Source organism: Streptomyces cupreus, from assembly GCF_014257025.1.
Classification (GTDB): domain Bacteria; phylum Actinomycetota; class Actinomycetes; order Streptomycetales; family Streptomycetaceae; genus Streptomyces; species Streptomyces cupreus.
On the sequence record NZ_JACMSF010000016.1, the window covers coordinates 1 to 57,671 of the forward strand.

The following is a 57,671-nucleotide window of genomic DNA, read 5'->3' on the forward strand; positions in this document are numbered from 1 at the left end:
AAGGACCCCTGGTCACCAGCGTTCAGCTGGGACCAGGGGTCCTTTTGTTTTTACAATGCTTGTGGTACCGAAGACAGGAGTCACCGATGTCCACCAACTCTCCCGACGACCGACCGGAGCGCGACCAGCGGCGACGGGACAGTGGGGACCGCGGAGACCGCGGCGGCTACCGCGGCCGCGACGACCGTGGCGGCTTCCGCCGTGATGACCGCCGCGACAGTGGTCGGGGCGGTGACCGTGGTGGTTACGTCCGCCGTGACGACAGGCGGGACGACCGTCGCGACGACAGGCGTGATGACCGCCGAGGCGATGACCGCGGCGACCGCGGTGGCTTCCGTCGGGATGACAACCGTGGCGCTGGCTACGGCCGCCGTGACGACCGTCGCGAGGGCGACCGCGGCCCCCGTCCGCCGTTCCGACGGGACGACCGCCAGGGCGCGCCGCGCCGTGACGACCGCGGGCGCGAAGACCGTGGCGGTTTCCGCCGTGACGACCGTGGTGACCGCCCCGCCCCCCGCCGTGACGACCGTGGTGACCGCCCCGCCCCCCGCCGTGACGACCGGGGCGACCGCCCCGGCTTCCGCCGCGACGACAACCGCAGTGGCGGTTACGGCCGGCGCGACGACCGCCGTGGCGATGACCGCGACCGCGGCGGTTATGGCCGTCGTGACGACCGTCGCGATGACCGCCGTGACGACCGCCCCGCCGTCCGTCGTGACGACGACCGTGGCGGCTTCCGCCGCGACGACCGCGGACGCGACGACCGTGGCGGCTTCCGTGGCGGCGACCGGGACCGTGGCTTCCGCCGGGATGACCGCGGCGACCGCGGTGGCTTCCGCCGGGATGACCGCCGCGACGACCGCCGCAGTGACGATCGTCGTGATGACCGCGGCGGCTTCCGCGGCCGCGATGACCGTGGTGGTCGTGACGACCGTGACAGCCGTGGCCCCCGCCGCGACGACCGTGGCCCCCGCCGCGACGACCGTGGTGGTCGGCCGGGCGGGTTCCGTGGGCGTGATGACCGCGGCGGCCGTGACGACCGGCGTGGTGGCGGGTACGACCGCCGTGACAGCGACCGCGGCGGCCACCGCGGCCGCGACGACCGTGACCGGGACCGCGAGCCGATCAAGCGGCTGCCGATCCCCGAGGACGTCACCGGCGACGAGATCGACAAGGACGTACGGCAGGAGCTGCAGAGTCTGCCGAAGACGCTCGCGGAGGATGTCGCCAAGAACCTGGTGATGGTCGCGCGGCTCATCGACGAGGACCCCGAGGGCGCGTACGGCTACGCCAAGGTGGCCCTGCGTCTCGCGTCGCGTGTCGCCGCCGTACGGGAGGCTGCCGGGTTCGCGGCGTACGCGAACCAGAAGTACTCCGAGGCGCTCGCCGAGTTCCGGGCCGCGCGGCGGATGACCGGGACCGTGGACCTGTGGCCGCTGATGGCCGACTGTGAGCGTGGGCTCGGGCGGCCGGAGAAGGCGCTGGACATGGCCGGGGCGCCCGAGGTGCACAAGCTGGACAAGGCCGGGCAGGTGGAGATGCGGCTCGTCGCGGCCGGCGCCCGGCGTGACATGGGGCAGCTGGACGCGGCCATCGTGACGCTGCAGAGCCCCGAGCTGGCCTCCAACGCCATACAGCCGTGGACCGCGCGGCTGCGGTACGCCTATGCCGACGCGCTGCTGGCGGCCGGGCGGGAGAGCGAGGCGCGGGAGTGGTTCGCGAAGGCCGTGGAGTCCGACAAGGACGGCAGCACGGACGCCTCGGACCGGCTCGCGGAGCTGGACGGTGTGGAGTTCGTCGACGTCCTCGGCGATGAGGACGAGACTCCGGACGCCTCCGAGAAGGAGTAGGCCGGAGTAGCAGGCAAAGGAAAAGGGGCGGATCCCAGTTCGGGGTCCGCCCCTTTTCCTGTTCACAGGTCCAGTGCTCGCAGGACCAGGCCCGAGGCCGGCTTCGGGCCGAAGGATGTCGACTTGCGGGGCATCGTGACGCCCTGGCGGGCCAGGTCGCGGACGACCTCCTCGCGGACCGGGTGCATCAGTACGGCCGTACCGCCGTCGCGTTCCGCCTTGCGGACGGTGGCCGCCGTGTCGTGGATGTAGGCGATGCGGGTGGGATCGTCCTCGGGGATGTGCCAGACATGGTCGAGGAGTGTGGCGTGCAGGACCGTCGCGTCCAGGGTGCGCCAGGCCGCGGGGCGGTCGGCGGGGATCGTGCGGGCCAGGAGGGCGGCGTCCGGGCGGTCGACGAGGTGGAAGGCGCCGTCGCCTGCGAGCAGGAAGGCGTTGCCTTCGCGGGCCGCTTCGGCGAGGGCCTCCAGGGCCTCGGCGAGGGTGGCCTCCAGGCGCCGGACACGGAACAGGCCCTCCAGGGATGCCACGGCGTTCGCCACGGGCAGGCCGTGCAGGAGGCGGTGGATGGCACGGACGCGCAGGGGGTAGCGGGCCGTGTCGACCAGGAGGACCAGGCCGTAGTCCCAGGGGCTGGGGGAGGGGTGCTCGGCGCGCAGACGGCGGTAGGTCGCCCAGCGGTGGTGGCCGTCGGCGATAAGGGCCTGGTGGCGGGCCAGGTCGGACTGGATGCGGGACACGTCCTCGGGGGCGGTGATGGCCCACAGACGGTGGTGGAAGCCGTCCTCGGTGGTGGTGGCGAGCAGCGGGGGCTGCTCGATGACGCGTTCCAGTACGGCGGAGGTGTCGGCGGCCGAGCCGTTGCCCCGGTAGGTGAGCAGCAGGGGTTCCAGGTTCGCCGAGGTGGCGCGCATCAAGGCCGCGCGGTCGGCGACCACATGCGGCATGACGTCCTCATGGGGCAGGACCACATGTTCCGAGGGGTCCGACAGGCGCAGGGCGCCGATGACGCCGCGCTGGAGCAGGCCGCTTCCGTCGCTCTGTTCGTAGACGTACAGGCCGGGTTCGTCGTCGGCCGTCAGGACGCCCTCGGAGAGCCAGCGGCGCAGGGTCTGGGCCGCCTGTTCGCTGCGGGCGCTGGGGGTGCCGTCCTGGGGGAGGATCAGGCGGACGATGTTGTGCGGGTCGGCGGACTGAAGGTGGTGCAGGCCGTCGGGGCGGACGACGACGTCGTACGGCGGGGACGTCACGGCGGCGAGACTGCCGACCCGGTCGGGGTCGTATCGAAGGCCTCGGAACGGGGTGAGTTCGAGGCCTCGGCGCGCCTCTGCTTCCGAGTGACCTGCTGTGTTCATCCCGGCATCGTACGTGTGTCAGTGGCATGCGGGATGATCGGGGGAAAGCCGTCGAACGAGGAGCGATGCGGAATGAGCCAGAGCGTCAGGACGAGGCCGGAGGGCAGTGGCCGGGCCCTGAGCGAGGCGTACGACACGGCGCTGCTCGATCTGGACGGCGTGGTGTACGCGGGAGGGAACGCGATCGTGCACGCGGTCGAGTCGCTGGCCACGGCCCGTGCGGGCGGGATGCATCTGGCGTACGTCACCAACAACGCCCTGCGGACCCCGGACACCGTCGCCGAGCACCTGACCGAACTGGGCATACCGACAGGCGCGGACGATGTCATCACCTCGGCGCAGGCGGTCGCGCGGCTCATCAGTGAGCAGGTGCCGGCCGGTTCCCGGGTGCTCGTCATCGGTGGCGAGGGGCTGCGGGTGGCGCTGCGGGAGCGGGGGCTCGTACCCGTGGAGTCGGCGGAGGACGATCCGGCGGCGGTCGTGCAGGGGTACGGCGGGCCGGACTTGGCGTGGGGGCGGTTCGCCGAGGCGTCGTACGCCATCGCGCGCGGGGTGCCGTGGTTCGCGTCCAACACGGACCTGACGATCCCGAGTGCGCGGGGGATCGCGCCGGGCAACGGCGCGGCGGTGGAGGTCGTACGGATCGCGACCGGTGCCGAGCCACAAGTGGCCGGCAAGCCGCTGCCTCCGATGCACCGGGAGACGATTCTGCGGACCGGCGCCGAGCGGCCGTTGGTGGTCGGGGACCGGCTGGACACGGACATCGAGGGGGCGTTCAACGGCGAGGTCGACTCGCTGCTGGTGCTCACCGGCGTCACTGACGGCGCCCAGTTGCTCGCGGCGCCGCCGCAGCACCGGCCGACGTATGTGGACGCGGATCTGCGGGGGTTGCTCACCGGGCAGCCGGAGGTCGCCGAGGAGGGTGACGGCTTCCGGTGCGGTGGCTGGATCGCGACGGCCGGTGCCGAGCGGTTGGAGCTGGACGGGGACGGCGAGGCGCTGGACGGGCTGCGCGCGCTGTGTGCGGCGGCCTGGACGGCGGCGGGCGAGGGTTCGTGCGCGCTGGACGCGGGGAAGGCGCTGGCCCGGCTGGGTTTGTGAGCCTCCGTTCGATGCCGACCAGGCATCCAGAGGGAATGCGAGGGTAGGCTAACCTAACTGCGTGTTGGTCGACAGTCCCCCAGAACAGCGCGCGGAAACCGCCCCCGCGCCCCCAACCCGCCGGGCGATACGTTCCCTTGGGCTTCTCGTCTCCGCCATGATCCTGGTGCTCGTCGCGCTGGCGAGCATCGCGATCGGAGCGAAGGACCTCTCCCTGGCCCAGGTCTGGCACGGCCTGTTCCAGGACACGGGGACGTACGGCGACATCGTCGTCGACGAGCGGGTCTCGCGCACCGTGCTGGGGCTGCTGGCCGGTGCCGCGCTCGGCCTCGCGGGGGCCGTCCTGCAGGCGCTCACCCGCAATCCGCTGGCCGATCCCGGACTGCTCGGAATCAACGCCGGCGCCTCCGCCGCGGTCGTCACCGCCATCACGTTCTTCGGCGTCACCTCGATGAGCGGCTACATCTGGTTCGCCTTCTTCGGCGCGGCCGCCGTCGGGGCGCTGGTCTGGTTCCTCGGCGGCAGCCGGGGAGCCACGCCGGTGCGGCTCGCGCTGGCGGGCACCGCGATCAGCGCCGCGCTCTACGGCTATCTCCAGGCCGTCATGATCTCGGACAACGCGGCGCTCGGCCGGATGCGTTTCTGGACGGTGGGCTCGCTGTCGTCCGCGACCGACTCGACCATCAAGCAGGTCCTGCCGTTCCTGGTGATCGGCATGATCCTCGCCCTCGCGCTGGCCCGGCCGCTGAACGCCATGTCCATGGGCGACGACACCGCCAAGGCGCTCGGCGCCCATCTCAGCCGCACCCGGGCGCTGTCCATGCTCGCCGCCACCGTGCTGTGCGGGGCCGCGACCGCCGCCTGCGGGCCGATCGTGTTCGTCGGCCTGATGGTGCCGCACGTCGTGCGCTCCTTCACCGGACCCGACCTGCGCTGGATCCTGCCGTACGCGGGCGTTCTGTCGCCCGTGCTGCTGCTCGGCGCCGATGTCATCGGCCGGGTCATCGCCCGGCCCTCGGAGGTCCAGGTCGGCATCATCACCGCGATCATCGGCGGTCCGGTGTTCATCCTGCTCGTACGACGGCGGAGGACGGCGCAGCTGTGAAGACCAACCGTGCTGTGCGGACCCCGGGCGGCCTCTCCGTCCGGCTGGACGTCCGTGCCCTGACCGTCGTACTCCTGCTGCTGCTCGCCGCGTTCGCCGCGAGCGTCCTGCTGATCGGGACCGGGGACTTCCCCATCTCGGCGGGCGATGTGGTCAAGACCCTGCTCGGAAACGGCGATCCGGGGCAGGAGTTCATCGTCAATGAGCTGCGGCTGCCGCGGGTCCTGGTCGCCCTGCTGGTCGGGGCCTCGCTCGGGCTCGGCGGCGCGCTGTTCCAGGCCGTCTCCGGCAATCCGCTGGGCAGCCCGGACATCCTCGGCCTCGGCCAGGGTGCGACGGCCGGTGCGCTCACGATGATCGTGCTGTTCTCGGGGAGCGCGAACCAGGTCACGATCGGCGCGCTCGTGGGCGGCCTGGTGACCGGTCTTGCCATCTATCTGCTCGCCTGGAAGCAGGGCGTGCACGGATATCGACTGGTCCTGGTCGGTATCGGTATGTCAGCGATCCTCACCGCCGTCAACGGCTATCTGCTCACCGTCTCCGACATCGTCGACGCGGCCCGCTCGGTCGTCTGGATGACCGGCTCCCTCAGCGGCCGGGACTGGGCGCAGGTCTGGCCGCTGCTGGCGCTGTGCACCGTACTGGTGCCGCTGGTGCTCGCCAATGCGCGGGGGCTGCGGATGATGGAGATGGGCGACGACGTCTCCAACGCGCTCGGGGTGCGCGTCGAGCGCGTACGGGCGCTGCTGATGATCTCCGCCGTCCTGCTCACCGCGGCCGCCACGGCCGCCGCGGGCCCCGTCAGCTTCGTCGCGCTCACCGCCCCGCAGCTGGCCCGGCGGCTGACCCGCTCGCCAGGACCGAACCTGCTGCCGTCCCTGTGCATGGGCGCGGCCCTGCTCGTCGTCGCCGACTGGGCCTCGCAGCGGCTGTTCGGCGCCGACCAGATGCCCGTGGGCGTGGTGACCGGCGTGGTCGGCGGCGCCTATCTGCTGTGGCTGCTGGTCACCGAGCGCAGGGCGGGCCGGATATGAGCGGCACTGCGAACAAGAACACCCGAAGGAGCACTGTGAACCGCCTGTCCGCCGAGAACGTCACCCTGGCCTACGACCAGCGGGTCATCGCCGAGGAGTTGTCGGTGGAGATCCCCGACAACTCCTTCACCGTGATCGTCGGCCCGAACGCCTGCGGCAAGTCCACGCTCCTGCGCGCGCTGTCGCGGATGCTCAAGCCGAGCCAGGGCCGGGTGCTGCTGGACGGGCAGGTCATCCAGTCGATGCCGGCGAAGAAGGTCGCGCGGACCCTCGGCCTGCTGCCGCAGTCCTCCATCGCGCCCGACGGCATCACCGTCGCCGACCTGGTGGGCCGTGGCCGCTATCCGCACCAGGGCATCCTGCGCCAGTGGTCGACCGAGGACGAGCGGGTCGTCCAGGAGTCTATGCGGCAGACCGGGGTCGCCGAGCTCGCCGAACGCTATGTCGACGAACTCTCCGGCGGCCAGCGCCAGCGCGTGTGGATCGCGATGGCGCTCGCCCAGCAGACGCCGCTGCTGCTGCTCGACGAACCGACCACCTACCTCGACATCCAGCACCAGATCGACGTCCTCGACCTGTGCGCGGAACTGCACGAGGAACAGGGCCGCACGCTCGTCGCCGTGCTCCACGACCTCAACCACGCCGCCCGCTACGCCACCCACCTCATCGCCCTGAAGGGCGGAGAGGTCATCGCCGAGGGCGCGCCGAACGACATCGTCACGGCCGAGCTGGTCGAGGAGGTCTTCGGGCTGCGCTGCCAGATCATCGACGACCCCGAGACGGGCACGCCGCTGGTGGTGCCGGCCGCGCGCAAGGCGCGCGCGGTGAAGACCTCTGCCTGAGCGGGCTGGAGAAGCTTGCAGGCTAGAGAAGCTTTCTGAGGACGAGCAGGTCGCGCACGCCCGCGTGCAGCTTCACCCGGCCCGAGCCCCAGGCCTTGGCGAAGTGCAGCTCGCCACCGACCAGCGCGACCAGGTCGTCGCCGGTCATGGCCAGTCTGATCTGCGCCTTCTCCCGCGGCGGGCCCTGAAGGGTTTCGTGCACATGGATCCGGCCGCCCTGGAGGCGGCCCGCGAAGGTGACGTCCAGGTCGGTGATGTGGCAGCTGACCGAGCGGTCCAGGGCGGCCGCCGTGCGGGCGTCCCCCTCGGCGTGCTGCATGTTGTCCGAGAGCTTTTCGAGTGCGGCGCGGCACTCTTCGATCGTGGCCATCGCGATCGACGGTACCCCAGCGCTTCGGGGTAGCGTCTGGGCATGAGCGACGCAGTTCCGGAGACGGAGACTCTCCAGGAGGCGGTGGAGCCGGAGTACGACCCCGCTGCCCCCGCCCCTTTGAACGTGCCCCGCACACCCACCGGCGACGCCGAGGTGGACGCCCAGCTGGAGCGGCTGGCCGACGCCGACCACCTCGCCACGGACGGACACGTCGAGGTGTACGAGGATGTACACAGGGGGCTGCGCGACGCGCTGACCGCGCTCGACGCCCGCCCGGGACCTCCGGTGCCCCCTTCTCCGTCGTATGGCAGTAGGAGCTGAACCGAACGTGGCAGGAGTCGCACGTCGCCGTCTCGACGCCGAGCTGGTCCGGCGGAAGCTCGCGCGCTCGCGCGAGCACGCCAGCCAGCTGATCGCCGCCGGACGGGTCACCGTCGGCAAGACCGTCGCGACCAAGCCGGCCACGCAGGTGGAGACCGCGGCCGCGATCGTCGTCTCCGCCGACGACAGCGATCCCGAGTACGTGTCACGGGGCGGCCACAAGCTGGCCGGCGCGCTGGAGGTCTTCGTACCGCAGGGGCTCCTCGTCAAGGGACGGCGGGCGCTGGACGCGGGGGCTTCCACCGGCGGCTTCACGGACGTACTGCTGCGGGCGGGGGCCGCGCATGTCGTCGCCGTGGACGTCGGATACGGGCAACTCGCCTGGACTCTTCAGAGTGATGAACGCGTCACCGTCAAGGACCGTACGAACGTACGCGAGCTGACGCTCGAAGCGATTGATGGGGAGCCAGTGGATCTTGTCGTGGGGGATCTGTCCTTCATCCCGCTCGGACTGGTGCTGCCCGCCCTCGTGCGGTGTGTGAAGCCGGACGCCGACCTGGTGATGATGGTCAAGCCGCAGTTCGAGGTGGGCAAGGAGCGGCTCGGCAGCGGGGGTGTGGTGCGCAGTCCGGAACTGCGGGCCGAGGCGGTACGGGGTGTGGCGCAGCGGGCCTGGGAGCTGGGGCTCGGGGTGATGGGGGTCACCGCCAGTCCGCTGCCGGGGCCGTCCGGGAATGTTGAGTACTTTCTGTGGCTGCGGTCCGGGGCACCGGCACTGGACCCGGCCGACGTTGACCGTGCAGTGGCGGAGGGGCCGCGTTGACACAGAACCGAGCTCGTACTGTTTTCCTGCTGGCCCACACCGGACGGCCTGCGGCGATCCGCAGCGCCGAGCTGGTGGTGAAGGGGCTGCTGCGGTCCGGCATCGGGGTACGGGTGCTGGAGGCGGAGGCCGCCGATCTGCCGCTGCCGGAGAGTGTGGAGCTGGTCAAGGAGGCGACCCCGCAGTGCCTCGACGGGTGCGAGCTGCTGATCGTGCTGGGCGGGGACGGGACGCTGCTGCGCGGCGCGGAGTTCGCTCGGGCGTCCGGGGTGCCGATGCTGGGCGTGAACCTGGGGCGGGTCGGGTTTCTCGCGGAGGCCGAGCGGGACGATCTCGACAAGGTGGTCGACCGGGTGGTCACCAAGGCGTACGAGGTCGAGGAGCGGATGACGGTCGATGTCGTCGTCCACCAGAACGGCGACATCGTGCACACGGACTGGGCGCTGAACGAGGCGGCGGTGCAGAAGGCCGGCGCCGAGAAGCTGTTGGAAGTGGTGCTGGAGATCGACGGTCGGCCGGTTACGGGGTTCGGGTGTGACGGGATCGTGCTGTCCACTCCGACCGGGTCCACGGCGTACGCCTTCTCGGCGGGTGGGCCTGTGGTGTGGCCCGAGGTCGAGGCGCTGCTGATGGTGCCGATCTCCGCGCATGCGCTGTTCGCGAAGCCGTTGGTGACGTCGCCGGACTCGGTGCTTGCTGTTGAGGTGCTGCCTCATATTCCGCCGGGGGTTTTGTGGTGTGACGGGCGGCGGACCGTGGAGCTGCCGCCGGGGGCGCGGGTGGAGGTACGGCGGGGGGCCGTGCCGGTGCGGCTCGCTCGGCTGCATCACGCTTCGTTCACGGATCGGCTCGTTGCGAAGTTCGCGTTGCCTGTTTCCGGGTGGCGGGGGGCGCCTCACTAGTTCTCCACTCCCCTGGGTGACAGGGTGCCTCGCGCTGCGGCGGCCCTACCTCGTATGGTCGTGTCCGTGTTGGAGGAGATGCGGATACGGTCGCTCGGAGTCATCGACGACGCGGTCGTCGAGCTGTCGCCCGGGTTCACCGCGGTCACGGGTGAGACGGGTGCGGGCAAGACCATGGTGGTCACCAGCCTCGGGCTGTTGCTCGGTGGGCGTGCTGATCCGGCGCTCGTGCGGATCGGGGCCGAGAAGGCGGTCGTCGAGGGGCGGGTCACCGTGCCCGCGGGCGCCTCGGCGGTCGTACGGGCCGAGGAGGCCGGGGCCGAGCTCGACGACGGGGCGCTGCTGATCAGCCGTACCGTTTCCGCCGAGGGACGCTCGCGGGCCCATCTCGGTGGGCGCAGTGTGCCGGTCGGGCTGCTCGCCGAGCTCGCCGACGAGCTGGTGGCCGTACATGGGCAGACCGACCAGCAGGGGCTGCTGAAGCTGACCCGGCAGCGGCAGGCGCTCGACCGGTACGCGGGGGACGCCGTCGCGGTGCCGCTCGCCAAGTACGGCGAGGCCTACCGGCGGCTGCGCGCGGTCGCCGTCGAGCTCGACGAGATCGTCACGCGCGCACGTGAGCGGGCCCAGGAAGCCGACATGCTGCGCTTCGGTCTTGACGAGATCGCCGGCGTCGAACCGCGCGCCGGAGAGGACGTGGAGCTCGCCGAGGAGGCGGAGCGGCTCGGGCACGCCGAGGCGCTGTCCTCGGCCGCCACGGCCGCACACGCCGCGCTCGCGGGCAACCCCGAGGACCCCGAGGGTATCGACGCCGCGACGCTCGTCGCGGGTGCGCAGCGGGCGTTGGACGCCGTACGGTCGCACGACCCGGCGCTGGCGGCGCTCGCCGACCGGATCGGTGAGATCGGGATCCTGCTGGGCGATGTGGCGGGGGAGTTGGCCGGGTACGCCGATGACCTGGACGCGGATCCGCTGCGGCTTGCGGCCGTCGAGGAGCGGCGGGCGGCGCTCACGGCACTGACGCGGAAGTACGGCGAGAATGTCGCCGCCGTCCTCGCCTGGGCCGAGGAGAGCGCCGCGCGGCTCACCGAACTGGACGGCGACGACGAGCGGATCGACGAGCTGACCGCGGAACGGGACGCGCTGCGGACCGAACTGGGCGGGCTCGCACAGGCGTTGACCGATGCGCGGACGGAGGCCGCCGAAAGGTTCGCGGCCGCCGTGACCGCCGAGCTGGCCTCGCTGGCCATGCCGCACGCGCGCGTGTCCTTCGACATCCGGCAGAGCGAGGACCCGGAGGGCGTGGAGGTCGGCGGCCGTACGGTCGCGTACGGGCCCTCCGGCGCCGACGAGGTCGAGCTGCTGCTGGCCCCGCACCCCGGGGCTCCGCCGCGACCCATCGCCAAGGGGGCGTCCGGCGGTGAGCTGTCCCGCGTGATGCTGGCCGTGGAGGTCGTGTTCGCGGGGACGGACCCGGTGCCGACGTATCTCTTCGACGAGGTCGACGCGGGCGTCGGCGGCAAGGCGGCCGTCGAGATCGGACGGCGGCTCGCCCGGCTCGCGAAGACCGCGCAGGTGGTAGTGGTGACGCATCTTCCTCAGGTCGCGGCCTTCGCCGACCGGCAGTTGCTGGTCGAGAAGACCAACGACGGCTCGGTGACCCGGTCCGGTGTGAAGGTGCTGGAGGGCGAGGACCGGATCCGGGAGCTGTCGCGGATGCTGGCGGGCCAGGAGGACTCGGAGACGGCACGGGCGCACGCGGAGGAGTTGCTGGCGACGGCCCGGGCGGACGCGTAGCTCCGCATAGGGTGGCCCGATGATCGTCCGCGCCTCCCTCACCGCCCTGCTCACCCGCGCCGCCATAACCGGCCTCCGCGCCAAGGCGCCCGACCGTTGGCGGCGCGAGAACCACGCCGGGCGGACCGTGGATCTCTGTGCCGGGCCCGCGAGCGCTGTGGCCGTCGCCGTGGGGACCGGCTTGGCCCGGCCCGGCGTCGGGGCTGCCGTGCTCGCCGCCGGGGCGTGCGGGGCGTACGACGATGTCGTCGGCGCCGGTGATCCACGACGTGGGTTCCGGGCACATATGTCGGCCCTGCGGGATGGTGAAGTCACCAGTGGCGTGGTCAAGTTGTTCGGGGTCGGGGCCGCCGGGCTGCTCGCGGGGGCCCTGCTCAAGGAGCGGGCTCTGGACAAGGTGCTCGCCGGGGTGGTGATCGCCGGTACGGCACACTTCGTCAACCTCGTGGACGTACGGCCGGGCCGGGCCGCGGGCGCCGTGCTCGCGCTCGGGGCGCCCGGGCTGCTGCGCGGTGGTGTCGCGGGGGAGTTGTCCGGCGCCGCGATGGGGGCCGCCGCGGCCGTACTGCCGGACGACCTCGGTGAGCGGTCCATGCTCGGCGACACGGGCGCGCACGCGCTCGGCGCGGCCCTGGGCGCCGCCGTCGTCGCCGGCAACGGACGGGCCGGACTCGTCGCCCACGCCGCCGCGGTCGTCGCCGCGACGGTGTACGGGGACAGGGTGAGCGAGGCGGCCCGCAGTCTGAACCTCGCGCACATCCGTGCCGTCGCTCACCCATGTGGGTGACCCGCGCCCCATGGCCGCCCGTGTCGCGCGCGGACGTCGGCGACCTCGGAGTTCCCGGAACACCCGTACGTCCTGGCATCCTTGGCGGTGCATGTCGTACGCGCAGGGATCCTCGCGGTTCACCCCCTCCGCTCGATCCTTCTGTACTTTCTTCGTGACCGCCCGACCCCGAACCAGGAGCCCGGCCACGTGACCCCCGTGAGCAGCCACTCACCGCACGGCCAGTCGCCGCTGCGCACCGTGCAGGTGCTGGGCGGAGGCAACGCTGGCAGCAGCGTGCATGTGCGATCGCTGGCCTCGGGGCTCGTCGCGAGGGGCGTGCGGGTCACCGTGTGCGCCCCCGTCGAGGCCGATCACCTCTACGACTTCAGCGGGGTCGGCGCCGAACATGTGCACGTGCCGCGCAGCAGCGACCCCGGTTCCGTGGCCGCGCTCCGGGCGGCCTGCATGGACGCCGACCTGGTGCACGCGCACGGGCTGCATGCCTCCTTCCGCGCCGTGCTCGCGCTGAGCGGGCGGCGCATGCCCCTCGTGGTCACCTGGCACGACCGGGCGTACGCCGAGGGCGCCCGCGCCCATCTCGTGCGTCTGCTGGAGCGGCGGGTCGTCAAGGCCGCCTCCGTGGTCCTCGGCACCACCTCGGCGCTCGTGGACCGCGCCCGCCGCACCGGTGCCCGGGACGCGCGGCTCGCCGCCGTGTCGCTGCCCGCGGCGCACAGCGCCCCCGAGAGCGAGCAGGACGACGCCGAGCGGCGGCGGCCCAAGGTGCGGGCCGAACTCGGCGCCACTGGACGCCCGTTGCTGATCGCCGTCGGCACCCTCGAACGGCATCGCGGGTACGACGTCCTGCTGGACGCCTCGCGCGCGTGGCGCCGGATGGACCCCTTGCCGCTCGTCGTCATCGCGGGCGAAGGGCCACTGCGGGGCGAACTCCAGAGCCGTATCGAGGCCGAAGGACTGCCCGTCCGGCTCATCGGGCGCCGTGACGATGCGCGCGAGCTGATCGCCGCCGCCGACCTCGCGCTGCTGCCCAGCCGGTGGGAGGCGCGGTCCGTGCTCGCCCAGGAAGCCCTGCACGCACGCGTGCCGCTTGTCGCGACCCAGGTCGGCGGAGTGCCCGAACTCGTCGGCGACGCGGCCGAACTCGTCCCGTACGGCGATCCGGAGGCGCTCGCCACCGCCGTCGTACGACTGCTCGGCGACCCCGAGCGACGCGAACTGCTCAGGGAGCGGGGGGTACGGCAGGCGGGGACGTGGCCGACCGAGGACGAGACCGTGGCTCAAGTGCTGAGCGTCTACGATGAGTTGACCCAGGCCAGGCCGCTGATCTAGGGCACGTGCCGGCGGGCCCGCAGGGCCAGGCTCAACGCCAGGACCGAATGCGGGTCGTCGAGGTCGGTGCCCAGCAACTCGCCGATGCGGGCCAGGCGGTTGTACAGGGTCTGCCGGTTCAGGTGCAGTTCGCGGGCCGTCTCCGCCTTGCGGCCCGCGTGGGCCAGGTAGGTCTGGAGCGTCGGCAGCAGCGGTGGCTTGGAGCGGGCGTCGTGGTCGCGCAGCGGGCCGATCGCGCGGTCCACGAAGGCCGCGAGGTCGGGGTGCTCGCGCAGCCGCCACAGCAGCAGGTCGATGTCCAGGCGGCGGGCGTCGTACCAGGGGCGGTCGGTCAGGCCCTGGGCCGCGGTCGCCGTCTCCGCCGCGTGCCGAAGGCTCGCCGAGGCCGCCGCCCAGCCGCTCGCGACCCCGACCACCACGACCGGCGGCAGCGCTCCGGGCCGCTGCATCCCGGCCCGCTCCACCCCGGCCCGCAGCGCCGCCGCGACCCGGTCCGCGACCGCAGAGCGCTCCGACTCCGAACGCAGGCCCAGCAGCAGCGGCACCCGGCCCTCCACCGGCCGTACACCCAGCAGCACCGGAACCCCCACCGACGCCAGCTCCTCGGCGACCGCGCGGGCCAGCACCGCCCAGCCTCCCCCACTCTCGGCTCCGCTCGAGCGGGCGGTACCCCCATCCGGGGACAGCGCGTCGCCGAGCCGCATCACCACCGGCAGCAGCGGGCCGTCACCCGGCTTGAAGCCCAGCACGCGCGCCTGCGCGGGCGCGTCCTCCGCGGCGATCCGGCCCTCGGCCAGGTCGGTCAGAAAGTCGCCGCGGCCCCGGGCCGCCAGTTCCTCCTCCTGCCGCGCCTGCATCAGCACCACGGCGAGGATGCCCGCCGCCCGTTCCGCCGCGATCCGGTGCACGGGGGCGAGGGGAGCCCGCACCGGGAGCAGGACCAGACGCGCGCGGACCGAGCCCGTGCCGGGGCCGCCGCCCGGCACGTCCACCAGGACCGAGCCCGCCGGCGGCGGCGCGTCCTTGTGCTCGCCGCGCAGGCCCTCCCACACCTGGAGCGGATCGGCGTTCTCCGGGCCCGCGCCGGCGGCGTACAGGAGCTGGCCGTCCGTCGTCTCCAGGAACACCGGGTTGCCGCTGAAGTCAGCGAGGATGCCCAGCACCTGGGGGATGCCGCCACCGCCCAGCAGGGCCTCCGTGCAGCGGCGGTGCACCTCCTCGGCGCGCTGGAGGAGCGCGTAGTGGCCGTTGACGATCTCGGTGTGGATCTCCTCGGTGACCGTCACGAACGGCACCTCGCGGTGCAGTTGGACCAGCGGAAGACCGGCCGCCCGGGCCGTGTCGACGAGGGCCGCGGGCAGCCGCGTGAAGCGCGGGCCCAGCTCCACCACCAGGGCGGCGATCCCGCGTTCGGCCAGCGTGCGGACGAACGCGCGCTGTTCGGCCGGACGGGTGCCGAGGCCGTAGCCGGTGGTCAGCAGCAGCTCGCCGCCCTTCAGCAGCGAGGCGATGTTGGGCACCTCGCCCGCGTGCACCCAGCGCACGGTGCGCCCCAGCCGGTCGGCGCCCGCCAGGACCTCCGGGAGCCCGCCGCGCAGCCCGGGCAGCTCCAGCGCCCGCTGCACGGTGATACCGGCGCCCTGAGTGTCGTATCCGCTGTCCATGGGCCGGACGCTACCCGCGCCCATGCTTCCGGGACATCTCCGGGCGGTTACGGAGACGATCATCCGGCCGCCGCGCGCGACAATGCGTCGCGCCCCACCCGGAATTGTCCGACCGCGTGTCTGTTGTGGCGCGTGTCACTGCGCCGCCACACTGGCGCATCCGGCGCAGAAGGCGCGCGTGACCTTCGGATTTCGTTGCGAGAGTACGGCGAGAGGGGCGGGCATGGCAGAGACACCCACGCGAGAGGTCCATCGGCTCAAGGCGAATTCGGTAGGTCTGGTGGGCGTGGTGTTCATGGCGGTGGCGACCGCCGCGCCGATCACCGCGATGACCGGCAACCTGCCCATCGCGGTCGGCTTCGGCAACGGCACGGGCGCGCCCGCCGGCTATCTCTTCGCGACGCTCGTGCTGACGGTGTTCTCCGTCGGCTATGTCGCCATGGCCCGCCGGATCACCGCGGCCGGCGCCTTCTACGGCTACATCTCGCACGGCCTGGGCCGGATCGCGGGCATGGCGTCCGGGATGCTCGCCGTATTGGCCTACATTGTCTTCGAGGCCTCCATCGTCGGCGTCTTCTCGTACTTCGCTAAGACCACCGTCCACGACCAGCTCGGCGTCGATCTGCCGTGGATCCTGTACGCGGCAGCGATGCTCGCCGTGACGGCCGTGCTGGCCTACTTCGACATCAACCTCACCGCCAAGGCGCTGGGCGTGATGCTGATCGCGGAGATCGCCGTGCTCTTCGCGGTCGCCACCGCCGTACTCCTCAACGGCGGCGGCCCCGACGGCATCCCGGTCGAGCCGATCAACCCGGCCAACGCCTTCACCGGCACCTCCGCCGGGCTCGGCCTGTTCTTCGCGTTCTGGTCGTGGGTCGGCTTCGAGTCGACGGCGATGTACGGCGAGGAGTCCCGCGACCCCAAGCGGGTCATCCCGCGCGCGACCCTCATCTCCGTCATCGGCGTCGGGATCTTCTACATCTACGTCTCCTGGATGACCATCGCCGGCAACGGCCTGAAGGGCTCCGTCGAGATCTCCTCCGGCACCAGCCCGCTCGACCTGTTCTTCGACCCGGCCCACTCCTACATCGGCGCCTGGGCCGTGGACACCTTCCAGTGGCTGCTGATCACCGGCTCGTTCGCCTGCGGCATGGCCTTCCACCAGTGCGCGGCCCGCTATCTCTACGCCATCGGCCGCGAGGGCTTCCTGCACCCCGCCCTCGGCCGCACCCACGCCCGGCACGGCTCGCCGTACATCGCGTCCTTCGTGCAGTCGGTCATCGCCGTCGGCCTGGTCGGCGCCTTCTGGCTGACCGACCAGGACCCCTACATCCACCTGTACACGCTGCTGGCGATCCTCGGCACGATGGCGATCCTCATCGTGCAGACCCTGTGCTCCTTCGCCGTGATCGGGTACTTCCGCAAGAACCACCCCGAGGACCGCCACTGGTTCCGCACCCTCACCGCGCCCCTGCTCGGCGGCCTCGGCATGATCGCGGTGGTCGGCCTGCTGGTGACCAACCTGGACACGGCGGCCGGTACGGCGGCCGACTCGCTCTTCTTCAAGGCCATCCCGTGGATCGTCGGCCTGGTCTTCTTCGGCGGTCTGGGCCTCGGCTTCTATCTGAAGGCCAGGCGGCCGGAGCGCTACGAGATCATCGGCCGGATCGTGCTGGAGGACGCGGCCGAGCGCACGGAAAGCCCGGTTGGGGCGCCGACGGCGGGGTAGCCGCGCCCGCATGGACTTCAGCGTGGTCGCCGTGGCACGGGAGGACGACAGTCCGGTGGACGAGCCGTTGCGGGTGGCGAGAGTCGCCGACCGGCTCGGCTACCGGGAGGTGTGGGTGGGGGAGGGGCCGACCTGGGACTCCTTCGTCCTGGCCACGGCGATCGGACGGTCCACCGAGCGGGTCGCCCTGACGGCCGGTCCGGTCCCGGTGTCGGTGCGCGATCCGCTCACCATCGTGCGGGGCGCGGCCTCCTGCGCGGCGGTGACGGGACGCGCGGTCGGGGTCGCGCTGGGCACGTCCAGCAAGCGGGTGGTGGAGGGCGTGCACGGGCGGCCCCGGGTGCGTCCGGCGGCCGTACTGGAGGAGTCGGCGGAGGCGGTACGCGCGCTGCTGCCCGTCGCCCCCGGCGAACCCGTCGTCCCGGGCAGCGCCTTCCGCCGCCGGCACCTGCCGCCCGGCGGCCGGCTCACCGTGGCGGCCTTCGGCGACCGGGCCATCGCCACGGCGGCCCGCCACGCCGACCGTATGCTCCTCGACATCGTCTCCCCGGAGCAGGTCCGCGCACTGCGGGCCAAGCTGCACGCGGCGGCGGACCGCGCGGGCCGTACCCCGCCGACGCTCGCAGCCTGGCTCCCCGCGGCGGTCGACCCGGACCCCGAGTCCCTCGCCCAGATCCTGCGCAGCGTCGCGGGATATCTGACGGTGCCGGGCTACAGCGACATGTTCACCGCGGCCGGCTTCGGCGAGGCGGTGCGGCGCGCGGCGACGGGAGCGGACCCCGAGGTGCCCCCGGAAGCGGCGGGCGTCGTGGGACTGGTCGGCGACCTGGAAGCCGTACGCGCGCGTGCGGCCGCCTACGCGGAGGCGGGTCTTGACGAGTTGGCGCTGGTGCCGGCGACGGCCGGGGATCCGGGAGGGGAGCGGACGCTGACGGCGTTCGCGACGCTCATTCAGGCCGGATGTTGTGGTTGAACCGGAACACGTTGTCCGGGTCCCACTTCCGCTTGATCTCCTCCATGTGCCGGTAGTTCGTCGCGCCGACGCCCGCGATCACCCGCTCCGGGCCCTCCGCTCCGATGAAGTTGAGATACACCGCCCCCGTGCTCCAGGGCCGCGCGCCCGCTCGCACGTCCCGGACCCACTGGATGCCGTGCTCGTCGTCCGCCGGGTCCTCCCACAGGCCGAAGGGATGCGTGACCCAGGGCGCGTCCCGGTAGGGCACCGGGAACTCGTGCGGACCGTCGGCGATGGCGCCGCCCTGCGGGAACAGCACATGCATGGTCCCCGACGGCACGGGCATCGACTCGGCGCCGGCGCAGAACACCTCGACGTAGTCGTCGGGCAGGCCCGTCAGATACTCCGCCGACCAGTAGTTCCGGCAGCCCGGCGGATCGTCGAGCATGCACTGCACATCGACGTACGGCATCGCCCCGACCGTCGCCGCCTCGTGCGGCAGCGCCAGCAGCGGCTCCGCCACCTCGCGCATGTCCGCCTCGCTCCCGGCGTAGGTCAGCAGCGCCCCGCACAGCAGGGTGCCCTGAAGGTGCGGCGGGCAGAACTCCTCGGGCGGGCCGGTGACATACAGGACGCCGCCGCTCGCCTCGTTCGGTGCTACGGCGATCAGGTCGCGGAAGGTGCGTACGACCTCGCGGCCGTGCTCCGGGAGGTAGAGCAGGAACGCGATGGCGAACTCGGGCAGCTCGTACAGCTTCAGGGTGAGCGAGGTCGCCACGCCGAAGTTGCCGCCGCCGCCGTGCAGCGCCCAGAACAGCTCGGGGTTCTCGTCGGCGCTCGCGTGGACCTGACGGCCGTCTGCGGTGACCAGTTCGACGGCGAGCAGATTGTCGACGGCGAGTCCGAAGCAGCGGTCCAGCCAGCCGGTGCCGCCGCCGAGGACGAAGCCGCCGACGCCGGTGGTGGAGGCCCGGCCGCCGGTCGTGGCCAGACCGTACACCTGGGTCGCGTGGTCCAGGTCGCTCATCGTGGAGCCGCCCGCGACCCGTACCGCCTCGGCCGCGGGATCGACGATGACCGCGCGCAGATGGCGCAGATCGATGACCAGCCCGCCGTCGTTGACCGCCATGCCCGCCACGCTGTGGCCGCCGCCGCGCACCGCGATGTTCAGGTCCAGATCCCGGGCGAAGCGCACGGAGCGTACGACGTCGGCCTCGTCCACGCACTGCGCGATCACCGCGGGCCGACGGTCGATCATCGCGTTGAAGACGACACGGGCCTCGTCGTAGCCCAGGTCCCCCGGGGCGAAGACATCACCGCTGAGATCCTCGCGCAGCGCGGCGAGGGCCGCGCCCGCCTTCGAGAGGGAAGCCATGGCCGCCCCCTTTCCGGAAGGGGGAATTGTCCGCTTCCAGCGTAGGCGGGCCCGGCCTGACCGGCTCGCTCAGCCGCAGGGCCCCCTACCAGGCGCGCATCGGTTCCCCGGCCACGAGCCGCGAGACGAACCCGTTGGGCCCCTGCGCCGGCTCTCCGAGGACGGTGACACGGTGCATGACCCGCTCGACGTCGAGGTGCGCGAAGTCGGTGGGGGCGAGGTGGCAGGTGCTGCGGTTGTCCCAGAAGGCGATGGAGCCGGGCTCCCAGCGGAAGCGGACGGTGTACTCGGCGCTGGTCAGGTGCTGGAAGAGCAGTTCCAGCAGATGGCGGCTCTCCAGCTCGGTGAACCCGGTGATGCGGGTGGTGGAGCCCGGGCTGACGAAGAGCGCCTTCTCGCCGGTCTCGGGGTGGACGCGCACCACCGGATGGACGGCGGCCTGCGGGTCCTCGCAGTAGATCTTGAGGATCTCGCGGTCCCGTTCGTCGGAGTGGCGCAGATGGACGGCGGTGAAGAAGGCGTGCTCCGCCGTCAGCCCGTCCACGAACTCACGCAGCGGCGCCGTCAGGCCCTCATAGGCGGCGACGGTGTTGGTCCACTGCGTGTCGCCGCCGAAGGCCGGGGTCTTCTCGGCGCGCAGGATGGACAGGCTGGGCGGGTTGACGGCCTGCGTCAGGTCGCTGTGCCAGCCGGCCAGCGGGGAGAGCCATTTGCGGCGGTAGTGCTCCTCGAAGTCGGCGCCATAGCGCTCGGTGTCGCGCTTGGGGTCGACGGTGAGGATCTCCGGGTGGCCCTCGGGGTGGACGCCGTGCTTCTTGCCGGGGCGCCGGGTCAGCGCGCCGAAGCGGCGGCCGAAGGCGATGTGCTGGGCGTGGGTGATGTCCTGGCGGCGGAAGAACACGACGCGGTGGGTCAGTACAGCCCGGCGGATCTCGGCCACGGTGGCCTCGTCGAGCTCGTCACGGAGGTCGACGCCCGAGATCTCGGCGCCGATGCGTCCGGCGACCTGCTGGACGGTGATTCTGGTGAGCTGCGCGGTCCGGTTCACGTTTCTGCCTCTCTCGATCGATGGCGATACGGCTGATGGCGATACGGCGCTCAGGTCGCCTGCGCCGCCCACTGCGTCCACAGCGGGAGCAGGAGCAGCGCGACGAGCGAGCTCTTGACGACGAGGGCGGCGGACAGGTCGACCCCGACGTCGTAGCGCTGGGCGAAGATGAACAGGTTCTGCGGCGCGGGCATGGCCGCGATCAGCACGAGGTAGCCGAGCCACTCACCCTCGACGCCGAAGAGGTGGTGACACACCAGATACGTGATCAGGGGGAGGGCGACGCACTTGAAGGCGATGATCCACATCTCCTCCGGGGTGGTGCCGCGCACCTTCAGGCCGCTGCCGCCGAGGTGCAGTCCGAGGGCGAACAGCGCCACGGGCGAGGCGCTGTCGCCGACGAACGCGAAGCTGTCGAGCACCACCCCCGGCACCGTCACGGGCATCAGGTTGAGCAGGATGCCGGCGTTGCAGGCGATGACCACCGGGGTCATCAGCGAGGCGGTGACGGCCGAGCCGAGCCGACGTGCCGGGCTGCCGACCAGGTCCGGACGCCCCAGCTCCATGATCGAGATGATGACCAGGGACAGGACGCAGACCTGGAACAGCAGCACCGGGAAGATCGGAGCCGCGTTCCCGAACAGCATGATGAACACCGGCACGGCGAAGTAGGCCGTGTTGACCTGGACGGCCGCCATGATGCGCAACGCCACACCGCGTGGATCGCTTACGCCCGTGGCCCTGGCCACGACCCCGGTGAGCAGGGCAGCGGCGCCGGCCGCGGTCGCGTAGCCGGTGATGGCCCGCCAGTCGAACAGCGCCCCCAGGTCGCTGCGGTAGATGTTCCCGAACAAAAAGCAGGGCACGGCGAAGAGGAAGGCGTAGTCCGCGAAGGCCTTCGAGCTCTCGGCCGGCACCACCTTCCGCTTTGCGAGGACGACCCCGCATCCGAAGGCCAGCACCACCGGTACCAGCTTCTCCAGAGCCTCTACCGCTCCCATGCACGTGCCCCTGCTTCTCGCTACCGGATGCGCACCTCGGCGCGTCCTTCGATCAGTTCCCGGTATCCGGTGACGATCGCGCGCAGCACGTCGTTGCCGCCGAGGTCGTAGTAGTGATCATCGATGCGGCTGACGGGCAGGATCTCGCAGGCGGTGCCGCACAGGAACGCGCCGTCCGCCGAGCCCGCGAACGCCGGCGGCAGATCGTCGACCACGCAGGCGATGCCCTCGCGCTCGGCGATCGCCAGCACGCACGCCCGGGTGATGCCCTCGATGGTGCAGCGGGTCGTCGGGGTGTGCAGCGCGCCGTCCCTGGTGAAGAACAGGTGCGCTCCGGTCGCCTCGACGAAGTTGCCGCGGTCGTCGAGGAGGAGGGCGTCGTCGAAGCCGGCGCGCAGCGCCTCGTTCTTGCTGATCGTGCCGATCATGTAGTTGCCGGCCGCCTTGCTCTTGACCGGCGCGTACTCGGGCGAGGGCCTGCGGTAGCGGCCGGTCACCAGACAGATGCCCTTCTCCAGGGCGTCCGTGGCGGCGTAGTAGCCCTCGGGGAGTTCCCAGGCGGCCACCGAGGTGTGGACGGACGTCTTGAGCGCCGCGGTCTGGATGATCTCCGAGCCGCGCCAGGCGTTCATCCGGACATAGCCCTCGGTGATGCCCGCCTCGGCGACGACCGCGCGGGTCGCCTCGTACAGTTCGTCAGCGCCGTATTCGAGGTCGAAGTCGAGGATGCGTGCCGAGGAGCCCAGCCGGGCGATGTGCTCCTTCAGCAGGAACGGCGTGCCGCCGTAGACGCGGATGCCCTCGAAGATGCTGGACGCGTAGTGCAGTCCGTGGCTGAGCACATGGAGTCTGGCTTCGGCCCAGTCCACGAGGGTGCCGTCGTACCAGATCTTCCCGGTGCGCTGGTCGAAGGGGAGCACGGTGGGCCTCTCAGAGCGCGAGGTCGAAGAGCGGGTGCTGGAGGTCGCCGACGAGGGCGACGAAGCGGCGCTGGTGCTGGGTGAGAGCGCGCACCGACACCCCGTGCAGGGCGAGGCGGTTGATGGGGTACATCACCAGCGTGTTGCTGCGGTAGGGGACGGTGGTGACCTCCTCGACGTAGACCGGGTCGATGTCGAAGCGGTTGTCGCCGTACTCGGAGGCGCTGGTGCGGAACTTGTGCGCGCCGGGCCGGTACTTGTAGAGGACCAGGTCACCGCCGGTGGCGTCGTCCTCGGGCAGGCGCATGTAGAAGAGGCCGCCGAAGAGCTTGTACGGCTTGTCGACGTGCGGCCCGCGGTAGGCGGACGGCTTGCCGGTGACGGCCGAGTTGATGACGGCCGTGCAGTCCATGAGGATGTCGTGAGTCTCGAAGGTGTCCCGGTTACGGCGCCCCACGCGCAGTTCACGCAGCGGCCCTGTCTGCTCCTCGGCGTCGGGGAGGTTGGCGAGCAGGTCCTCCTGGAACAGGTCGAGGAACTCCTCGTAGAAGGCGGGCGAGGCGTGGTAGGTCACGAAGTCCTTCCACACCTGTGCCATCGCCGGATCGCCCAGGACCATCTCGGACATGTAGTTGTAGCGCTCGTTCGAGGTGATCGGCTTGCCGATCCGTTCGCCGATGTACTCGGCGGTCGGCATCGACTTGGCCAGGGCGTCGTAGAGGTCCTGTGGCAGGGCGTCGCGGATGACGATGTGGGGGAAGGGGTCGCGGCGTATGTCGTCCTTGGTGACGCGGGCCAGCAGGGAGGTGACGGCAGGAGTCATCGGCTCGCTCTTTCCGGGAGAGGGGCGGGTGTGAGGCTGCGTGCTGAGAGCCAGGTCTCCAGCATCAGCAGGGACCAGAGCAGCTCGGCGGCGTGCGGCGCGGGGCTCTCGGTCTGGGTGCGGAAGACGTCGTGGACGGTGTCCCGCCGGATGTAGTCGCGGCAGCGGGCACCGGGGCCGAGCAGAAGGTCGCCGATCATGTCGTACAGCGCCTCGCCCGGCTTGATCATCGCCGTGATGGGCAGGGTGAACGGCTGCTTGGGGCGCTCGACGACGCTCCGCGGCACCCAGCGCCGGGCGGCCTCGGCCACCGGTGCCTTCACGGTGTCGCCGGCCACCTTGACGTGGGCGGGCAGGGCGTGGGCCAGGCGCATCACGGACGGCTGGAGGAAGGGAATGCGGGCCTCCACCGAGTGGGCCATGCTCAGGTGGTCGACGCGGCGCAGGATGTAGTACGGGAATCGCTCGAACTGGTCGTAGCGCAAGAGCGTCTCCAGCTTGCCGTGCCGCCCCGAGCGCACCCGGCGGTCGAGCTCGTCGCCGCTGCGGTCGCCGAAGTACCCGCCCGCGGCCTTGACGTGCGCCAGGTGGTCCGGGGTGTAGAGCCGGTCGAGGGACGCCGTGTCGGCCGCGGCCATCGTGCCCTGGTAGGTGCGGTGCCAGGTGGCGGCGCCGTCCCGGTCGGCCTTGACGAACCGCGCGTATCCGGCGAAGAGTTCGTCGGCCCCGTCGCCCGTCAGGGCCACCTTGAAACCGGCCTGGCGGACGGCCTCGAAGAGGGCGAACGTGCTGAGGCTGTGCGGGGCGTTGTTCGGCTGGTCGAGATGGCGGACGAACCGCTCGACAAGCTCGGGGAAGCCGGCCGGGTCGAGGAGCACCTGGTGGTGTGCGGTACCGCAGTGGCGGGCCACCTCGGCGGCGTGGTGGCGTTCGTCGGCGGGCCAGTTGCCGTGGTAGGCGATGTTGAACGAGGCGACGTCGGGGACCATATGGGCGGCGAGGGCCGTGGTGTAGCTGGAGTCGAGCCCTCCGCTGGTGATCACGCAGACGGGGACATCGGCGTCGACCATCCGGCCCACCTCGGTGCGCAGCAGCTCGTCGAGCAGCTCCGCCGCGGCCGCAACGGTCGGCTCGCCGTCGGGCCAGTGCGGCTCGGCGGGCTCCGGCGGGGTGTGCGTGAGTGTCGTCCGCCCGTTCGCGAAGCGCAGGGTCGCGCCGGGCTCCAGCGTGCGGACCCGGGTGTAGACGGTGCCCGGCCCCCAGACGGCCTTGCCGCCCAGGTAGCGGTCGACGGCGAGCGGGTCGAGTTCGTCGGGGAAGTCAGGGAACCGGCCGAGAGCCTGGAGTTCGGAGGCGAAGCGCAGACGGCGGCCGTCGGCGGACAGGTAGTAGTAGAGCGACTTCATGCCGGCGTGGTCGGTGAAGAGCTTCAGAGCCGGTTCCTCGCGCTCGTCGACGAGCGCGATGGCGAACATGCCTTCCAGACGGGAGGTGAACGCGTCCCCGTACAGCTCGTACAGCGGCAGCAGGACGTCCCCGTCGCAGTCGCCGTCGAAGGAGTACCCCCGGGCGGCGAGATCGGCGCGCAGCTGCCGGTGGTTGTAGATCTCGCCGTTGAACACGCAAGCCAACGGGCCGCGTACGAAGGGCTGGTGGCCGGAGTCGATGCCCTGGATGGCCAGCCGGTTGGTGCCCAGCGCCCATCCATCGCCGTGTCGGACGGTCTGTTCGTCCGGTCCACCCGGGTACATCGCCGCGGCCACCCGGTGCAGTGCGTCGGGATCGGCGCGTTCGCCGCCGAAGCAGCCGTAGATGCGGCACATGGGTCAGGCCTCCTTCCCGGAGACGGCACCCGCGAGGTCGGTGGACCGGGTGTCGCTCTGGCGGGCCTGCGGAAAGTGCCGGGCGAGGAACTCGGTGACGATCTCGACCTGCCGCAGGATGTCGTCGAGCTGGGCCGGGGTGGGGCTGACGCCATGGCCTTCGAGGGCGCTGTTGCCCGTCTTGAGATGGACGGGTGCGGCTGCGCGGACGATGTCGGGGGCCTCGTAGGTGCGGATGAACCCGCCGGACATCCGGGGGTTGTCGACATGGCAGTCCAGCGGGATCCGGACCGCCTGCCGGAGCGCCGCGATCATGGGCAGGGTCAGATCGCGCACCGGGTTGAAGCTGTTCGCGCCGAGCATCTCCAGCATCTGCGCCGAGGCCGGGTTGCCCTGTCCGCAGTGCGCGGAGACCTTCAGATGGATGTCGGTCGGCAGTTCACCGGCGCTGCGCAGCCGCCCGAGTACCCACAGCAGGCCCTCGTCGTAGACGACGAAGCCACGCACGCCGAGGCCGATGCCGCGCTTGACGTCCTCGACGGCCCGGACGACCTGGTCCTGGCCGCGCAGCCGGTAGCCGATGCGTGAACCCTCGGAGGTCTGCACGCCGCCGCCGATGTCGTAGGTGGCGCGGGGGCCGACCGACATGAGGATCTCGGTGCCGTACTCCTTGCCGAGCGCGACGTAGGTGCCGATCTCGCGGGCCGTGTGCCGGTACATGCCGCGGGTCTCGGTGATCCGGTTGATGGTGAAGCCCCTGCGGCGGCTCTCGCCGAGCAGGGTCTCGGCGGCCTGGACGGTGTTCACGGTGGGCACTTCGATGCGGAAGTGCCCGCCGTCGGGGAAGGTTCCGTCGGAGCGGGGAATGCGCTCCAGGTCTCCCAGGGGCAGCCCCAGCCGGGCGAGTTGCCTGCGGGTCTGCTCGTAGAAGGCGGTCGGGGCCATCACCTGGTCACCTCGAAACCGAGTCGGTCGGCCATGCCGGCGACGATGTCCTCGGCGATGCGGATCGACGCCGCGCGGTCGGCGTGCACGACCTGGACCTCGCCGAAGTTGCCGAGATTGCCCCGGCAGGGCAGGAGCGTGTCGCCGTCGGGGAAGCGGACGGTGAGCGAGTGCAGACGGTCGCCGTACTCGGCGGCGGCCCAGTCGAGGTCCGGTACGCGGTCGGGCTTCGGCACGGTGTCGGCGGCGCCGAACCAACGGACGGTCGCGTAGCGGGTGAAGGCGCTCGGGCCGCGCTCGATCCGCTCGCCCAGGTGGATGCGTACCAGCAGTTCGAAGATGTCCCCGCCGCCGGCGAGCCGGAAGAGGTTCGGCAGGCAGGAGCCCATGATGCGCGGGTTGACCTCGATGAGCCGGGGCATGCCGTCCGCGCCGAGCATGACCTCGATGTGAAAGATGCCGAGCCGCAGACCGAGCGCGCCGACGACGGCTTCGGCGAACTCCATCACGCGGTCGTGCTCGTCGGCGGTGATCCCCGCGGGGATCGTCGTGCCGGTCTCCAGCGCCTCGTGGCGGTGCCAGGTGGAGCGCTCGCTGACGGCCAGCCGCAGGAAACGGCCCTGGGCGAGGCCGATCTCGGCGGAGAGGAAGCGTCCGCTCAGGTACTCCTCGACGAGGATGCCCGCCGCGTAGACGCCCTTGTCGCTCCGCCCGAGGACGTCGGCCAGTTGGTTCTGGTCGGCGATGACGTGTGCGCCCTCGCTGCCGGAGCCCCGGGCCGGCTTGAGGACGACCGGGTAGCCGGTGACGGCCGCGAAGGCGGCGGCCTCCTCGAAGCCGTCGACGACGGCGTGCCGGGTGCTGTCGACGCCGGCCGCCGCGAGGATCTCCCGGCAGCGGTCCTTCTGCTTCGCGGCCTGAGCCGCGGCGGCGTCGGTGAACGGCACTCCTAGCTCCTCGGCGATCCGTGCCACGGGGACGACCAGGGCGTCGACGCTGGCGATGAACCCGTCGACCGGCCGTTCCCGGTGGACGGCCTGGACGCGGGCGCGCAGGGCGTCGGGGTCGGTGGCGTCCTTGAGGACGTGGACCCGGTCGATGAAACGGGCGTAGGGGGAGGTGTCGAAGTCGATGTTCTGGGCCTGCTCCATGAGCAGGGAGCGGATGAGCGTCACATGGTGGCCGAGCCGCTTGGCCGCCTCGAACGCCTGGGCGTTGCCGGCCTTCCATGTCACGAAGACCACGTGCCGTTCGTGCTCGTCTGTCATCGGGTCCTCCTCGCGAACCGCTGGCCGATCCGGACGTAGCCCGGAGTGGCGGTACCGGGTGTGGGAATGAAGGAGATGGAACCGGCGAGGATGTTCTTCTCGGACATGGAGCTGAATCCGCCCGCGCCGGACAGGACGAGGTCCCCTTCGTCGAGGCACCGCCAAGCGCCGCCGGGCTGCCGTTCGGAGTAGGCGTAGCGCAGGTGCTCGGCGCCGCGCTCCACCTGGAGCCGGTAGCCGTCGGAGGCGTAGAGCCCGGGGCAGTCGTCGAGGTCCATCTCGAAGGGGCGCCCGGTGCGGATGAGGCCTTCGCCGGTGAAGGCCCGCAGCAGATCCTCGTAGAGGCCGAACGACGGGTAGGCGTTGGCGAGGAGGAGCAGGAAGGAGCGCTCCTCGGGGAAGATCTGGATGAAGTTGTGGTGGCCGCTGCCGTTGGAGTTGAAGCCGAAGGCGGTCGGGCCGAACATCAGCCAGCCCAGGCCCCAGGCGTGCATGAAGTGGTGGCCGGGGACCGGGATCTGAGGGGTGCGCATCTGCCGGGCGAGCTCGGCGGACAGCAGCCGCTCGCCGCCGGGGGCGACGCCGTCGTCGATGGCGAGCCGGGCGATCTTCGCCAGTTCCTCCAGGGTGAGGCAGACGGAGAAGGAGCCGGCGGCGTCGTCGGCGATGGTCTGCCTCGGCGGGTCGTGGCGTACGTACCGCTTGACCTGTTCGGTCCATACGTAGCCGGTGGAGACGCTGCCCCCGTAATGCCCGTCCTCGGTACGGGTCTCCGGGATCTCCCTGATGCCGAGCGGGGTGAGCATGAGTTCGTTGACCGCGCGGCGCCAGGGGATCCCGAGGAGCTTCTCGATCAGCGCGGCGACGATCGAGGTGCCGACCGCCGAGTACGCGAACACCTCTCCGGGCTCGAAGAGTTGGCCGTAGCCCTCCAGGGTGCGGATGTAGGTGTCGAGGTCGGGCAGGTCGGTGTCGTGCCAGACCTCGTAGGAGTCGTCGACGCCACTGGTGTGCGACAGCAGGTGGCGCAGGGTGACCTCGACACTGCGGCCGTCGCGGCGGCGGAAGGCCTGCGGCAGCAGCTCGTTGAGCGGCTCGTCGAGGCCGATCAGGCCCCGGTCGACGAGGCGGAGCGCGACGAAGGCCAGCATGGCCTTGGTGATGCAGGTGACGCGCTGGCGGGTCCCGGGCCCGTACGGGTTGCCGGAGTCCGTGTCGGTGACACCGTGGTACGTCAGCTCCAGCGAGCCGTTCAGGAACACCGCGGCCCCCGCGCCGGGAACGCCGTGCCCGCCGGCGGACTCGCGCAGGGTGTCGGCCACGGCGTGCAGCCGCGTGGAGGCGTCGGCGGGCAGGGACTGTCCGGCGGCCCGCTCTCGGGCACGCCGCAGCAGCGCCGCCTGCTCCGCAAGCGTGCGGTGGCCGTGGATGTCGGCCACCCGGACGGGTCGGCCGGCGGCGTCTGAGAGGCGGGCCGCGAGCAGCGTGGCCAGCAGGGAGTGCCCGCCCACGGAGAAGAAGTCCAGGTCGGGGGAGATCCTGCTCAGGCCGAGGAGTTCGGACCACACGCGGGCGACGCGGGCCTCGTCGGGGTCGTCGCCGGTGAACGCGGCAGTGTCCGTGGCCCGGTCGAGGTCACGGGCGGCGAGGGCCTTGCGGTCGACCTTTCCGTTGGGGAGGCGGGGCAGCCGGTCCTCGACGATGATCTTTGTGGGCTGCATGTAGTGCGGCAGCTTCGCCCGCAGATGGGCGCCCATCGCCTCGGCCGTCACCTCGGCGCCGTCCAGGCCCACATAGCAGACCAGCCGGGTGTCGCCGCCGGTGCGCACGGCCAGGGCCGCGATGTCGCGCAGGCCCACGACCTCGCGGAGCACCGACTCGATCTCGCCGAGCTCGATGCGGAATCCGCGCACCTTGACCTGGTTGTCCTTGCGACCCAGGAAGCGCAGCTCGCCGTCCTCGGTCCAGCGAGCCAGATCGCCGGTGCGGTACAGGCGCCCGCCGGGAACCGGGCCGAGATGTGCCGGAGCGGCCGTGAACACGGCACCGGTGCGCTCGGGGTCGTTGATGTAACCGCCGGCCAGGCCGTCGCCGCCGAGATACAGCTCGCCCGTGGCGCCGTGCGGAACGGGCCTGCCGTCGGCGTCGAGCAGATGGGCGACGGTGTTGTGGATCGGGATGCCGATCGTGGGGGCCTCGTCGGTCGGACCGGTGAAGCACTTCCACGTCGAGTACGTGGTGTCCTCGGAAGGCCCGTACAGGTTGTAGAGCCGCTGTACGCCCGTGGTGGCGAACGCGGCGTTCACCAGCTCCTTGGAGAGGGGCTCGCCCGCGACATTGAGCACCCGGACCGAGGCGGGCACGGCCGCGCGCTGGAGCAGGACGTTCAGCGCGCTCGGCACGGTGTTGACCAGGGTCGGGCGCAGCCCCTCGGCCTCGTCGTCGGTGAGATCCTCGGTGAGAGCCAGGACGTTGTCCACGACGACGACACAGCCGCCGCGTGTGAGCGGGGCCCACAGCTCGTACACCGACAGGTCGAAGTTGAGGGAGGTGGAGAACAGCACCCGGGCCAGGTCCTCGGGCCCGTATGTGGCCTCGGACCAGGCCAGCAGCGCCACGACATTGCGGTGGCTGATCACCACGCCCTTGGGTATGCCGGTGGATCCGGAGGTGTAGATGAGGTGGGTGGTGGCCTCCGGGCCCACGGTGACGCCGGTCGGTGTGTCGTCCTCGGCGGACGCCTTCTCCCACAGCTCCGTCCATGACAGGGCGGTCGCGGACACGTCGGCGAGCCAGTCAGGGGCCTCGTCCCCGTCGTGGACGACGGCGGCCATGTCGGCGGTCGCGGCGATGGCGGTCAGCCGGTCGGCCGGGTAGGCCGGGTCGAGGGGGACGTAGGCGCAGCCCGCCTTGTGGACGGCGAGCAGCAGGACGACGCCGCGGTGGGTGCGGGGCAGGGAGAGGCCGACCCGGGAGCCCGGGGTGATCCCGTGAGCGGCGAGCGCATGCGCCAACTGGTTTGCCTGCCGGTCGAGTTGGCCGTACGTCAGGACCGAGCCCTGCCACTCGACGGCCGGGGCGTCGGGAGTGCGGGCGGCCTGGGCCTCGACGAGGGCGTGGAGTGTGGTGCCGCGGTCGTAGGGGAGGGCGGTGTCGTTGAGCTCCCGCAACAGGTGGCGGCTCTCGCGCTCGGAGAGCACGGCCAGCTCCGCGACGGGCGCCTGCGGGCGCTGCTCGGCGTCGAGCAGCAGGGTGTCGAGGTTGGCGGCCATACGCCGGATCAGCTCGGGGGTGAAGAGCGCGCGGTCGTAGTGCAGGGTCGCGCGGTCGGCGGCCGGGGAGATCTCAAGGAGGAGCGCGAAGCCCTCGGGGACGGGCGCGGTGCCGTCGGAGCGGACGGTGCCGGCACGCAGACCGCCACCGAGGTCGGCGGGCTCGCCGGTGCGGGCGGCTTCGCGGTACCGGGCGTCGAGGGCGGAGGCCAGTGCGGTGAGGGTCAGCCCCTCGGCGTCGTAGGAGCGTACGGCCACCGTGCCGTCGGCCCCGCCCGCCCGGCCCAGGACGATGTCGTCCTGCCCGCTGTAGCGGTGCACGAGCACCGTGAAGGCGGCATGCCCCAGGTCCGCGAGCCCGGACCCGGGAGACCAGGAGTACGTCCCGGTGCCCGCCGGTGGCGTGGTGCCGTCGGCGACGGGTAGTTGCAGTGCCGGTGCCACGGTGGATGAGGCGGCCGAGATATCGCCCACTGTCATCGTCCCCTCCCTTTCCTTTATTCATGTGCCGTGCGGGGGGCGCGTTTTCCGTATGCGCGCATGCCGAATACCTGACGGTGCCGTGGGCCGAATCGCGGGCACGGCAGAAGAATTGTCGGGAGAATTCCGGGACGGGCCGCGGGGAATTCCGTGATCGGTTGTCAGGCCGCGACGAAGTCGGCGGCGGCCTTGCCGCTGCGCAGGGCCCGGTTCACGACGGCCGGCATGGCGGCTCCGACCAGTGCGAAGCCGACGGCCATGCTGATCCAGCCGAGGGTGCCGTGCTCGATCACGAGCCAGGTCAGCAGGGCGGGAGCGATCATCTTGCCCAGATCGGCCCCCATGGCGTACGTGCCCTGGTACTGGCCCTGCGCGTGCTCGGGCGCGAGACCGAACGACATGCCCCAACTCCCGGCGGACTGCCGGATCTCGCCGAGGACATGGGCGAGTGCGCCGAGCAGGAGCAGCGCGCCGGCGACCGTGGCGGAAGCGCCGCCGGTCAGGGCGAACACGACGCAGGCGGCCGCGAGACACCATGACCCGGAGCGTGTGGCCCTGGCGGCGGCGCGTGGCTCGTCCGTCCCGCGCGCCGCCCTGACCTGGAGCAGGACCACGGCGACGGTGTTGGTGAGCAGGATGGCCGCGATCGTCCACCGCGGGGCGTCGGTGTGGTGCAGCACCCACAGGGGCAGCACGACGTCGAGCAGCAGGTTGTGCATGGACAGCAGCCCGTCCAGCACGATGAAGGTCAGATACGGCCGGTCCCTCAGCACGATCAGCGCGGGCCCCGGTCTCGCCGGCTGGGCGGGGACGCCGGGCAGGAGCAGGGTGAGCAGCCCGGTGGCCAGGTAGGTGGCGGCGTTGAAGACGACGGCCAGTTCGTACGCCCACGCGGAGTCGACGACCAGGAGCAGACCGGCCAGTGCCGCGCCCACGGAGACACTGACGTTGCTCGTGGCCCGCAGATAGGCGCGTACCGAGACCCGTTCCTCCGCGGGAAACAGGCCCGCCACCATGGCCATCCGGGCGCTGCGGCTGGCGCTGTAGGCGATGGCCTGGACGCTGACCACAGCGACGTAACCGGCGAAGCCGTCCACCGCGAGGAGCGCCGCGGTCAGCGGAGCGAGGGCGATGAAGGACCAGATCTGGACAGAGCGCGGTCCGATCCGGTCGGCCAGATGGCCGGTCGGAGTGCTGACCGCGAGAGCCACGCCGGCGGCGATGGCGACGCCGACGCCGAACTGGCCGGGCGTCAGATCGAGGACGGTGGTGGCGTAGATGGCGTTCAGTGCCATCCAGAGCCCCTGGCCCATCGTGTGGACCAGGGTGATGCCGGTGAGGACGCGCGCGGGACCCTGTGCCGGGAGGAGCCTGCTCAGCATGGCCGGGCCGCGCTCTCATTTTCTGCGCACGTCTCTTCTTCTGCGCACGTCAGGATCGCCAACATGCCCTGCACCTCTCGTTCAGCGCCATTGCCAACGACGAGATTCGGGTAATTCCCCCGTCGATTCGAGGCCGAGATTGTCGGCCTCGCGGGATCTATCGAAACGGGGTTTACGCACGGCTGTCCAGGAATACACCTGTGGCGCAGGTCACATTCGAGCAACCCTGTAGACAGGCTTAAGCCCGGAGAAAGAATGTGCGGTTCAGCCGCCGTATGCCCCGGACGCCGTCAGACGCAGAGCGGTGTCGATCAGCGGAACGTGACTGAAGGCCTGCGGGAAGTTGCCCACCTGGCGCTGGAGGCGCGGGTCCCATTCCTCGGCCAGCAGACCGAGGTCGTTGCGCAGCGACAGCAGCTTCTCGAACAGCTTGCGCGCCTCGTCCACGCGGCCGATCATCGCCAGGTCGTCCGCCATCCAGAACGAGCAGGCCAGGAAGGCACCCTCGTCGCCGGGGAGCCCGTCGACGCCCTCGTCCTCACCCTGCGTCGGATAGCGCAGGATGAAGCCGTCCGGCGTGGACAGCTCGCGCTGGATCGCCTCGATGGTGCCGATGACCCGCTTGTCGTCCGGCGGCAGGAAGCCCATCTGCGGGATCAGCAGCAGGGAGGCGTCCAGCTCCTTGGAACCGTAGGACTGCGTGAAGGTGTTGCGCTCCTTGTCGTAGCCCTTCTCGCACACGTCCCGGTGGATGTCGTCGCGCAGCTCGCGCCAGCGCTCCAGCGGACCGTCCGCGTCACCGGACTCGATGAGCTTGATGGTGCGGTCGACGGCGACCCAGGCCATCACCTTGGAGTGCACGAAGTGGCGGCGCGGGCCGCGCACCTCCCAGATGCCCTCGTCCGGCTCGTCCCAGTGGTCCTCCAGGTAGCGGATCAGCTTCAGCTGGAGCAGGGAGGCGTAGTCGCTACGGGCGAGCCCGGTCATATGGCCCAGGTGCAGGGCCTCGGTGACCTCGCCGTACACATCCAGCTGGAGCTGGTGCGCGGCGCCGTTGCCGACCCGGACCGGCGCGGAGTTCTCGTAGCCGGGCAGCCAGTCCAGCTCCGCCTCGCCGAGCTCGCGCTCGCCGGCGATGCCGTACATGATCTGGAGGTTCTCCGGGTCGCCCGCGACCGCGCGCAGCAGCCACTCGCGCCAGGCGCGGGCCTCCTCGCGGTAGCCGGTGCGCAGCAGTGAGGACAGGGTGATCGCCGCGTCCCGCAGCCAGGTGTAGCGGTAGTCCCAGTTACGGACGCCGCCGATCTCCTCGGGCAGCGAGGTCGTCGGCGCGGCGACGATGCCGCCGGTCGGGGCGTACGTCAGCGCCTTCAGCGTGATCAGCGAGCGGATCACGGCCTCGCGGTAGGGGCCGTGGTACGTGCAGTGCTCGACCCACTCGCGCCAGAAGTCCTCGGTGGCCTCCAGCGACTGCTCCGGCTCCGGCAGCGGCGGCGGGGTGTGGTGCGAGGGCTGCCAGGAGATGGTGAACGCGATCCGGTCGCCCGGGGCGACGGTGAAGTCGGAGTACGTCGTCAGGGACTTGCCGTAGGTCTCGCACTCGGTGTCGAACCACACCGAGTCCGGGCCCGCGACTGCGACCGTACGGCCCTCGTGCTTGTGCACCCACGGCACCACCCGGCCGTAGGAGAACCGCATCCTGAGGGCCGAGCGCATCCGGACACGGCCGGAGACGCCCTCCACGATCCGGATCAGCTGCGGGGCGCCGTCACGCGGGGGCATGAAATCCGTCACCCGGACCGTGCCGCGCGGGGTGTCCCACTCGGATTCCAGGATCAACGAGTCCCCGCGATAGCTGCGCCGGGCCGCGGTCGGCGGCTCGGCGTCCGCCGCGTGGGCCGGCCCGAGCCGCCAGAAACCGTGCTCCTCGGTGCCCAGCAGACCGGCGAAGATGGCGTGCGAGTCGAAGCGGGGCAGGCACAGCCAGTCGACTGTGCCGTCCCGGCAGACCAGTGCCGCGGTCTGCATGTCTCCGATGAGTGCGTAGTCTTCGATGCGCCCGGCCACGTGCAACTCCAGTCGAACGGCCACGTCACCCCCCAGGCAGAAGGGGGCGGTCGCTAGTGCGGTCAAGGGGTTGTTGTAATGCGTCGTTGAGCGGTGAAGCAAAGCAGCCGCTCCGCCATGAGGCAAACGCCGTCAATTGTTGCTCAACGAACTGACGAGTTCTCGATGTTCCGGTGGTACGGGCGGGGGTGGTGCCGTCTTGCCGGTCCGGCTCGGCAGTGAGTGTCCGAGCAGGATACGACGCACGTAGATGATCTGCGTGCCGCTCCGGGCAACGTGGGTGGGCCGAACGGGTGAGCAGCGGGTGAGGAACCGGTGAGCCTGTACGGGTCCGTGTCGGCACATGCGCGGAGCGTGGCCGGAAGCCATCGCCTCGCGGCGCTGATACCCTGGTAGCCCGTGGACCGGTGGGAGAAAAACCCCCGAACCGCAGCGACGGCGACTCCGGAATCCCCGGTGTGAACGCCGCACCGCACCCCAGACCGCGACCACGGGAGCCCCCCTTTGGCCATGCCGCCCGCTGCTTTTCGAAACAGCACAGCCACGACGACCAAGCACATCTTCGTCACCGGGGGTGTCGCCTCCTCGCTCGGCAAGGGCCTCACCGCCTCCAGCCTCGGCATGCTGCTCAAGGCGCGGGGACTGCGCGTCGTGATGCAGAAGCTCGACCCGTATCTGAACGTCGACCCGGGGACGATGAACCCCTTCCAGCACGGTGAGGTGTTCGTCACCAACGACGGCGCCGAGACGGACCTGGACATTGGACACTACGAGCGCTTCCTCGACCGTGACTTGGACGGCTCCGCCAATGTCACTACAGGACAGGTCTACTCGACGGTGATCGCCAAGGAGCGGCGCGGCGAGTACCTGGGCGACACCGTGCAGGTCATCCCGCACATCACCAACGAGATCAAGCACCGCATCCGCCGCATGGCGACGGACGAGGTCGATGTCGTCATCACGGAGGTCGGCGGCACGGTCGGCGACATCGAGTCGCTGCCGTTCCTGGAGACCGTCCGCCAGGTCCGGCACGAGGTCGGCCGGGACAACGTCTTCGTCGTTCACATTTCCCTCCTGCCGTACATCGGCCCCTCGGGAGAGCTGAAGACGAAGCCGACCCAGCACTCGGTTGCGGCTCTGCGCAACATCGGTATCCAGCCGGACGCGATCGTGCTGCGCTGCGACCGCGAGGTGCCGACCGCGATCAAGCGCAAGATCTCGCTGATGTGCGACGTCGACGAGGCCGCCGTGGTCGCCTGCCCCGACGCCCGCTCGATCTACGACATCCCGAAGACCGTGCACGGCGAGGGCCTGGACGCCTACGTCGTCCGCAAGCTGGACCTGCCGTTCCGCGACGTGGACTGGACGACCTGGGACGATCTGCTCGACCGCGTCCACAACCCCGACCACGAGATCACCCTCGCCCTGGTCGGCAAGTACATCGACCTGCCCGACGCCTATCTGTCGGTCACCGAGGCGCTGCGCGCGGGCGGCTTCGCCAACAAGGCCCGTGTGAAGATCAAGTGGGTCACCTCCGACGACTGCAAGACCCCGGCCGGCGCCAAGGCGCAGCTGTCCGACGTCGACGGCATCTGCATCCCGGGCGGCTTCGGCGACCGCGGGGTGCTCGGCAAGGTCGGCGCGATCCGTTACGGCCGCGAGAACAGGATCCCGCTGCTCGGCCTGTGCCTGGGCCTGCAGTGCATCGTGATCGAGGCGGCCCGCAACCTCGCCGACATCTCCGACGCCAACTCCACCGAGTTCGACCCCGCCACCGGCCACCCGGTCATCTCCACGATGGCCGAGCAGCTCGACATCGTCGCCGGCGAGGGCGACATGGGCGGCACGATGCGCCTGGGCATGTATCCGGCCAAGCTGGCCGAGGGCTCCATCGTGCGTGAGGTCTACGACGGCAAGGAGTACGTCGAGGAGCGGCACCGCCACCGCTACGAGGTCAACAACGCCTACCGCGCGGAGCTGGAGAAGAAGGCGGGCATCCTGTTCTCCGGTACGTCGCCGGACGGCAAGCTCGTCGAGTACGTCGAGTACCCCCGGGACGTCCACCCTTATCTGGTGGCAACGCAGGCTCACCCTGAGCTGCGCTCGCGTCCGACCCGCCCCCACCCGCTGTTCGCGGGCCTGGTGAAGGCGGCTGTCGAGCGCAAGACGGGCAAGTGACACGAGGGTTGTACGGTGACCGGGGTGCGAGCGTTCAGTGCGCGCGCACCCCGGTGCTTTTTTGCGCACGCGGCTTCTGAACGTCTGGAAGGGCACGGCATGACGATCAAGGACACCCCGCAGGAGTGGGAGATCCGGGCGACGGACACCCCCTTCGTGGGCAACAAGACCTCCGTCCGCACGGACGACGTGGTCATGCCCGACGGCAGTGTGGTCCGCCGCGACTACCAGGTCCACCCGGGCTCGGTCGCCGTCCTCGCCATCGACGACGAGGACCGCGTGCTGCTCATCAAGCAGTACCGGCACCCCGTACGGCACAAGCTGTGGGAGATCCCGGCCGGACTGCTCGACATCCCCGGCGAGAACCCGCTGCACGCCGCCCAGCGTGAGCTGTACGAGGAGGCGCACGTCAAGGCCGAGGACTGGCGGGTGCTGACCGACGTCTACACCACGGCAGGCGGCTGCGACGAGGCCGTACGGATCTTCCTCGCCCGTGATCTGTCCGAGGCCGACGGCGAGCGCTTCGAGGTCGAGGACGAGGAGGCCGACCTGGAGCACGCACGCGTGCCGCTCGCGCAACTGGTCCGGGGGGTGCTCGCGGGGGAGCTGCACAACAACTGCCTGGTGGTGGGCGTGCTCTCGCTGGTCGCCGCCCGGGCGGGGAACGGCCTGGAGGCGCTGCGTCCGGCGGAGGCGCCTTGGCCTGCGCGGCCGTTCGTAGCTTGAGCACGCGGCCCGTCCGGGTCTAGGAGGACAGAACGGAGACCCCCGGTCGGATGATCCGATCGGGGGACTTTTCCGTTGCGCTCCGACCGGATGGTCGCAGTGCGTGAACTAGGCTGCCCACTGCCCGTAGCCGATAGCGACAGGCTTGCAGTTCGGGAGCACCGATGGCTTCGATGTCCAGACCGCATCCAGCACCCGCGAAGGGTGCAGAGGCGATGGGCCGCGCCCCGCAGCTCGGGCCTTTCAGCCCGGCGGTCATCACACCGTCAACATCCCGAAAAACCGGGTCCACCGGCAGCGGCCGGAGTTGTGCCTGCAGGACTCGAGTGTGTGCTCAGCCAGCATACGGATCGCTGGGGACTTGTGTGGTGCTCTTGCCACAAGTCGCGCTCGGTGGAAAGGGAGTATGACGTTGGCGGATCAGGCGGTCGCGTCGGACGAGCGGGCGGCAGACGTGGAGCGTGGCATTCAGTTCCTTGGCCGGACACGGGAGTTGAAGGAGCTGCTCGCCGACATCGAGCGGGCGGGCCTGGACACCCTCTCCGGGAAGAAGGCACCCCGCGCGCGCGTGCTGCTCATCGCGGGCCGCCCCGGTTCCGGCCGCACCGCCCTCGCCGAGGAACTCGTACGACAGGTCGCTGACCGTTACGGCGACGGCGTGCTGCGCGCCCGGCTCAGCGAGCCCGACGGCACCCCCGTCCCCGTAGAGTCCGTCGCCCGCGATCTGCTCACCGCCCTGGACCTGCCGACCCCCGCCGGTGCTGCCGAGGACGACCTCACCGCGGCGCTGCGCGAGGCCCTCACAGGCCGAAAGGTCCTGCTGCTGCTCGACGACGCGGCCACCGCCGAACAGGTCGACGCCCTGCTCCCGGACTCCCCGGACGGCCTGGTCGTCGCCGTCTCCGCCGGGCCGCTGACCGGGATCGCGGACGTCCGCCCCTGCACGCTCGGCGGCCTCGACACCAAGTCGGCCGTGGAACTGCTGTCCCGGCATGCGGGATCGGTCCGGATCACCGTCGACCCGCGTGCCGCGGAGAGCCTCGTCGAGGAGTGCCAGGCGCAGCCCGCCGCGCTGATGCTGGCCGGCGGCTGGCTCGCCGCCCGCCCCAAGTCCGCGGTCGCCGACCTCGCCAAGCATCTGCACGCCGAGCTCGACGAGGACACCGCGGGTACCCCCCTCGCCCGGGTCTTCCGGCTCTCCTACGCCGCACTGCCCGCCCCGGCCGCCCGGATACTGCGACTGCTCAGCCTCGCCCCGGCCGGCCTGGCCGACCCGCACACCGCCTCGGCGCTGGCCGGCTGCTCGGTGAGCAGCGCCCGCACCACCCTCGACGACTTCGTCGCCCTCGGTCTGCTGCGCGCCGTGGACTCGCCGCTGCCCCAGTACGAGGTCCCCGGCTGTCTGCACCCCCTGCTCAAGGCGCTCACCGAGACCGAGGACCGCGCCGCCGAGCTCCAGCTGGCCCGCGCCCGCATGCTGGAGCGGACCGTGCGGCTGCTCCAGTCGTGCCGGGCGATCACCGAGACCGACAGCCCGCAGGCGCGCGAGAAGCTCCTCGGCATGCCCCGCTCGCTGCGTTTCCCCAGCCCCCGGGCGGCGGCCGACTGGCTGAGCGCCCGCAGACCCGCACTGCTCGCCGCGGCCCGGCTCGCCGTCGCCGACGGGGATCTCGACACCCTGGCCCGGCGGCTGATGTCCCAGCTGGTACGGGCCATGGTCGCCCACTTCGGCACCCAGGCCGCGGCCGGTGACCTCTACGGCATCCACGGATTGGTGCTGGACGTGGCCGAGCGCCGGAACCTGCCCCGCGAGCGGGCCGCCGCCCTGCTGAACCTCGGCGACCTCGACGCCAGGACCGGGCGGACCCGGGAGGCGCTGGCGCGGTACCGGGCCGCGCTGGACGCCGGACGCGAGGCGAACGACCCGTATGCGACCGGCCGCGCGATGGAATCCGTAGGCGGCGCCCATCTGGAGCTCGGGGACTACGACCGGGCCGCCGACTGGTTCGGCCGGGCGCTCGCCCAGCGTCTGGCCCGGGACGAGCGCGTCGACGCGGCCCGGCTGTACGGCCGGATCGGCGCAGCGCACACCTTCGCGGGCCGTTACGGCGAGGCGCAGCGCAACTGGCGGGCCGCGGTCGCCGGGCACCGCAAGAGCGGCGATGTCGCGGCCCACGCACGGGCGTTGAGCGAGCTGGCCCGGGTCCAGGAGTACGCGGGCCGGCCCGAGGAGTCGCTGCGCACCTGCCAGGAGGCGGTGGACTGGGCGCGGCGCGCCGAGGACGTACGGCTCCAGGCGGCGCTGCATGTGCGGCTGGCCGACACCTTGGAGCATCTCGGGGACTCCGCCGCGGCTCGACTGCACCGCGGGGCGGCCGAGCGCATGCTGGGTGAGGAGCTCCCGGAGGGGGAGCCAGAGCCGGATCAGGGCGCTACAAGCAGCTAACGCCTGCGAAATCCGTAGTACATCCGCTGGAGATTAGTGCAATGAAAGGCTGGACAGCGGGAACACCTTCATTAGACTGGCTCTGCCGCACCTTCTCCTGCGGTGTCTCCCGGTGTGCCCGTGCATGCCCGGGTATGTCTTGTAATGCCCCACACCCTCTGAGCCAAGGACCGTGATCGACGTGAAGGTCGGCATCCCCCGCGAGGTCAAGAACAACGAGTTCCGGGTGGCCATCACCCCCGCCGGTGTGCACGAGCTGGTGCGCAACGGCCACCAGGTCGTCATCGAGCGTGGCGCCGGCGCCGGCTCCTCGATCCCTGATGTCGAGTACGTGGCCGCCGGCGCCCAGATCCTGGACACCGCCGACGAGGTGTGGGCCACCGCTGACCTGCTGCTGAAGGTCAAGGAGCCCATCGCCGAGGAGTACCACCGCCTCCGCAAGGACCAGACGCTCTTCACCTACCTGCACCTGGCGGCCTCCAAGGAGTGCACGGACGCCCTGATCGAGTCCGGCACCACCGCCATCGCCTACGAGACGGTCGAGCTGCCCTCCCGCGCGCTGCCGCTGCTCGCCCCGATGTCCGAGGTCGCGGGCCGGCTGGCCCCGCAGGTCGGCGCCTACCACCTGATGCGCTCGGCCGGCGGCCGCGGTGTCCTGCCCGGTGGTGTCCCCGGCACCCAGCCCGCCAAGGCCGTCGTCATCGGCGGCGGTGTCTCCGGCTGGAACGCCACCCAGATCGCCGTCGGCATGGGCTTCCACGTCACGCTGCTCGACCGTGACATCAACAAGCTGCGCGAGGCCGACAAGGTCTTCGGCACCAAGGTCCGGGCGATCATGTCGAACGCCTTCGAGCTGGAGAAGGCCGTCCTCGAAGCCGACCTCGTCATCGGCGCGGTGCTGATCCCGGGCGCCAAGGCCCCGAAGCTGGTCACCAACGAGCTCGTGGCGCGTATGAAGCCCGGAAGTGTCCTTGTCGACATCGCGATCGACCAGGGCGGCTGCTTCGAGGACTCGCGTCCCACCACGCACGCCGAGCCGACCTTCAAGGTCCACGACTCGGTCTTCTACTGCGTCGCCAACATGCCGGGTGCGGTGCCCAACACCTCCACCTACGCGCTCACCAACGCGACGCTGCCGTACATCGTCTCGCTCGCCAACAACGGCTGGGTGGAGGCGCTGCGCCGCGACCCGGCGCTCGCCAAGGGCCTCAACACCCATGACGGCAAGGTCGTTTACCGCGAGGTCGCCGAGGCGCACGGCCTGGAGCACGTGGAGCTGGAGACGCTGCTCGGCTGAGCCCTTCGACATCTGCGAAGACACCGGCGTACGGCTAAGTCACCTTTTCGTAAAGGCGATACGTCAACACGCCTCGTCAACGTCGCCCACCTGGCCGGACCTTGCCCGACAAGGTCCGGCCGGATGTGTGTATGGTCACTTTGCGACGCTAGGTCAACTCGCCTCGAACGTAACTCTTCGACCGATTCGCACACCGGTGAAACCTACCGTGCGACGGCCGTACGCCCTTGACAGAGGGATGTTTCATTGCCGACACATCCTGCCGGGTCCGGCGGATTGTGTTGCTGCGGACCGCCGACACGCCATAGAGTCGCCAACCGTCGGCATGGTGCCACGCTGACCTTGTCTAGAAGTTTCCTGGTCCCCAAGGAGGTAAGACGACTTGTGAATGAGTCGACATTTTCTCCCGGGGGTGGTCAACCAGGAAGCCCTGCGCGGGGCCAGGCTCCCGCGGGGTTCGAGGCTGTCGGCTCCGTCGCGGTGCGCACCTTCGCAGCCCACCAGAGTCACCAGATGACAGGGACGACTCTGTCAGCACACCAGAGCATGGATGGCCATCACGTGAACGCCATGGCCGGCGACGGAAGTGGCGCGCCCCACAACCACTTCGCCGACTACGACGAACTGCCCGAGGGGCACTTCTACGATCCCGACGCGGAGTACGAGCCCGACCCCGAGTACGCGGCTACGCTCGCGCCCGACGCTGCCCGCCAGCGTCGCGAGCGCGTCGGCCCGACCGGACGGCCGCTGCCGTACTTCCCGATCCCGGGGCCGCTGACCGATCACGGTCCGGCGAAGATCATCGCGATGTGCAACCAGAAGGGCGGCGTCGGCAAGACGACGTCGACCATCAACCTGGGTGCCGCGCTCGCGGAGTACGGACGCCGGGTCCTGCTCGTGGACTTCGACCCGCAGGGCGCGCTGTCGGTCGGACTCGGTGTCAACCCGATGGAGCTCGACCTCACCGTCTACAACCTGCTCATGGAGCGGGGCATGTCGGCCGACGAGGTCCTGCTGAAGACCGCGGTCCCCAACATGGACCTGCTGCCGAGCAATATCGACTTGTCGGCGGCGGAGGTCCAGCTGGTCTCCGAGGTCGCGCGGGAGTCGACACTCCAGCGCGCCCTGAAGCCGCTCATGGCCGACTACGACTACATCGTGATCGACTGTCAGCCCTCGCTCGGCCTGCTCACGGTCAACGCCCTGACAGCCGCGCACAAGGTGATCGTGCCGCTGGAGTGCGAGTTCTTCGCGCTGCGTGGTGTGGCCCTGCTGACGGAGACCATCGAGAAGGTCCAGGAACGGCTCAACCCGGACCTGGAACTCGACGGGATCCTCGCCACGATGTACGACTCGCGCACCGTGCACAGCCGTGAGGTGCTCGCGCGTGTCGTCGAGGCGTTCGACGACCACGTCTACCACACGGTGATCGGGCGCACGGTCCGCTTCCCGGAGACCACGGTCGCCGGTGAGCCGATCACCACGTACGCCTCCAACTCCGTCGGTGCCGCCGCCTATCGCCAGCTCGCCAGGGAGGTGCTCGCCCGGTGTCACGCCGAGTGAGTCTGCCGGGGGCCGACGAACTGTTCCGTACGACAGGGGGGATGGCGCTCCAGGCGTCCACTCCCCGGCGAGGGGCCAACGGCGAGGCCCGGGTCCCCGCTCCCGCGGGGGAGAGTGACGGCGCCGCCGCGGAGGACGCCCCGCAGTCGGTGCCCGCACAGGGCGGCGAGGGCGCGGAGCATGTTGCGGCGGACGCGGAACCGGCGGAGTCCGGGGAGTCCCGCAGCCGGGGCGCCGCCGCGGAGCGGTCCGCGCGGCGGCAGCCGGCGCAGGACGGTTCTGGCGACGCCTCGGGCTCGGCGCCGCGCAACAAGCGCGGACGGGCCGCCGCGCGGCGGCCCAGCGGGCGTGAGCGGCACGACGAGAAGATCACCGTGTACGTCTCGGCCGAGGAGCTGATGGATCTGGAGCACGCCCGTCTGGTGCTCCGGGGTGAGCACGGTCTCGCCGTGGACCGCGGGCGGATCGTCCGTGAGGCGGTGGCGGTGGTGCTCGCGGATCTGGAGTCCCGCGGGGACGCCAGCATCCTCGTACGTCGGCTTCGTGGGCGGTAGCGGTAGCCTGCGGGGGCTATGACCTCGAACGACGTTCCCGTCCCCGGCGCCGGAGCCTCCGGCGGTCGGCGGCGTGCGTTGGGGATGGGCCCGGGGTCCGCTTCGGTGGCCGAGGTCGAGGTTCCGGCTGAGGTCGAGACACTGGTCGAGGTCGAGGTCGAGGCGCTGGTCGAGGTCGAGGCACCGGTTGAGGAGCCGCCCGCCGCAGAGCCGCAAGAAGATTCCGACGACGGAGTCTTCAAGGTCCGCCTCGCCAACTTCGAGGGGCCCTTCGATCTGCTGCTCCAGCTGATCTCCAAGCACAAGCTGGACGTCACCGAGGTCGCGCTGTCCAAGGTGACCGATGAGTTCATGGCGTACATCCGGGCCATGGGGCCGGACTGGGACCTGGACGAGACGACCGAGTTCCTCGTGGTCGCCGCGACCCTGCTGGATCTCAAGGCGGCCCGGCTGCTGCCCGCCGCCGAGGTCGAGGACGAGGCCGATCTCGCCCTGCTCGAAGCCCGCGACCTGCTCTTCGCGCGCCTGCTCCAGTACCGCGCGTACAAGCAGATCGCCGACATCTTCAACCGCCGCCTCGACGAGGAGGCCCGGCGCTACCCCCGTACCGTCGGACTCGAACCGCACCACGCCGAGCTGCTGCCCGAGGTGGTCATCACCATCGGTCCTGAAGGGTTCGCCAGGCTCGCCGTGAAGGCGATGCAGCCCAAGCCCAAGCCGCAGGTGTACGTCGACCACATCCACGCCCCGCTGGTCAGCGTGCAGGAGCAGGCCCAGATCGTGGTGGCGCGGCTGAAGGAGCTCGGCGAGGCCAGCTTCCGTGCGCTCGTCGAGGACACCGACGACACCCTCACCGTCGTGGCGCGGTTCCTGGCGCTGCTGGAGCTGTACCGGGAGAAGGCCGTGGCCCTCGACCAGGAGGCCGCGCTCGGGGAGCTGATCGTGCGGTGGACCGGCGGGGAGGGTGACTCCCAGCCGATGGTGACCGACGAGTTCGACCGGCCGCCCGAGCCGCCGAAGGAGGAGAAGAAGTGAGCGAGGAGATCAGCGAGCTGCCCGCCGGGCTGCGCTCCACGGCCGACCTCGAACTCAAGCCGGCCCTGGAGGCCGTCCTCATGGTCGTGGACGAGCCCGCGACCGAGGAGCACCTCGCCAAGATCCTCCAGCGGCCCAGGCGGCAGATCGCGGACGCGCTGCGCGAGCTGGCCGACGAGTACACCGTCCAGGGCCGCGGATTCGAGCTCCGGCTGATCGCGGGCGGCTGGCGCTTCTACTCGCGGCCCGAGTACGCGCCGGCCGTCGAGGGCTTCGTGCTGGACGGCCAGCAGGCCCGGCTGACCCAGGCCGCGCTGGAGACCCTCGCGGTGGTGGCGTACCGGCAGCCGGTCAGCCGCAGCCGGGTCTCGGCGGTGCGCGGAGTGAACTGCGACGGTGTCATGCGCACCCTTCTCCAGCGGGGTCTGGTCGAGGAGGCGGGCACGGAACCCGAAACAGGTGCGATCCTGTACAGGACGACGAACTACTTCCTGGAGCGGATGGGCCTGCGCGGCCTGGACGAGCTCCCGGAGCTCGCGCCCTTCCTCCCGGAGGCGGAGGCGATCGAGGCCGAGACCCAGGAAGCCGTACCGTCGTTCGATCCGGACGCTCCGGATTCCGAGGACGCAGACGACAAGACGACGGAACTTTGATGCGAAGCAGCGGCAGCGGCAAGAGTGGCGGCACCGGCGGACGCGGTAACTACCGCGGTGCCGGCAACAACCGGGACCAGAAGCAGGGCGGCCAGGGCCGGCCCCGCAAGCCCCGCCCGGAGGAGCGCCGCTACGACGTCGGCCCCGGCGCCTCCCCGGACGGCCCGAAGTCCGGGCGCGGCGGAGCGGCGCGCGGTGGCGCCAAGGGCGGGCCGAAGAAGGCCCAGCCGCAGGGCGGGCGTACGGCACCGGCCCGCTCCCGCGAGTACGAGACGCGTACCGAGGAGCGCAACCGCGACCGGTACGCGGGCAAGAAGGACATCAAGCTGCCCAAGACCTTCCCGGGCGCCGAGCAGGAGGGCGAGCGGCTGCAGAAGGTCCTCGCGCGCGCGGGCTACGGCTCCCGCCGGGCCTGCGAGGAGCTGATCGAGCAGGCGCGGGTCGAGGTCAACGGCGAGATCGTGCTGGAGCAGGGCAAGCGCGTCGACCCGGAGAAGGACGAGGTCAAGGTCGACGGCCTGACGGTCGCGACGCAGTCGTACCAGTTCTTCTCGCTGAACAAGCCCGCCGGTGTCGTCTCCACCATGGAGGACCCCGAGGGGCGCCAGTGCCTCGGTGACTACGTCACCAACCGGGAGACGCGGCTCTTCCACGTCGGGCGGCTCGACACCGAGACCGAGGGCGTCATCCTGCTCACCAACCACGGCGAGCTCGCGCACCGGCTGACCCACCCCAAGTACGGCGTGAAGAAGACCTACCTCGCGGCCATCGTCGGCCCGATCCCGCGCGACCTGGGCAAGCGCCTGAAGGACGGCATCCAGCTGGACGACGGCTACGCGCGCGCGGACCACTTCCGGGTCGTCGAGCAGACCGGCAAGAACTACCTCGTCGAGGTCACCCTGCACGAGGGCCGCAAGCACATCGTGCGCCGGATGCTGGCCGAGGCGGGCTTCCCCGTCGAGAAGCTGGTGCGCACCTCCTTCGGGCCGATCACGCTCGGCGACCAGAAGTCGGGCTGGCTGCGCCGCCTGTCGAACACCGAGGTCGGCATGCTGATGAAGGAAGTCGACCTGTAGACCGTCGGCACCGATGCCTTTTCGCTCTCTCGCCGGTCTGTACTCATGACCGGCGAGAGGAAGGGCCATGGTGGCGACGACGGACCGCGAGGATTTCGTTCGGCTGACGGACCCGTACCGGCGGGAGCTGCTCGCGCACTGCTACCGGATGCTGGGCTCGGCCGACGAGGCCGAGGACCTGGTGCAGGAGACATATCTGCGGGCCTGGCGGTCCTACGACGGCTACGAGGGCCGCGCGTCCCTGCGGACCTGGCTGCACAGGATCGCCACCAACACGTGTCTGACGGCGCTGGAGGGCCGCGCGCGACGTCCGCTGCCAGCTGGGCTCGGTGAGCCCTCCCAGGCGCCTGAGGAGCCGCTGAGGGCCCCCGCGACGGACGTTCCCTGGCTCCAGCCGCTGCCCGACTCGCTCGTCGACCCGGCGTCGGTCGTGGCCGCCCGGGGCAGTCTGCGGCTCGCGCTGGTCGCCGCGCTCCAGCATCTGCCCGCACGCCAGCGCGCGGTGCTCATCCTGCGGGACGTGCTGGCCTGGCGGGCGCCGGAGGTCGCCTCGCTGCTCGGGACCTCGACGGCGGCCGTGAAGAGCAGCCTGCAACGCGCGCGTGCCCGGCTGGACGAGGTGGCGCCCGAGGAGGACCTCGTGACGGAGCCGTCCGGCGCCGCCGACCGCGAGGTGCTCGACCGGTATGTGGCCGCCTTCGAGAACGCCGACATGGACGCCCTGCTGGCCCTGTTGCGGGACGGCGTGGAGCTGGAGATGCCGCCGTACCTGGAGTGGTTCCGCGGCGCCAAGGAGGTGCACCGCTTCCTGGTGGCGCGCGTGCACGAGAAGGGCACCCTGCGGATGCTGCCCACGCGCGCGAACGGGCAGCCGGCGGTCGCGATGTACGTGCGCGGGGCGGACGGCGTACTGCGGGCGCACTCCTTGCAGGTGCTCACCGTCGAGGAGGGCGCGGTCGGCCGTATCACCGCCTTCCTGGACAGCGACGTGTTCGGCCGGTTCGGGCTGCCCGGGGTGCTGGGATGAACCCCGGGGAGCTGCTGGAGCGGTCGCTCGCCTACGCCCTGGGGAGCGTGGCCGGGGTGCCGGCGGACAGCCTCGCGCGGGGCACGCCGTGCGCCGAGTGGGACCTGGCGGAACTGCTCGGGCATCTGGACGACTCCCTGGACGCGCTGTACGAGGGGCTGACCGGCGGGCGGATCGGCCTGGTCCCGAGGGACGACCGCGCGTGCCGCTTCCGTACGCGCGCGTGCGCGGTGCTGGGTGCGTGGGCCGCGGGGCCGCCGGACCGGGTGCGCGTCGGTGAACGGCCGCTGGACGTACGGGTGCTGGCCGCCGTGGGCGCCGTCGAGATCGCCGTGCACGGCTGGGACGTGGCCCAGGCCAGCGGACGGCCCCGGCCCGTCCCGGCCGCCCTCGCCGCCGAGCTGCTGCCGGTCGCGCGGTGCGTGGTGGTGGGGGAGGACCGGGGGGTGCGGTTCGCCGCGCCGCTCGCCGTGCCGGAGGGCGCGCGGCCGGACGCCCGGCTGCTGGCATTCCTCGGGCGGCGCGATTCCTTTCCGGGGTGAGCCGGGTCTGCCTTCCGTGAGTGACCTCAAGAACTCACGGAAGGCACGGAAATGACCGAGACCCTCAAGGCCCCCCTGAGTACCTCGCTCCCCGACAGGGCGTCACCACCGCGCGCGTGGACGGTGATCCTCGCCGGGCTCGGCGCGCTGCTGTGCTCCCTCGACGTGGTCGTCGTCGCCACCGCGCTGCCCGCCCTGCGCGCCGACTTCGGGGCGAGCCTGTCCGAGCTGGAATGGACGATCAACGCCTACAACCTGGCCTTCGCCTGTCTCACCCTGACCGGCGCCGCACTCGGCGACCGGTTCGGACGGCGGCGCATGTACGTCGTCGGGCTTGCCGTGTTCACCCTCGCCTCCGCCGCCGCGGCCCTCGCGGGCAGCTCGGGCCAGCTCATCGGTGCGCGCCTGGTGCAGGGCGCCGGGGCCGCCGTACTGCTGCCGCTCACCCTGACCCTCATCAGCGAGGCCTTCCCGGCGGAGAAGCGGGGCGTGGCGATCGGGGTGTGGGGCGGGGTGACCGGACTCGGTGTGGCGGCCGGGCCGGTGCTGGGCGGGGCCGTGACCGAGGGCCTCTCCTGGCAGTGGATCTTCTGGCTGAACGTGCCGATCGGGCTCGCGATGCTGCCCTTCGCCGCCAGGAAACTCCACGAGAGCTACGGGACACGGCCCCAACTCGACATCGTCGGTCTGGTGTTGGCGGCCATCGGGCTCACCGGGCTCGCCTGGGCGCCGGTGCGGGCGCCGGAGGTGGGCTGGGGGAGCGCCGAGGTGCTGACCGCGCTGGCCGTCGGGATCGTCTTCACGGCCGCCTTCCTGGACTGGGAGCGCCGGGGCGCCCGGCATCCGATGCTCCCGCTCGGGCACTTCCGCAGGCGTGGCTTCTCCACCGCCAACGCGGCGGCCTTCCTGCTCTTCGCCTCCCTGCTCGGCTCGCTCTTCATGATCACGCAGCTGTTCCAGTTCGGGCTCGGCTACTCGCCCCTGGAGGCGGGCCTGCGGATCCTCGTCTGGAACGCGATGCCGCTCCTGGTCGCGCCGATCGCGGGCGCGCTCGCGGACCGGTACGGCACCCGGCCGTTCATGCTCGGCGGCCTCGCCCTCCAGGGCCTGGGCCTCGGCCTGCTGGCCTGGCAGGTCGAACCCGGCGTCGGCTACGGCAGCCTCGTCGTCCCGCTGATCATCGCAGGCATCGGCATCTCCATGGTGTTCCCGAGCGTCGCCAACGCCGTGACCTCCTCGGTGCCGTTGACCGAGGCGGGCGTCGCGGCCGGCGTCAACAACGCCCTGCGCGAACTCGGCGGCGTCTTCGGCGTCGCGGCCGCCGCGGCGGTCTTCACGACCTACGGCGGGTACGCCTCCCCGGCCGACTTCCTGGACGGGGCCGCGCCCGCGCTGTGGGTCTCGGCGGGGCTCGCGGCGGTGGGGGCCGCGGTGTCGGTACTGGCGCCCTCGCGTCGGGCCTAGCCAGGGGTTGTCACTTCACGTCCGCCTCTTTATAGTCGTACTGACCATTAAGGAGGCGGATGTGGAGTACGACAAGCACGCCTACGAACCCTTCGCCGTGACCGTCGACCTGGCCGTCCTCACGCTCCGGGCCGGTGCCCTGCATGTGCTGCTCGTCGAGCGGGGGCAGGAGCCGTACGCCGGGAGCTGGGCGTTGCCCGGTGGCTTCGTGCAGCCGGACGAGTCCGCCGAGACGGCGGCCCGGCGTGAACTCGCCGAGGAGACCGCCCTGTCGGACGTCTCCGGGCTGCACCTGGAACAGCTGCGGACCTACAGCGAGCCCGACCGCGACCCCCGGATGCGGGTCGTCTCCGTCGCCTTCGCCGCCCTCCTTCCCGACGCGCCCGAGGTGCACGGCGGCAGCGACGCGGCCCAGGCGCGCTGGGTGCCGTACGACGAGGCCGGGCCGCTCGCCTTCGACCACGACCGGATCCTGGCCGACGCGCATGAACGCGTCGGCGCCAAGCTGGAGTACACCTGCCTGGCCACCGCCTTCTGCCCGCCAGAGTTCACCCTCGGCGAGCTCCAGCAGGTCTACGAGGCCGTGTGGGGCACCGCCCTCGACCGGCCCAACTTCCGGCGCAAGGTGCTCGCCACGCCGGGCTTCGTCGAGCCCGTTCCCGGAGCCTCCCGACTCACCGGCGGCCGCGGCAAACCGGCCGCGCTGTACCGCGCGGGCGCTGCCACCGCCCTCCACCCTCCGCTGCTCCGGCCGACCCCGGAAGGACACTCCGCATGACGAAGCGCGCCGCCACTGGATCCCTGCTGGGCCTCGCCCTCGGGGACGCGCTCGGCTTCCCGACCGAGTTCAACGATGTGCCGTCGATCCTCGCCAAGTGCGGACCGTGGCGGGAGATGGAACTGCCGACGCCGGCGATCGTCAGCGACGACACCCAGATGACGCTGGCGCTGGGCAAGGGGCTGCGGACGGCCATGGACCGGGGTGTGCTCGCGCCCAAGCGGCTGGAGCGGCCGGTACGGGAGGAGTTCGTCGACTGGTACCAGTCGCCGGAGAACAACCGCGCACCGGGCCGGACCTGCCTCGTCGCCTGCAACCTTCTGAAGACCGAGGGACGCCTCTGGCAGGACGCCAGCCAGATCGACTCCAAGGGCTGCGGCGCCAACATGCGCGTCGCCCCGATCGGGCTCGCGCCAGGGCTGAGCAACGAACAGCGCGCGGGCGCCGCCCAGTTGCAGTCCGCGCTCACCCACGGCCACCCCACGGCCCTCGCCGCCTCCGACCTCACCGCGCACGCCGTACGGCTGCTCGCACAGGGCGCCGAACCGACCGGACTCGTCGGCCTGCTGCGGTCGTACGCCTACGAGAACCGCTCCCGCTACCACCACACCTGGCTCGGCGATCTGTGGACCCGCAGCCAGGACCCGACCCCCGAGCACTTCATCGCGCGCGGCTGGGACGAGTGCCTGGGGGTGCTGGAGCGGCTGCAGGAGGCCGTGCGGGCGGGCTCGGCCGAGACCGACCCCTGCCTGGCCACCGGCGCAGGGTGGATCGCGGAGGAGGCGCTGGCGACCGGTCTGCTGTGCTTCCTGCTCTTCGTCGACGAGCCCGTGACGGCCCTCAGGCGGGCCGCCTGCTCCTCCGGCGACTCGGACTCCATCGCTTGCCTGACCGGCGCCTTCGCGGGGGCGTACCTGGGGGCCGATGCTTGGCCCCGCGCGTGGGCGGACCGGATCGAGTACCGGGGTGATCTGCTCACCCTCGGCGCGCTCTGGGACGCTTAGCGGATGACCGCCCTGGACATCGACCTCGCGACCGTCTCCGGCGCCCATCTGTACGGCTTTCCGTCCCGCGACTGGGACGTGGACCTGCGCGGTGTGCACCTGCGCAAGTTCGTCCGGCTGATGCTTCGGCGCAACGGCTATGCCCTGGAGCAGCTGCTCTCCCCGCTCGTCGTGCACACCACTGACGCGCACCGCGAGTTGGCCACGCTCGCCCCCGGCGTCGTCACCGGCCACCACGCCCACCACTACCGGGCCCGCCGCGGAGCGGCTGATGTCAACGTGCCATCACCCAGTGGCGGCTGTTCACCAAGACCAACGAACTCAAGCCGCTGCTCTACACCTTCCGGGCCCTGCTCACCGGCATCCACCTGATGCGCACCGGTGAGGTGCAGGCCCATCTGCCCACGCTGCTCGGGGAGGTGGCCGAGGCGCCCGGCTGTCTGCCCGAGCTGATCGCGGCGAAGGCGAAGGCGGAGCGGGAGCACGGGGCGGCCGAGGTCGACCACGCGCGCGTGGAGGCCGACGTCGAGCGGCTACACGTACTGCTGGACGAGGCGCAGTCGGCGTCAGCCCTGCCCGACGCGGCGACCGCCCACGACGCCCTGCACGACCTCGTCGTACGCATACGGCTGGAGGGCTGAGGTACGGCGGACGCGGACGAGGAAGTCCTCCACGCGCCGCCGGTCCGGCTCGGCGGGAAGCGGGCTGCGCTCGGTGGCCCGCTCCGCCTCCTCCGCCAGCCGGGTCATCCACGACTCGACCTCCGGCCATGGGACCTCGCCCCGCTTCACCGCGAGGAGCGGTGCGCGCCGGTCGCCGACGTCGATGGAGAGCTCGCCGGTGCGCAGCAGGTCACGGACGCTCATCAGCAGGCGCAGCAGATGCATCGCGTGCTTCCAGCGTGGGGCGCCGTGGTTGCGGACGTCCGCCTCCAGCTTCTTGCGCTGGCCGACGGCGTACCGCACGAACGTGACGTGGGCCTGGCGGGACAGGAACGCCCCGCGCAGGTCGAGCAGCTCGCGGCCCGTGTCGTCGGCGTACTCGACGAGCGGGGAGTGCAGACACTCCAGGATGTTGGGGTTCGCGCGCAGTGCCAGCTCGCAGAAGCGCTCCAGCTCCCAGCTGAACTGCTCCTCGGCCGGGCCCTCGACATGCGTCGGCGGCTTGTCGAAGTGCCAGAAGAGCGGAGTGGGGGCGAGGAACACGCCCCGCCGGTCGGTGTCGCTGCCGTCCGTCGCCAGACCGAAGGCGCGCGAACCCATCACACAGGCGTAGATCGTGTGGTCGCGTACCAGGGCCTCGGGGTGCATGACCCGGAGCGTACGCGGCGGCTCACGCCAGGCGGATCGAATTTCCCTCCACCGTGATCTCCTTCTCGGGCAGCGGCCGCGTCGCCGGCGGGCGGGCCACCGAACCGTCCGTGATGTTGAACCTGCTGCCGTGGCAGGTGCAGTTGATCGTGCCGTCCGAGACGGTGGCGACCGTGCACTGCTGATGGGTGCAGGTGCTGGAGAAGGCCTTGAACTCGCCGTCCTCCGGCTGGGTCACCACGACCTGCTCGTCCTTGAAGATCTTGCCGCCGCCGACCGGGATGTCGTCCGTCGTGGTCAGTTCCTCGCCGTCGGCGGTCTCCGTGGTCCCGGCGGTCTGTTCGGTGGAGGTGGAGCCGTCGCCGTTGTCGCCACAGCCCGCGACGAGTGCCGCCGCGCCCGTGGCGAGAAGGATCGTGCGCCGGTTCGGACGGATGGTCATGTCGTCACTCCGTGTGTGTGGAAGAACCAGGGGCGGAGGTCAGTCAGACCAGCAATCCTGGCACTGAAAGCACCGAAGGTTAAGCAACCCGGGAGGGAGTGCCGTAAAACGCCCCCATCTCAGCGGGCGGGCGTCGCGCACCGGTCCGGCGGGCGCTGACTAGGCTGGATGTGCACAGAGTCGATCCGTACAGCAGCAAGGGAGCCAAGCCGTGGCGGTACGAGCGGTCCGGGGCGCCGTCCAACTCGATGTGGACGAGGCCGGCCACATGGACGAGCGGGTCGGAGCCCTGCTCACCGCCGTCCTGGAGCGCAACGGCCTGACCACGGACGACCTGATCAGCATCTGGTTCACGGCCACGCCCGATCTGCACAGCGACTTCCCCGCGGCCGCCGCCCGCAAGCTCGGCATCGTCGACGTGCCCCTGATCTGCGCGCAGGAGCTGGACATCGAGGGCGCCATGCCCCGTGTGGTCCGGGTCCTCGCACACATCGAGTCCGACCTGCCCCGGGCCGAGGTAGCCCATGTCTACCTCGGCGCCGCGGCCGCCCTGCGCAAGGACATCGCCCAGTGAGAACCGCACTCGTCATCGGCACCGGCCTCATCGGTACGTCCGCGGCCCTCGCCCTCGTGAGCCGGGGCGTCGTCGTCCATCTCGCCGACCACGACCCCGAGCAGGCGCGTACGGCTGCCGCGCTCGGCGCCGGTACGGACGCGGCGCCCGAGGGCCCGGTGGACCTCGCGATCATCGCCGCGCCGCCCGCGCTCGTGGCCGGGGTGCTCGCCGACGCCATGCGGCGCGGTGTGGCCCGGGGCTACCTGGACGTGGCGAGCGTCAAGGGCGGTCCGCGGCGTGAGCTCCAGGCGCTGGGGCTCGACCTGTCCTCGTACATCGGTACCCACCCGATGTCGGGCCGTGAGAAGTCCGGTCCGCTGGCCGCCTCCGGTGACCTGTTCGAGGGCCGGCCCTGGGTGCTGACGCCGACCCGGGACACCGACACCGAGGTCCTGAACCTCGCCCTTGAGCTGGTCTCGCACTGCCGGGCCGTGCCGGTCGTCATGGACGCCGACGCCCACGACCGGGCGGTGGCGCTGGTCTCCCACATGCCGCATCTGGTGTCCAGCATGGTCGCCGCGCGTCTGGAGAACGCCGAGGAGGCGGCCGTACGGCTGTGCGGGCAGGGCATCCGGGATGTGACGCGGATCGCGGCCTCCGATCCCCGGATGTGGATCGACATCCTCTCCGCGAACCCGGGCCCCGTCGCCGATCTCCTCGCGGATGTCTCCGCGGACCTCGACGAGACGGTTCAGGCGCTGCGGGCGCTGCAGTCCTCGGACGAGGCCAAGCGCCGTGCGGGCATGGCCGGTATCGAGGACGTCCTGCGCCGTGGGAACGCCGGGCAGGTCCGGGTGCCGGGCAAGCACGGCTCCGCGCCGCGGGTCTACGAGGTCGTCGCGGTCCTGATCGACGACCAGCCGGGCCAGCTCGCCCGTATCTTCGCCGACGCGGGCCGGGCCGGGGTCAACATCGAGGACGTCCGCATCGAGCACGCGACGGGACAGCAGGCCGGTCTGGTCCAGCTGATGGTCGAGCCGAACGCGGTACCGGTGCTGACGGCGGCACTGCGGGAGCGGGGCTGGGCGATCCGGCAGTAGGAGCCGGGCGCTGAAGGGGCCGCAAGGCCTCGGCGTCCGGACGAGTGACGCGTACCCAGTAACCTTGTGCGGGGCACGATCGCGCCCCCTCACCCCTTCGCACCGCACCAGGAAGGTGTCTTCCCGTGGAAAACGGCGCCGCCCAGCCCGTGATTGTCGCCATCGACGGCCCCTCCGGCACGGGTAAGTCGAGCACGTCGAAGGCCGTCGCCGCGCAGCTCGGCCTGAGCTACCTCGACACCGGTGCGCAGTACCGGGCGATCACCTGGTGGATGGTGACCAACGGCATCGACGTCGACGATCCGCACGCCATCGCCGCCGTGGCCGGGAAGCCCGACATCGTCTCCGGTACCGACCCGGAGAAGCCGACGATCACCGTCGACGGCATCGACGTCGCCGCCCCGATCCGCACCCAGGAGGTCACCTCCCAGGTCAGCGCGGTCAGCGCGGTGCCCGAGGTGCGGGCCCGGATCACCGAGCTCCAGCGCTCGATCGCGGCCTCCGCCGAGGGCGGCATCGTCGTCGAGGGCCGGGACATCGGTACGACCGTCCTGCCCGACGCCGATCTGAAGATCTTCCTCACCGCCTCCCCGGAGGCGCGCGCCGCCCGCCGCAGCGGTGAGCTGAAGGGCTCCGACGTGCACGCCACCCGCGAGGCCCTGATCAAGCGGGACGCGGCCGACTCCAGCCGTAAGACCTCCCCGCTGGCCAAGGCCGGTGACGCGGTCGAGGTGGACACCACCGAGCTCACGCTCGCACAGGTCATCGAGTGCGTCGTGACCCTCGTCGAGGAGAAGCGGGCCGCGAAGTGACCGAGCTGCCTTCCGTACGGGGCGCCGAGGTCGGGCGGCGCATCGGCGTCGGCCTGATGTACGGGCTGTGGCGGCCGCGTGTGCTCGGCGCCTGGAAGGTGCCGGCCGACGGCCCTGCGATCCTCGCCGTCAACCACTCCCACAACATCGACGGCCCCATGGTCATGGGCGTGGCGCCCCGGCCGACGCACTTCCTGATCAAGAAGGAAGCGTTCATCGGCCCGCTCGACCCCTTCCTGACCCGCATCGGCCAGCTGAAGGTGGACCGCGCGACCACCGACCGCACCGCCATCACCCGGGCGCTGGGCGTCCTGGAGCACGGGGGCGTCCTCGGGATATTCCCGGAGGGCACCCGCGGCGAGGGCGACTTCGCGTCCCTGCGCGCCGGACTCGCCTACTTCGCCGTGCGCAGCGGAGCGCCGATCGTCCCGGTCGCCGTACTGGGAAGTTCCGAGCGGCCCGGCCGGTTGGTAAAGGCGCTGCCCCCGCTGCGCAGCCGCGTCGACGTCGTCTTCGGCGACCCCTTCGAGGCGGGCGACGGCAGCGGACGGCGCACCCGCACGGCGTTGGACGAGGCGACCGAGCGCATCCAGAAGCAGCTCACCGAGCACCTGGAAAACGCCAGGCGGCTCACCGGCCGCTAGGCGACACTTGAGTAGTGGATCACCCCAAAACGGATGATCCACCGATCACCACACTGAACGAGGTACGGACTTCATGAACGACCAGATCCACTCCGAGGGCTCGGGCGAGGCGCACGACCACGGAGCACTTGGCGACGCCGAGTACGCGGAGTTCATGGAGCTCGCCGCGGAAGAGGGCTTCGACCTGGAGGACGTCGAGGGCGCCATCGAGGCGGCGGGCCACGGTCCGCTGCCCGTGCTCGCCGTCGTCGGCCGCCCGAATGTCGGCAAGTCGACCCTCGTCAACCGCATCATCGGGCGCCGCGAGGCCGTCGTGGAGGACAAGCCCGGCGTCACCCGTGACCGCGTGACCTACGAGGCCGAGTGGGCGGGGCGGCGCTTCAAGGTCGTCGACACCGGCGGCTGGGAGCAGGACGTCCTCGGCATCGACGCCTCCGTGGCCGCCCAGGCCGAGTACGCCATCGAGGCCGCCGACGCCGTCGTCTTCGTCGTCGACGCCAAGGTCGGCGCCACCGACACCGACGAGGCGGTCGTGCGACTGCTGCGCAAGGCCGGCAAGCCCGTGGTGCTGTGCGCCAACAAGGTGGACGGACCGAGCGGCGAGGCGGACGCCGCGTATCTGTGGTCCCTCGGACTCGGTGAGCCGCACCCGGTCTCGGCTCTGCACGGCCGCGGCACCGGCGACATGCTGGACGCCGTCCTGGAGGTGCTGCCGGACGCCCCGGAGCAGACCTTCGGCACCGCGGTCGGCGGCCCCCGGCGCATCGCCCTCATCGGCCGCCCGAACGTCGGCAAGTCCTCGCTGCTGAACAAGGTGGCGGGCGAGGAGCGCGTCGTCGTCAACGAACTCGCGGGCACCACCCGTGACCCGGTCGACGAGCTGATCGAACTCGGCGGTGTCACCTGGAAGTTCGTCGACACGGCCGGCATCCGCAAGCGTGTCCACCTCCAGCAGGGCGCCGACTACTACGCCTCGCTGCGCACCGCGGCCGCCGTGGAGAAGGCCGAGGTGGCGGTCGTACTGATCGACGCCTCGGAGAACATCTCCGTGCAGGACCAGCGCATCGTGACGATGGCCGTCGAGGCCGGACGCGCGATGGTCCTTGCCTTCAACAAGTGGGACACCCTCGACGAGGAGCGCCGCTACTACCTGGAGCGGGAGATCGAGACCGAGCTCGGCCAGATCGCCTGGGCCCCCCGGGTCAACGTCTCGGCCCGCACCGGCCGTCACATGGAGAAGCTGGTCCCGGCGATCGAGGCGGCCCTCGCGGGCTGGGAGACCCGTGTCCCGACCGGACGTCTCAACGCCTTCCTCGGCGAGCTGGTCGCCGCCCACCCGCACCCGATCCGGGGCGGCAAGCAGCCGCGCATCCTGTTCGGCACCCAGGCCGGCACCAAGCCGCCGCGGTTCGTGCTCTTCGCCTCCGGCTTCATCGAGGCGGGCTACCGCCGCTTCATCGAGCGCCGGCTGCGCGAGGAGTTCGGCTTTGAAGGCACCCCGATCCATATCTCGGTCCGGGTCCGCGAGAAGCGCGGCAAGAAGAAGTAAGTACGGCGACGAAGAGGGCGGCCCCCACAGGGGCCGCCCTCTTCGTCGTTCAGATGCCTCTGCGTGGAACGGGCTGCAGGGCCGGATGCGGTCCCGACCCCTGCGGCCCGATGTGTCCGACCCGCTGCCACTGCGACTGCCGGGCACTGTGCGCGCCCGCGCTGTAGGCGCTGTAGGAACTGCTGAAGGACCCCGGCCGGTGCCCGCCGTACGAGCCCGTACTGTGCGGGATGTTCCCGAAGGCGGTGAACCCCAGATCCTCCTCGCCGCTGCGGTCACCCGGCAGCGTACGGAAGGACTTGACGTACTCGGCGTAGAGCGCGTCGTAGATCGGCGTGGCCGATGGAGAAACATCGTATGCGTGCACGTATGTCCAAACGACCGGGCACTTCAAGGGATGCGGCTGGAGAACCAGCCCCCGCCCCTCAGGCGATTCAGGTCCCCGCAAGAGGCAGAGCAGACGCGACCAACTTCCCGTTGGCCGCGGCCTTGTCCAACGCGTCCCGCAGCAGATCCTCCCGGGGCTGCCGCCCGATGGACC

At 71.2% G+C, this 57,671-nt stretch carries 50 protein-coding genes and 2 pseudogenes (1 of these 52 running past the window's edge); 33 read left to right on the forward strand and 19 right to left on the reverse strand.

From position 1 onward, the window contains the following. Positions 1-80: 80 nt before the first annotated feature. Positions 81-1,088, reverse strand: a complete 1,008-nt coding sequence (locus H4N64_RS44405; RefSeq protein ID WP_222109081.1) for a hypothetical protein — start codon at positions 1,086-1,088, stop codon at positions 81-83. 45 nt (positions 1,089-1,133) lie between these two features. Here H4N64_RS44405 and H4N64_RS44410 point away from each other — a divergent pair, with 45 nt between their 5' ends. Continuing rightward, positions 1,134-1,850, forward strand: a complete 717-nt coding sequence (locus H4N64_RS44410) for a tetratricopeptide repeat protein (protein ID WP_222109053.1) — start codon at positions 1,134-1,136, stop codon at positions 1,848-1,850. 62 nt (positions 1,851-1,912) lie between these two features. Here the strand turns inward: H4N64_RS44410 and H4N64_RS16775 are convergent, their stop codons facing one another. Further along, positions 1,913-3,205, reverse strand: a complete 1,293-nt coding sequence (locus H4N64_RS16775; RefSeq protein ID WP_186283126.1) for a DUF1015 domain-containing protein — start codon at positions 3,203-3,205, stop codon at positions 1,913-1,915. A 72-nt stretch (positions 3,206-3,277) separates the two neighbouring features. Here H4N64_RS16775 and H4N64_RS16780 point away from each other — a divergent pair, with 72 nt between their 5' ends. The 4 genes from H4N64_RS16780 to H4N64_RS16795 all read left to right on the forward strand — a co-directional run bounded on the left by H4N64_RS16780 (position 3,278) and on the right by H4N64_RS16795 (position 7,287). Next, a complete protein-coding gene (locus H4N64_RS16780; RefSeq protein ID WP_186283127.1) occupies positions 3,278-4,306 on the forward strand; it encodes an HAD hydrolase-like protein in 1,029 nt (342 codons plus the stop codon). Between the two features lie 61 nt (positions 4,307-4,367). Continuing rightward, complete coding sequence (locus tag H4N64_RS16785) at positions 4,368-5,411, forward strand: iron chelate uptake ABC transporter family permease subunit (RefSeq protein ID WP_186283128.1); 1,044 nt, start codon at positions 4,368-4,370, stop codon at positions 5,409-5,411. Beyond that, a complete protein-coding gene (locus H4N64_RS16790; protein WP_186283129.1) occupies positions 5,408-6,445 on the forward strand; it encodes an iron chelate uptake ABC transporter family permease subunit in 1,038 nt (345 codons plus the stop codon). The genes H4N64_RS16785 and H4N64_RS16790 overlap by 4 nt, the downstream gene beginning before the upstream one ends. Then, positions 6,442-7,287, forward strand: coding sequence for an ABC transporter ATP-binding protein (locus H4N64_RS16795; RefSeq protein WP_186283130.1), 846 nt, complete (start codon positions 6,442-6,444; stop codon positions 7,285-7,287). The genes H4N64_RS16790 and H4N64_RS16795 overlap by 4 nt, the downstream gene beginning before the upstream one ends. Positions 7,288-7,309: 22 nt before the next feature. Here H4N64_RS16795 and H4N64_RS16800 read toward each other — a convergent pair whose 3' ends face one another. Beyond that, positions 7,310-7,657, reverse strand: a complete 348-nt coding sequence (locus H4N64_RS16800; protein ID WP_186283131.1) for an SCP2 sterol-binding domain-containing protein — start codon at positions 7,655-7,657, stop codon at positions 7,310-7,312. 42 nt (positions 7,658-7,699) lie between these two features. On the opposite strand from H4N64_RS16800, the gene H4N64_RS16805 reads away from it, so the two are divergent. The 6 genes from H4N64_RS16805 to H4N64_RS16830 all read left to right on the forward strand — a co-directional run bounded on the left by H4N64_RS16805 (position 7,700) and on the right by H4N64_RS16830 (position 13,622). Further along, positions 7,700-7,981 carry a hypothetical protein gene (locus H4N64_RS16805; protein ID WP_186283132.1) on the forward strand — a complete coding sequence of 94 codons (282 nt, stop codon included), beginning with the start codon at positions 7,700-7,702 and terminating at the stop codon, positions 7,979-7,981. A gap of 7 nt (positions 7,982-7,988) precedes the next feature. Beyond that, entirely contained in the window at positions 7,989-8,804 is an 816-nt protein-coding gene (locus H4N64_RS16810; protein ID WP_186283133.1) for a TlyA family rRNA (cytidine-2'-O)-methyltransferase, read from the forward strand. After that, positions 8,801-9,706: an NAD kinase gene (locus H4N64_RS16815; RefSeq protein ID WP_015661465.1), complete on the forward strand. Its 906-nt coding sequence runs from the start codon at positions 8,801-8,803 to the stop codon at positions 9,704-9,706. Before H4N64_RS16810 ends, H4N64_RS16815 begins: the two co-directional genes overlap by 4 nt. Positions 9,707-9,760: 54 nt before the next feature. Further along, positions 9,761-11,503 (forward strand): DNA repair protein RecN, encoded by a 1,743-nt coding sequence (recN, locus tag H4N64_RS16820; protein ID WP_186283134.1) that lies wholly within the window; start codon positions 9,761-9,763, stop codon positions 11,501-11,503. 19 nt (positions 11,504-11,522) lie between these two features. Next, positions 11,523-12,290, forward strand: coding sequence for a hypothetical protein (locus H4N64_RS16825; protein WP_186283135.1), 768 nt, complete (start codon positions 11,523-11,525; stop codon positions 12,288-12,290). Between the two features lie 189 nt (positions 12,291-12,479). Next, positions 12,480-13,622, forward strand: coding sequence for a glycosyltransferase (locus tag H4N64_RS16830; RefSeq protein ID WP_186283136.1), 1,143 nt, complete (start codon positions 12,480-12,482; stop codon positions 13,620-13,622). Here the strand turns inward: H4N64_RS16830 and H4N64_RS16835 are convergent. Beyond that, positions 13,619-15,286: a PucR family transcriptional regulator gene (locus tag H4N64_RS16835; RefSeq protein ID WP_260859764.1), complete on the reverse strand. Its 1,668-nt coding sequence runs from the start codon at positions 15,284-15,286 to the stop codon at positions 13,619-13,621. The two genes, H4N64_RS16830 and H4N64_RS16835, sit on opposite strands and share 4 nt — an antisense overlap. 223 nt (positions 15,287-15,509) lie before the next feature. Between H4N64_RS16835 and H4N64_RS16840 the strand changes: the two genes are divergently transcribed. Next, positions 15,510-17,015 carry an APC family permease gene (locus H4N64_RS16840; protein ID WP_186283138.1) on the forward strand — a complete coding sequence of 502 codons (1,506 nt, stop codon included), beginning with the start codon at positions 15,510-15,512 and terminating at the stop codon, positions 17,013-17,015. A gap of 10 nt (positions 17,016-17,025) precedes the next feature. Further along, positions 17,026-17,988: an LLM class F420-dependent oxidoreductase gene (locus H4N64_RS16845; RefSeq protein WP_186283139.1), complete on the forward strand. Its 963-nt coding sequence runs from the start codon at positions 17,026-17,028 to the stop codon at positions 17,986-17,988. Here the strand turns inward: H4N64_RS16845 and H4N64_RS16850 are convergent. The 11 genes from H4N64_RS16850 to H4N64_RS16900 form a co-directional block, all read right to left on the reverse strand. Continuing rightward, the gene (locus H4N64_RS16850) at positions 17,963-19,345 is read right to left on the reverse strand and encodes an FAD-binding oxidoreductase (RefSeq protein ID WP_186283140.1); all 1,383 of its coding nucleotides are present in this window, start codon (positions 19,343-19,345) and stop codon (positions 17,963-17,965) included. The two genes, H4N64_RS16845 and H4N64_RS16850, sit on opposite strands and share 26 nt — an antisense overlap. An 85-nt stretch (positions 19,346-19,430) precedes the next feature. After that, positions 19,431-20,393 carry a TauD/TfdA family dioxygenase gene (locus H4N64_RS16855; RefSeq protein WP_186283141.1) on the reverse strand — a complete coding sequence of 321 codons (963 nt, stop codon included), beginning with the start codon at positions 20,391-20,393 and terminating at the stop codon, positions 19,431-19,433. 50 nt (positions 20,394-20,443) lie between these two features. Beyond that, a complete protein-coding gene (locus H4N64_RS16860) occupies positions 20,444-21,394 on the reverse strand; it encodes an AEC family transporter (RefSeq protein ID WP_186283142.1) in 951 nt (316 codons plus the stop codon). Between the two features lie 20 nt (positions 21,395-21,414). Further along, positions 21,415-22,314, reverse strand: a complete 900-nt coding sequence (locus H4N64_RS16865; RefSeq protein WP_186283143.1) for an aminotransferase class IV — start codon at positions 22,312-22,314, stop codon at positions 21,415-21,417. Positions 22,315-22,324: 10 nt separating this feature from the next. Continuing rightward, positions 22,325-23,137 (reverse strand): hypothetical protein, encoded by an 813-nt coding sequence (locus tag H4N64_RS16870; RefSeq protein WP_186283144.1) that lies wholly within the window; start codon positions 23,135-23,137, stop codon positions 22,325-22,327. Then, complete coding sequence (gene asnB / locus H4N64_RS16875; RefSeq protein ID WP_186283145.1) at positions 23,134-24,960, reverse strand: asparagine synthase (glutamine-hydrolyzing); 1,827 nt, start codon at positions 24,958-24,960, stop codon at positions 23,134-23,136. The genes H4N64_RS16870 and asnB overlap by 4 nt, the downstream gene beginning before the upstream one ends. Before the next feature lie 3 nt (positions 24,961-24,963). Next, a complete protein-coding gene (locus H4N64_RS16880; RefSeq protein ID WP_186283146.1) occupies positions 24,964-25,905 on the reverse strand; it encodes a peptidase in 942 nt (313 codons plus the stop codon). Next, complete coding sequence (locus H4N64_RS16885; protein ID WP_186283147.1) at positions 25,905-27,173, reverse strand: ATP-grasp domain-containing protein; 1,269 nt, start codon at positions 27,171-27,173, stop codon at positions 25,905-25,907. Before H4N64_RS16885 ends, H4N64_RS16880 begins: the two co-directional genes overlap by 1 nt. Beyond that, on the reverse strand, positions 27,170-30,925 hold the full coding sequence (locus H4N64_RS16890; protein WP_186283148.1) for a non-ribosomal peptide synthetase: 3,756 nt from the start codon (positions 30,923-30,925) through the stop codon (positions 27,170-27,172). The genes H4N64_RS16885 and H4N64_RS16890 overlap by 4 nt, the downstream gene beginning before the upstream one ends. A gap of 161 nt (positions 30,926-31,086) precedes the next feature. Continuing rightward, positions 31,087-32,307, reverse strand: a complete 1,221-nt coding sequence (locus H4N64_RS16895; RefSeq protein ID WP_186283149.1) for an MFS transporter — start codon at positions 32,305-32,307, stop codon at positions 31,087-31,089. A gap of 264 nt (positions 32,308-32,571) precedes the next feature. Next, positions 32,572-34,374 carry a glycoside hydrolase family 15 protein gene (locus H4N64_RS16900; protein ID WP_186283265.1) on the reverse strand — a complete coding sequence of 601 codons (1,803 nt, stop codon included), beginning with the start codon at positions 34,372-34,374 and terminating at the stop codon, positions 32,572-32,574. Between the two features lie 510 nt (positions 34,375-34,884). Here H4N64_RS16900 and H4N64_RS16905 point away from each other — a divergent pair. The 15 genes and pseudogenes from H4N64_RS16905 to H4N64_RS16975 all read left to right on the forward strand — a co-directional run bounded on the left by H4N64_RS16905 (position 34,885) and on the right by H4N64_RS16975 (position 51,358). Beyond that, positions 34,885-36,552: a CTP synthase gene (locus H4N64_RS16905; RefSeq protein WP_186283266.1), complete on the forward strand. Its 1,668-nt coding sequence runs from the start codon at positions 34,885-34,887 to the stop codon at positions 36,550-36,552. Between the two features lie 99 nt (positions 36,553-36,651). Continuing rightward, complete coding sequence (locus H4N64_RS16910) at positions 36,652-37,278, forward strand: NUDIX domain-containing protein (protein WP_186283150.1); 627 nt, start codon at positions 36,652-36,654, stop codon at positions 37,276-37,278. A 412-nt stretch (positions 37,279-37,690) separates the two neighbouring features. Beyond that, a pseudogene (locus H4N64_RS16915) lies at positions 37,691-39,761 on the forward strand (tetratricopeptide repeat protein). Between the two features lie 135 nt (positions 39,762-39,896). Beyond that, entirely contained in the window at positions 39,897-41,021 is a 1,125-nt protein-coding gene (gene ald / locus H4N64_RS16920; RefSeq protein WP_186283151.1) for an alanine dehydrogenase, read from the forward strand. Between the two features lie 384 nt (positions 41,022-41,405). Continuing rightward, the gene (locus H4N64_RS44415; RefSeq protein WP_186283152.1) at positions 41,406-42,584 is read left to right on the forward strand and encodes an AAA family ATPase; all 1,179 of its coding nucleotides are present in this window, start codon (positions 41,406-41,408) and stop codon (positions 42,582-42,584) included. Next, positions 42,569-43,138 (forward strand): hypothetical protein, encoded by a 570-nt coding sequence (locus H4N64_RS16930; RefSeq protein ID WP_186283153.1) that lies wholly within the window; start codon positions 42,569-42,571, stop codon positions 43,136-43,138. Before H4N64_RS44415 ends, H4N64_RS16930 begins: the two co-directional genes overlap by 16 nt. An 18-nt stretch (positions 43,139-43,156) precedes the next feature. Continuing rightward, a complete protein-coding gene (locus H4N64_RS16935) occupies positions 43,157-44,173 on the forward strand; it encodes a segregation and condensation protein A (protein WP_186283154.1) in 1,017 nt (338 codons plus the stop codon). Further along, positions 44,170-44,826: an SMC-Scp complex subunit ScpB gene (scpB, locus tag H4N64_RS16940; protein ID WP_186283155.1), complete on the forward strand. Its 657-nt coding sequence runs from the start codon at positions 44,170-44,172 to the stop codon at positions 44,824-44,826. The genes H4N64_RS16935 and scpB overlap by 4 nt, the downstream gene beginning before the upstream one ends. Then, complete coding sequence (locus H4N64_RS16945; RefSeq protein WP_186283156.1) at positions 44,826-45,902, forward strand: pseudouridine synthase; 1,077 nt, start codon at positions 44,826-44,828, stop codon at positions 45,900-45,902. The genes scpB and H4N64_RS16945 overlap by 1 nt, the downstream gene beginning before the upstream one ends. Before the next feature lie 67 nt (positions 45,903-45,969). Next, entirely contained in the window at positions 45,970-46,929 is a 960-nt protein-coding gene (locus H4N64_RS16950) for a sigma-70 family RNA polymerase sigma factor (protein ID WP_186283157.1), read from the forward strand. Next, the gene (locus H4N64_RS16955; protein ID WP_186283158.1) at positions 46,926-47,471 is read left to right on the forward strand and encodes a TIGR03086 family metal-binding protein; all 546 of its coding nucleotides are present in this window, start codon (positions 46,926-46,928) and stop codon (positions 47,469-47,471) included. The genes H4N64_RS16950 and H4N64_RS16955 overlap by 4 nt, the downstream gene beginning before the upstream one ends. A 51-nt stretch (positions 47,472-47,522) precedes the next feature. Beyond that, positions 47,523-48,935, forward strand: a complete 1,413-nt coding sequence (locus tag H4N64_RS16960) for an MFS transporter (RefSeq protein WP_186283159.1) — start codon at positions 47,523-47,525, stop codon at positions 48,933-48,935. A 61-nt stretch (positions 48,936-48,996) separates the two neighbouring features. After that, positions 48,997-49,713: an NUDIX domain-containing protein gene (locus tag H4N64_RS16965; protein ID WP_186283160.1), complete on the forward strand. Its 717-nt coding sequence runs from the start codon at positions 48,997-48,999 to the stop codon at positions 49,711-49,713. Continuing rightward, complete coding sequence (locus H4N64_RS16970; RefSeq protein WP_186283161.1) at positions 49,710-50,717, forward strand: ADP-ribosylglycohydrolase family protein; 1,008 nt, start codon at positions 49,710-49,712, stop codon at positions 50,715-50,717. The genes H4N64_RS16965 and H4N64_RS16970 overlap by 4 nt, the downstream gene beginning before the upstream one ends. A 3-nt stretch (positions 50,718-50,720) precedes the next feature. After that, positions 50,721-51,358: pseudogene (locus tag H4N64_RS16975) on the forward strand (nucleotidyltransferase domain-containing protein). Here H4N64_RS16975 and H4N64_RS16980 read toward each other — a convergent pair. Then, entirely contained in the window at positions 51,284-52,027 is a 744-nt protein-coding gene (locus H4N64_RS16980) for a nucleotidyltransferase domain-containing protein (protein WP_186283162.1), read from the reverse strand. The pseudogene H4N64_RS16975 and the gene H4N64_RS16980 sit on opposite strands and share 75 nt — an antisense overlap. Positions 52,028-52,049: 22 nt before the next feature. After that, positions 52,050-52,469 carry a Rieske (2Fe-2S) protein gene (locus H4N64_RS16985; protein ID WP_186283163.1) on the reverse strand — a complete coding sequence of 140 codons (420 nt, stop codon included), beginning with the start codon at positions 52,467-52,469 and terminating at the stop codon, positions 52,050-52,052. A 211-nt stretch (positions 52,470-52,680) separates the two neighbouring features. Between H4N64_RS16985 and aroH the strand changes: the two genes are divergently transcribed. The 5 genes from aroH (at position 52,681) to der (ending at position 57,130) form a co-directional block, all read left to right on the forward strand. Next, positions 52,681-53,043 (forward strand): chorismate mutase, encoded by a 363-nt coding sequence (aroH, locus tag H4N64_RS16990; protein ID WP_186283164.1) that lies wholly within the window; start codon positions 52,681-52,683, stop codon positions 53,041-53,043. After that, positions 53,040-54,125 (forward strand): prephenate dehydrogenase, encoded by a 1,086-nt coding sequence (locus H4N64_RS16995; protein WP_186283165.1) that lies wholly within the window; start codon positions 53,040-53,042, stop codon positions 54,123-54,125. The genes aroH and H4N64_RS16995 overlap by 4 nt, the downstream gene beginning before the upstream one ends. A 125-nt stretch (positions 54,126-54,250) precedes the next feature. Next, positions 54,251-54,937 carry a (d)CMP kinase gene (gene cmk, locus H4N64_RS17000; protein WP_186283166.1) on the forward strand — a complete coding sequence of 229 codons (687 nt, stop codon included), beginning with the start codon at positions 54,251-54,253 and terminating at the stop codon, positions 54,935-54,937. Continuing rightward, positions 54,934-55,581 (forward strand): 1-acyl-sn-glycerol-3-phosphate acyltransferase, encoded by a 648-nt coding sequence (locus tag H4N64_RS17005; protein WP_186283167.1) that lies wholly within the window; start codon positions 54,934-54,936, stop codon positions 55,579-55,581. Before cmk ends, H4N64_RS17005 begins: the two co-directional genes overlap by 4 nt. Positions 55,582-55,654: 73 nt before the next feature. Further along, positions 55,655-57,130: a ribosome biogenesis GTPase Der gene (gene der, locus H4N64_RS17010; protein ID WP_186283168.1), complete on the forward strand. Its 1,476-nt coding sequence runs from the start codon at positions 55,655-55,657 to the stop codon at positions 57,128-57,130. 49 nt (positions 57,131-57,179) lie between these two features. Here the strand turns inward: der and H4N64_RS17015 are convergent, their stop codons facing one another. Beyond that, positions 57,180-57,497: a hypothetical protein gene (locus tag H4N64_RS17015; protein ID WP_186283169.1), complete on the reverse strand. Its 318-nt coding sequence runs from the start codon at positions 57,495-57,497 to the stop codon at positions 57,180-57,182. A 67-nt stretch (positions 57,498-57,564) separates the two neighbouring features. Then, a protein-coding gene (locus H4N64_RS17020) for a hypothetical protein (RefSeq protein WP_186283171.1) crosses the window boundary here: on the reverse strand, positions 57,565-57,671 show its 3' end. It continues 676 nt past the right edge of the window; the window shows 107 of its 783 coding nt (coding positions 677-783); its start codon lies off the right edge, out of view; it ends in the stop codon at positions 57,565-57,567.

What these genes read in the sequence shown, in the direction of transcription:
- H4N64_RS16980 (WP_186283162.1), bottom strand. Translation starts at nt 52,027, where the DNA reads ATGCACCCCGAGGCCCTGGTACGCGACCACACGATCTACGCCTGTGTG.
- H4N64_RS16860 (WP_186283142.1), bottom strand. Translation starts at nt 21,394, where the DNA reads ATGGGAGCGGTAGAGGCTCTGGAGAAGCTGGTACCGGTGGTGCTGGCC.
- H4N64_RS16985 (WP_186283163.1), bottom strand. Translation starts at nt 52,469, where the DNA reads ATGACCATCCGTCCGAACCGGCGCACGATCCTTCTCGCCACGGGCGCG.
- H4N64_RS16795 (WP_186283130.1), top strand. Translation starts at nt 6,442, where the DNA reads ATGAGCGGCACTGCGAACAAGAACACCCGAAGGAGCACTGTGAACCGC.
- H4N64_RS16805 (WP_186283132.1), top strand. Translation starts at nt 7,700, where the DNA reads ATGAGCGACGCAGTTCCGGAGACGGAGACTCTCCAGGAGGCGGTGGAG.
- H4N64_RS16775 (WP_186283126.1), bottom strand. Translation starts at nt 3,205, where the DNA reads ATGAACACAGCAGGTCACTCGGAAGCAGAGGCGCGCCGAGGCCTCGAA.
- recN (WP_186283134.1), top strand. Translation starts at nt 9,761, where the DNA reads ATGGTCGTGTCCGTGTTGGAGGAGATGCGGATACGGTCGCTCGGAGTC.
- H4N64_RS16835 (WP_260859764.1), bottom strand. Translation starts at nt 15,286, where the DNA reads ATGGACAGCGGATACGACACTCAGGGCGCCGGTATCACCGTGCAGCGG.
- H4N64_RS16970 (WP_186283161.1), top strand. Translation starts at nt 49,710, where the DNA reads ATGACGAAGCGCGCCGCCACTGGATCCCTGCTGGGCCTCGCCCTCGGG.
- H4N64_RS16850 (WP_186283140.1), bottom strand. Translation starts at nt 19,345, where the DNA reads ATGGCTTCCCTCTCGAAGGCGGGCGCGGCCCTCGCCGCGCTGCGCGAG.
- H4N64_RS16890 (WP_186283148.1), bottom strand. Translation starts at nt 30,925, where the DNA reads ATGACAGTGGGCGATATCTCGGCCGCCTCATCCACCGTGGCACCGGCA.
- H4N64_RS16885 (WP_186283147.1), bottom strand. Translation starts at nt 27,173, where the DNA reads ATGACAGACGAGCACGAACGGCACGTGGTCTTCGTGACATGGAAGGCC.
- H4N64_RS16840 (WP_186283138.1), top strand. Translation starts at nt 15,510, where the DNA reads ATGGCAGAGACACCCACGCGAGAGGTCCATCGGCTCAAGGCGAATTCG.
- H4N64_RS16950 (WP_186283157.1), top strand. Translation starts at nt 45,970, where the DNA reads ATGGTGGCGACGACGGACCGCGAGGATTTCGTTCGGCTGACGGACCCG.
- H4N64_RS16880 (WP_186283146.1), bottom strand. Translation starts at nt 25,905, where the DNA reads ATGGCCCCGACCGCCTTCTACGAGCAGACCCGCAGGCAACTCGCCCGG.
- H4N64_RS16870 (WP_186283144.1), bottom strand. Translation starts at nt 23,137, where the DNA reads ATGACTCCTGCCGTCACCTCCCTGCTGGCCCGCGTCACCAAGGACGAC.
- H4N64_RS16945 (WP_186283156.1), top strand. Translation starts at nt 44,826, where the DNA reads ATGCGAAGCAGCGGCAGCGGCAAGAGTGGCGGCACCGGCGGACGCGGT.
- H4N64_RS16955 (WP_186283158.1), top strand. Translation starts at nt 46,926, where the DNA reads ATGAACCCCGGGGAGCTGCTGGAGCGGTCGCTCGCCTACGCCCTGGGG.
- H4N64_RS16845 (WP_186283139.1), top strand. Translation starts at nt 17,026, where the DNA reads ATGGACTTCAGCGTGGTCGCCGTGGCACGGGAGGACGACAGTCCGGTG.
- H4N64_RS16780 (WP_186283127.1), top strand. Translation starts at nt 3,278, where the DNA reads ATGAGCCAGAGCGTCAGGACGAGGCCGGAGGGCAGTGGCCGGGCCCTG.
- H4N64_RS16960 (WP_186283159.1), top strand. Translation starts at nt 47,523, where the DNA reads ATGACCGAGACCCTCAAGGCCCCCCTGAGTACCTCGCTCCCCGACAGG.
- asnB (WP_186283145.1), bottom strand. Translation starts at nt 24,960, where the DNA reads ATGTGCCGCATCTACGGCTGCTTCGGCGGCGAACGCGCCGATCCCGAC.
- H4N64_RS16935 (WP_186283154.1), top strand. Translation starts at nt 43,157, where the DNA reads ATGACCTCGAACGACGTTCCCGTCCCCGGCGCCGGAGCCTCCGGCGGT.
- H4N64_RS16895 (WP_186283149.1), bottom strand. Translation starts at nt 32,307, where the DNA reads ATGCTGAGCAGGCTCCTCCCGGCACAGGGTCCCGCGCGCGTCCTCACC.
- H4N64_RS16910 (WP_186283150.1), top strand. Translation starts at nt 36,652, where the DNA reads ATGACGATCAAGGACACCCCGCAGGAGTGGGAGATCCGGGCGACGGAC.
- H4N64_RS16825 (WP_186283135.1), top strand. Translation starts at nt 11,523, where the DNA reads ATGATCGTCCGCGCCTCCCTCACCGCCCTGCTCACCCGCGCCGCCATA.
- H4N64_RS16800 (WP_186283131.1), bottom strand. Translation starts at nt 7,657, where the DNA reads ATGGCCACGATCGAAGAGTGCCGCGCCGCACTCGAAAAGCTCTCGGAC.
- H4N64_RS16905 (WP_186283266.1), top strand. Translation starts at nt 34,885, where the DNA reads ATGCCGCCCGCTGCTTTTCGAAACAGCACAGCCACGACGACCAAGCAC.
- der (WP_186283168.1), top strand. Translation starts at nt 55,655, where the DNA reads ATGAACGACCAGATCCACTCCGAGGGCTCGGGCGAGGCGCACGACCAC.